We start from the raw sequence: 56509 nt of genomic DNA, 5'->3' as shown, positions 1-56509 counted from the left end.
GACCAGCCGGGCACTCAGGATTTTTCCGGCCCTCATTGTCGTAGTGATCTCGTCCGTGATCGTGCTTGGCCCGATCCTGACAACGCTGCCGTTGCAGCGGTATTTCTCTGACCCTGGCCTGCGCCTCTACGCCAAGAACGTTCTTACGCTCACATATGATTTCCTCCCCGGGGTGCAGTTACCGGACGGCCATCCTGCAATCGTCAACGGCGCGCTCTGGACGCTGCATTTCGAAGTGTTGTCCTATATTGCGTTGGCGGTGATGAGTGTGGTTGGCGTCCTCGCCCGACCTCGCCTGGTGTTGGTCGTGTTCCTCGTAGCCTATGTCCTTTATGAAGCGAACGGAATCTTTCCTGCCCTCGCCGAACGGCTGCCTGGCCGGTTCGTTACCTTCATCAGCCTCTTCGTCTATTTTGCTTCCGGCGTCGCTCTATCCACTTTCCGTCGCACGATACCGTACTCGGCGCCTTTGGCGGGTTTCGCGTTCCTGATCCTGTTGGCCTCGCTTGCGTATGGAGCAGGTATCGTCGCGGCGCCGCTCTGCCTGCCATATCTCGTTGTCTTCGCAGGGCTGTCCACCCTGCCAGGGCGCTCGTTCGTCAGGCGCGATCTTTCTTACGGGGTCTATCTCATCCACGCGCCGGTTCTTTGCTGCCTCAGCATCATGTATCCCGGGATACATTCGTGGCAATTTGTGGCGCTTGTGGCGATGATGGTGACGTTGCCCTTATCGTATCTCTCTTCCGTCCTTGTCGAACAGCCAGCTCTGACCAGGAAAAAGATCATTGCCGGGTGGATTGGCGGCCGGCTTCACTTAATCCAGTCGACCATGGTTCGACTGGTTCGCGTGTAGGAAATCGGCACGTGAGCAGTGTTGCTGGCCAACCGGGATATTGGAGCCCCAAAGTTAAAAGTCCCGACCGCCGCGCCGGCTTTGGCGAGCGCTTCGAATCCACCAACCAGTTCGCGCGAAGCGGTCCGGCCGCGCTGTCCGGGAAGAGAACCTCCTGGCCGGTATGGGTGTTTCTTATCTCGCTTGAAATACCTTGGGTTTTCTACATCGGGCCGCTTCGGCTCTCGATCTATCGCCTTGTGCTTTTAGCATTGATAGTGCCCTGCGCCGTCCGATTATTCTCAGGCAAGGCCGGCCGGATAAGGCTTGCGGATATCTCGATCCTGATGCTTGCCGTCTGGTCGCTGATCGGTCTCATTGCAAATCACGGGTTGGTCGCCGGGGCCCAATCTGCTGGGGTCCTCTTTATAGAAACTGTAGGGCCATACATGCTTGCGCGGTGTTGGATCCGTGACGCGGCCGACCTTCACAACGCCGTTCGCCTGCTTTTTTGGATCATCGTGATTTTGATGCCGTTTGCCGTAGTCGAGTGCCTTGGCGGTGGCAACATCCTGCTCAAGGTGTTCAGTGTCGTCTTGCCTGTCAATGATTATCCGGTCGTTCAGGCGGGACGGATGAACAATCATTGCGTCAAGCGACGCGATTTTTGATGGAATCGAAGACGTGAAAGAGATCGGGAACGAAGCCATGGCGGGAACCGGTCGCGACGAAGAAACGTCGCAGCCAGGAGGTGCGCGCGTGTCCGTGGTAACGGTGACGTACAACAGTCGCCGGCATCTGAAGGCATTCCTCGATTCGCTTCAGACAGGACTCGACGGAATCCAGGATTTTGAAGTCGTCATTGCGGACAATGCGTCCAGCGACGATAGCGTTGCCATAGCACTCTCTCATCCCGTCCGACCGAGAGTTATAAACGTTGGGTGGAATTCGGGTTACGCCGGCGGCATCAACGCGGCTGTCGCGACGGTTGGAAAAGACTCAACCCTGCTCGTGTTGAACCCTGATGTGCGGCTGCTGCCCGGTGCGGCCCGATTGCTTATGAATCGGCTGCTGGATCCCACCGTAGGCGTGGCCGTGCCAAAGATCCTTGATGAGGACGGCAGGCTCACGCTTTCTCTTCGACGCGAGCCGTCATTGAAGACGGCATGGACGGATGCGGTTGTGGGAGGGAAACTTGGGACTTGGATCGGAACAGGCGAGAAGATCAGCGATCCAACGCGATACACGGCCGATGGATTCGCTGATTGGGCTGAAGGCTCGGCAATGGCAATCTCGGCGCGCGTGCGCAAGCTCGTGGGAGACTGGGACGAGTCATTCTTTCTTTACAGCGAGGAAGTCGACTATATGCGAAGAGTCCGCGCCGTTGGGTTGTCAATCGCATATGTCTCGGGAGCAGAAGTGATCCACATCGGTGGAGAATCTGGAACCAACCCATCCCTGTCTGCGCTGTTGACGCGCAACCGAGTCCAGTACTACCGGCGCCATCACGGCTTTCTCTTGTCAGCGATGTTCCAAACGGCTGTGGTTTTGGGGGAGGGAGTCCGCGTGGGCACGGGGCCGACACATCGGGCAGCTCTTTGGGCGGCGCTAACCGCCCAGTAGTCTCGCAGCCAATCTACCGATTCATACTGCTATTGTGTTTCTCCGCCAGGCCGCGTGGTGGTTCTCTGCTGGGACGTAGCCGGGTCGACGATGTCCTGCATCGAGGTGGCCACATACACCTTGACCACGTCGCCGGGCACAAGCGACGTGGTTTCTGACGCGTTCATCTCTTTTGGCCCCTGCCGATCTTGCCGGACGATGACCAGTTTCAGGTCGGAACTGCCCTCGGACGTAGCCCCCGGTACGACGGTGCTGGCTGCCAACAGAAGTTGGCGGATCGTATATTCCCGCGATCTCACTTCCGCGAGCTCGCTCAGCGCGTCTCGCAATTGTGTCGCAACCTCCGTCTGGCGTTGGTCGCTAACGCTGAATTCCTGGCGCGTCGTCTCGCTCAGACCTTGCCGCGCGCGCATCGCGTCGATGTCTCCTTGTGCATGATCGGCCCGCATCTGTCCGAGCACACGCCTCAGTTCTGACCATCGAGATGACAGTACTATGCCCTGCTCGACAAGCTTGGTGATCTTGGCAACCTCTGTCTCGGTCTGGGTGATTTCCTCACCGGTGTCCTTGCTCTTGGTCGCCAACATATCCAGTTCGCGCGTATACATGTCACGTAGGTCGGAGAGTTTGTCCACCTGCCGCGTCTTCTCATTGGCACGTGCCGTGAAGAGGGTACCTTCCAGTGCCATGATCTGGTCGACAAGGTCGCGAGCACCGGCGCCCGTCAATTCGGCCGGAAAGTGGATTTCGGCGTCTCCGCCCAGTTCGGCCTGCAGCCTGGCGATACGGCCGAGCAGCCGCAACTGTTTGGTGTGGATCGTGGTCAGCTCGCCAAGCAGGCTGATATCGCTCTGTCCTGCCTTTTCCGGCGGAGGTCGATAGCGCCCGCCGGCCAAGGCCACTGCCTGCAATACGGTCAAATCCGGCCTGAATTGATACGCGCCAGGCGTGGTGACTGCTCCGACGACGTAGATCGACGGATACTGGGCTATTTCGATCGATACTTCTGGGGGGGAGATCAGGCCCATCTTGTCGTGGAGCGCCGCCGATATCTGGGCGGCGACCTCGGCGCTCGTTTTGCCGCTCACATCGAGCGAACCGACGACGGGTAACCCTATCGTGCCCTGACTGGACACAAGAAAATCGCCGCTGAGAGCTTCCCAGCGCTGGTACTCACCCTTCGAGGGATTCCACTGGATGATCGAGATGTGGATCTTCGTTTGCGCGGCGAGCCGATAGTCGTCGGCCTGAGCGCCAGCAGCAAAGAACATGTGCGCGGCGCCGGCGAGCAGGGCCGCCGCAAGCCTTGCATGGCGAAGGCGGGCAATTGGGTTTGAAGACACTCTTCCTCCTCGACGCGTGCGCTCTCGAGCGGATCGTTGCACTGGCATTCCTAGCAGCCAAGAATAGGTCCCGGGCGAAACCGAGTGAACGCAAGAATAGGACCGAGGCGACGGCCAAAAGGAGAAGGTCCCTCGTCGAAAGAAGGATACTTCATAGCTTAACTCGACCTTAGGAAGTGCTTCCACCGATGGGATCGCTACGCGAATCTGGCTGACACGCAACGAGTGTGCCGGCGCTGTTGTTTCGCCGTCGACATGTGCAAGGGATCTTTGACGGCGAGTCGATTTGATGAACAGCCAAGATTGCCGTTTTTACGCCTCGCTCTATGTCCAGCGGCTGCGCTACCTGATCATCCCGATCGTGATGGCGACGGTTGCCGGATTCGCGGTCGCGCTCTTGCTTCAACCGATATACCGGTCGGTGGCCAAAATACTGGTCGACTCGCCTCGTATATCAACGGAACTTGCCCGTTCATCGGTCACAGCGGATCCCATTCAGCAGCTGCAAGTTCTTGAGCAGCAACTCACGACAAGAGCCAGTTTGCTCGGTCTGGCCAAGGAGTTTGCGATCTTTCCCAAAGCTGATGTCTCCGACGACGATGTCGTTGCACAAATGCTTGCAAGAACCAAGATCGAGCCGGTTGTCCTGAATAATCTGGGTAGCGGCAGCGGCGGGGCTATTGCCTTTACGATCTCATTCGACGCAGCCGACCCCATTCTCGCCGCTGATGTCGCCAATGCTTACGCAAACGCCATGCTCGAAGCGAACGGGCGCGAGCGCAAGGCTGTGGCCGACGACACGCACGAATTCTTCAAGCGCGAGGTGGAACGCCTGGACGCCGCGCTGAAGGACGCCCAAGAAGCGATCCTGAGCTTCAAATTGGAGCATAGGGAGGCTCTGCCTGACAGCCTCGAGTTTCGCCGCATGCAGCAGAGAGCCTACGAAGAGAGGCTGGGTCAAATTCAACGCGAGATCATATCCCTTCAGCAAAAGCGTTCGATGATTCAACAGATATCGGCTTCGGGGGGGCAGGGAGCAGCGGCTGACGATCAGCAACTGACCGAGTTGCGGCGTTCGCTTGCCGAGCAGGAGACGATCTTCAAGGATGGCAGTGCGAACCTTGTGGCGTTGCGGACACGGGTCGCCGATCTCGAGAAACGCATCTCCGAAAAGGGCAAGACCGCAATGGATGCCCCACGCGCCGCCGGGATGTCCCCCGAGCTTCGTCTGCAGTTGGCCGACACTGAGGGTCAGCTCTCCTTGATTGCGCAGGAGAAGGAATCTATTGGACCGCTGCTTGACGAACTGACGCGATCGATCGCTGACACAGAAATGAACACTACCAAACTGCGCGCGCTCGAGCAGAATTACGAGGCCGTGCAGACGCACTACAACGAGGCAGTCGCCAGGTTGGCGGACGCATCGACCGGACAGCGTATCGAAAAGGAAGCAGTTGGCCAAAAGCTGTCGCTTATCGAGCCGGCGACCCCACCGGACAAACGTGTCTGGCCCAAACGGCAGGCGATCGTCCTTGGAAGTTTCGGGGCAGGCATCGGATTGAGCTTCGGCATCTTCGCGCTCACGGAAATCTTCTTCCCAACCATTCGCCGTCCTGCCGATCTTGCAGCCGTGTTCCGGGGGCAGCCTTTTGTCACCATCCCCTATATTGCGGCCGATAGCCTGAAACCTGCGCGTAGAATGCGTCTGGGCGTAGCCGCCCTTATACTGCTTGTGGGCAGTAGTCCGATCTTCCTGCTTGTAGATTTTCACCCGCCCGCAAGTTTCGGGGCAGACAGTGCGACCTCGAAGTAGCCAACGGCCCCACATCAAGGAACGGATACGTGCCGCAGGAGACCAGAACATGCCGGCAAAGGTGAAACTCCAGCCCACGGCGCATGCGGCCTTGGAAGTCGTCGCACGGCAATCCATGGTATCGGTTGACGAGCATTGGGCGGGACTGGAACGTGTGGAACTCGATGGCGATAGGGCCCGCGAGGCCCGGCTCGTTACATTCGCGCCCGGGGAACCTGCTCAAGCCAGCTTTGATGTATTGCGTACCAAGGTCCTCAGGTGTCTCAATGTCAACAACTGGACCACTGTAGCGATAACCTCACCGGAGCCCGAAACCGGAAAGTCAATCGTGGCTGCCAACTTGGCGTTCAGCCTCGCGAATCTGCAGAGTTGCAGGGTCGTTCTTCTAGATCTGAATCTTCGGCAGCCTCAGATCAGTTCGATATTGGGTCTCGGCATGGCCCGAGCTACTGAGAGTTTTTTGCAAGGGCGATCTTCGATCCAAAGCACCTTCGTGCGCTATGGTGAAAATCTTGCCGTGAGCGCCAGTTCGCACGGGGTGACCCGTTCGGCCGAGCTACTTCAAAGCCAATCCGCTCGCTCGGCAATGATACAACTCCATGATAAGCTTTGCCCCGCAGTGGTTATCGTCGACCTGCCTGCAGTTCTTGGCAGCGACGACGTTCTGGCGTTCCTGCCCAACATTGACTGTACGTTGCTTGTCGTAGGCGCCGAAATGACCACGATGGCAAAGATCCGCTGTTGTGAACAGGAACTGCTAGGCGAGACAAACCTCCTGGGGATTGTCCTGAACAAATGCCGATACGGGCACGATGGCGGCTATTACTGAGCGATTAGCGGGTTCGTATTTCTCGAGCACGTTCACGGCAGGGCCATTTTGCGCCCTCTCGCAGTCGCTGACGTCGATGAGCGTGCGAAATCAAATTTATTACGTCGCTCTACCTCTTTCGTTCGGGAGCCTCCGAGTTTTCTCGGATGACAATGATCCTTGTTAAAATATGCTTGCGATTACGGGAAAAGGGGGAAGCAATGACAAGGTTTATCGCACCTGCCGCAATAGCATTATTTTTTACGCTCTGGGACACGCTTCCAGGTCATGCGCTGGCATCATGGTACCCGTCAGGCGATCGGGGTGGAGATACGAGCCGATCCGCTCCCGGTCCTGTGATCGGCATTGGCTTTCCGGCGCTGGCTGCCTTTGGCGGCTATGTGTGGTATCGCCGTTGGCAGCGTGGCAAATGATCGGCACGGCCCCGACTGATGGCCGCTGAGCCACAGCCCACATGAATGTCTTACGCAGGCAAATCTACTGCGGGGTGGTTGCCACGGGATTTGCAAACGGAGCAAGCGATCGCGTCGCGGAGGCGCTTGCCCGTGACGGTCCGATTTCGGCGCTGCTGGAAATGTTCGGCGTCAGCCTCGTGGTTTGGCTGGCGCTGGTCGTAACCTTCTGGCTATTTTTGGATTCCGAGCCTGAGCGTGCTCACCGATCGGATTTCTACATTGCCGGCATGGCGGGCTTTGCATTCCTGGTTCCCTTGCCTCAACTGAGCTGGTTGGCACTGGCTGGCGTGGCCGCCTATCTGGCGCTGACGTCGCGCGAGGGGCCGATGCGCAGGGCCGCGGTCGTGTTGGGAGCCATAACGGTTCCGATGTTTTGGGCCCGGATGGCCTTTGCGGTATTCGGAGGCCCCATCCTTGCAATCGATGCAAGAATGGTGGGCTGGATCGTTGGCACGGGCGGAGCGGGCAATACAGTGCCGTTCGCGGACGGTTCCGGCGTAGTTTTCCTCCTGCCGGCCTGCTCGTCACTCACGAACCTCTCGCTGGCTCTTCTTTGTGGCGTGATGATCGTGAAGTTTTATGGTCTGAATTGGTCGAGGCCGGTCGTTCGCGCCGTAGTCGCCGCGTGTCTTACGACAGTGGCCATCAACCTGGCCCGGATTAGCCTCATAGGTCTTATGCCGGCTTACTATGACATCATCCACGGAAGGGTAGGCATCTTGCTGGCGGAATGGACGACGAACCTCGCGGTGATGGCGATCTATGCCGGAGCTTTGCGGCCCGATGAACAGATTCACGCTTAGCTTTGCCTTCGGCCTTTTGCTGGCCCTGAGCGTCAGCCTCAAGGTGCTTGGCGGTGGTATTGGTCAAAGCGTCACAGCGGACCATCCGGCGAACGAAGACATCGCTGCGCTGCTCCGCGCCAACGGATTTGCCTTCACTTTATCGGAGCCGAACACCGACCCTCAATGGTTTTACGCGACGAAGGAGACATGTCAGCTGAAGATTGCCGATGTCTCAGTTCAAGGTTGGCACCGATCGATGCTGGATCGGCAGGCGAAGGATCGAGTGCTGCTTTATTCAGTCGAAGGGAAACTCTACGAGCATCAGCCGATTCTGATGCCGATGGTTCACCACTACATCGGCAGAGCCCTGCGGTATGCTGGTATTAAAACACGCCTGGTGGTGGCAAGGGCTATTATCATCGGCCCCCGATGTTCACTCCCACCAATCGCCACAGCTGATCTCGAGCGGCTTTCATAGGCTAAAGTCAATCTCGGAGCTGAGTTTGACCCATCCAACCAACTTTTGAGGTAAGACAGTTCCCAACCCCACACAATGGACAGGTTCCTAACTGCGAACCAAATTGCGAGAATGACATTCGTCTCAGCTTCATGGCTCATGGCTCAGGACAGATGCAATGCAGGTCATGTTGTATATCTTGGCTGTATGGTTCGGACTTGGAGCGTTGGCGGGATTGACCCTGCTTGGAACATCCATCGTCTTTCGGCGGTCTGAATTGCCACTCGCGATGCAGATCGCCGATACGCAGCACCGCCAGCTTCCAGTTAGCGCCTTGCCGCAAACCGTCCGCCCGGCGATAACAGGGCAAACGCAGCTTTAGGCACGATAGCGATTTCCGAAACGTCACATAAATTTCGGCCGATCGCGCATTGCGCGGGGTCCGCATCGGGGCACGTGATGTGGCGATATCTTTGAGCGCTGAACTGACCAGCCGATATTGCTCGGCTGGGTCAGCTTCAGGCCTCTTGACGCAGATCTGCGGAAAACTGCTACATCAGATCTCTGAGTTTGTAAGCGACCTCGGTTCGGTTCGTCGCCTTGAGTTTCTTCATGATATTGCGGATATGAACCTTGACGGTGCTCTCGCAGAGATTGAGCTCGTACGCGATGATCTTGTTCGCCTTGCCTTTGCGCAAAGCTTCGACGACCGCAGCTTCCTTGCTCGTAAACACGCCAGTTAGTGGCTTAGGCGAACTCTCCGTTGCACGGATTGTTTCTCGAAGAGCAAGTACGGCATTGGCCGGCACGAAGATACCGCCCGCCCGAGCGAGGCTGATCGCCTCTGCCGCCACCTTCACCGAAACGTTAGTCGGAATGTAGCCGCGGGCGCCGCTTTCCAGCGCCGTCAAAATGTCGGCCGGAGCCTCTGAATCCGCCACGATAATGACTGGGACGCCGCCGACCAATGCTATGAACTCTTGCAGTTCGGATCGCACGATCGGGTCGGTTATTTTTTTACCGTTAAGGATGGTTAGGATCGCCGAGGCCTCGACCTGCAAGTCCTGCAATTCCAAGAAAGACCCAACCGCTCTCACCTGTACGACCGGATCAAGAGAGAGAAGGCTACTGGCCAGACACTCCCGTTCGAGGATTCGCTGATCAACGATGACGACCAGGCTGTCGCCGCGATGATCTTCTTCAGTTTCTGCCCGACTAGTCCCGCCAAGACACAGCGCGGGATCGTTCTGGTCCACCTCTATAGACTTACCCCAATGCCCGCCAGGTAGAGGTCGATTCATCGTACCTACTCCATTTTACTTGTTCGGCTGTTGTTGTCTCCATACGTTATCCGGGCCCTACGACCCACCGCACCAACTGCTCGGCTAGAAGTGCCAGGAAGACAGATCTTTAATCCATATCATCCCGCAGGATGATCCCCACCACGGCTTCCGTCCACAAACCCCAACCTGCAGCTGTATCTTACGAAGTTGTGGATAACTCCGCATTAAGAATCTGCACCATTAGAGTTAGTTAAAAAGCGGTAGAGTTAGCCGACCCCCGGGGCTACCAAATTGCCCCGCCTCTGGCTTTAGCGCGCCGATAATTCAATGACTTCATGAATGGCGGCACCGACGCTCAACTCGTGTCAGCGTGCCGGAAAGCCGACCGCTTGGTCAATTGGACCGGAAGCCCGGCGGTTGCAATTGGTCGATGCGACCGATGCAGGGCGGTCCGTCTCCGCCGCGACGTGCCTCCGTAGAACAGGCGCTCGGGGCGCGAAATTTCATTCCACTGTATTTGCTCACAACATTGCAGACCCCTAGCGATAATGGCTGAAGGTTCCTTCGGTGAGCAAATCGGTTTCAAGGCTGACTCTTTGTTGAAGGTCTGCTTTCGAAGGTGATAGCCGACGCGACGATCAGCCGGAGCGGGCAGGGGACGTTTGTGCCGGGTGGCGCAAGGCAAGCGGCGCTGGTAGTGGCGGGAGCTTGCTCGCCTAGCGCAGGGCTGGCGCGACCTGCTGGAGTGATCTGACCGGCATAAATGGGCAAAGCGACGTTATCATGGCTGGATCGCGCAGCCTAACACTTGGCAAAGACGTCGGGCAGTGCGATCGGGCGGCTCACGCTCGCGGCTTGCCTGCGCCGAGCATCCGCCTTCATCCGATTCGACTCGTCCAGTGGGAAGTGGAGGGCCTTGAGGAGTCCCCGGATTTCCTGCCGTGCCATCAGGTGCGACATCGTCGGCTCGGTTCGAAGCACCTGGCTCTCGAAATCGTCCAGCGCGGTAACCCCGATGGTAAAGAACTCGCGAAAGGCGACGCGCTCGGAAATGCCGGCAGTGACCCGAAAGCCTAGATCTACTGCAAGTTGGCGCAGGGAACTGTCAATTTTGCGCTCGTTGCGAGACGCAAGCATGGACATACGGTTGCGGACCACGACCCAATCAAGGCTTGCGTCCTCTGAATGCAGGCGGCTCCTCCGGGCATCTAGCACCACCAAGGCGTACTGCGAGTATCCCAGGATCTCATGGGAGAGCGGGTCAACCCTGGCGAGCACGTCGAAATCGACGAACGAATCGTTCATGGGTGAAATCAGCGTGTCTGCCATACGGTGGGCCAGTCGACTGAGGAACGTGTTCGCGCCAGGCGTGTCGATGACAACGAAATCGTGGCTGGCCGCAATTGAGGCGATACCTTCCTTGAGCTCTCTCACCAGAACGCTGTTGACATCTGCGGCTGCTGCCCGTGCGGCAGGCGACACATGAAAATGATGTGGCACAGGCAGGGTGATTCCCTTAAACCGCGCCCAGCGACGACGGTTGTCGACGTAGCGTGTTAGCGAAAGCTGGCGTTCGTCAAGATCAACCGTCGCAACGCTGTGACCGGAATCGATCAAGGCGATTGCAATGTGCATCGCGGTCGTGGTCTTGCCGGAGCCGCCCTTTTCATTCCCGCAGACGATAACACGCCCATTAGCGCGCCGCCGACCGTTCGATGTCCAGGCACCCGCGCTCATCTCACATCCCTCAGTGCCAACTTATCACACCAACGATGCCGCTTCTGACGGACGGCATCCAAATTTGCGCAGCCTCGACCGGCGCATCGCTATGACGATAACGTAAAGTCAGGCGTAAACCCGTGCGAGACCGGTGTTGTCGGTTTCCGGCTTCGTGAATGCCTCGACTAGCCCCTCCGTCTTGTCGAGATACTGGATCAACGCAGTTACGAGGTGGTAGAAGATACTTGCCGGGACCTCGGTCGCAGCCGCTCGCCCCCTTTCATCAATCCTGTCGATCCACAGGCCTACTGGCGCGGGATCGATATGCCACCTGAACAGGCGGGCGACGCGGGCTTCTATCTCGGGCTTTAAGTCTGGTCCGCCGACGCCGTCGAGCGCGCAGGCCGCTTTCACCGCCTCGCATTGTGGCCAACTGCGCGAAATGCGATCAAGAGGATTTCCACTTCGCGACACAGCCGCATAAGCCAGACCAGTAGCCCGGTTCAATCCACTTGATATTGACGAGGAGTAGAGTTTTCTCGCGAGCGGCACTAAGTCTTTCTGACCGCTTAACAGCGAAAATTCCACCAGCAGGGATGCCCATTCGAAATGATGTCCGGGCTCCGTCCACTGGCCGTCGTTGCCCGGTAAAGGTTGCCAGTCGAGGTCGAAACGCTCCCCGAGAGTCCAACTCTCCGCGTCGAAGAAATGACAGCGGCAGAGATCGATGATGCGTGCCGCTCTGCGCAAATGCGACCGCTCTCCCGTGACGTTGTACCAAGCGAGAAAAGCTTCCAGCATGTGCATATGAGGATTCGAGTACCGCACAGTTTTCGAGCCCGGGGTCTCGAGGAAGCCGTTTAAGCTGGCGTCTTCCAGGTGAGTGTCAACGAAATGAAGTGTCTCTTCGGCGAGCCGCAAGGCCTCCGGGTGGCTGCATCGATGCGCGTGGGCAAGCGCTAGCAACACGCACGAATGGTCGTAGGTGTCCTCTTCCGGGTCGCTCACACTTCCGTCGGGCTGAAGGGCGCGAACCCATCCACCGCGGTTGGTGCGACCGTGTCTGGCTATGAAGTTGATGCCGTGATCAATAAGTTTGTCGGCAGGTCCCATCCAACCGCGTTCCTTGGCCACTGCGAAAGCGTAGATTTGGCGCGCCATGGTCCGCATTCGCTTGGGCTTACCAAGCGGCCTGCCATCGAAACTCAGTGCCTCGTGGAAGCCGCCGTGCACATAGTCGACCCCCGTCGTGGACCACAGCGGGAGGGTTTCATCAAATAGCCAGTGCTTGACGCGCTTGCGCCATGATCCGCTGATGATGACGCGATCTTCCGAGGGTGTGAGCTTCGTCTCGAGGCGTCCGCTCTTCTCCAACTGCTCGACAACCTTCCTGACGTTCTGGCTATGACTGACGGGGGCAACAAACACTGCATCTGCAGTTGCCACCACCGCCGCATCTTTCATCCCGATGACAGTCAGCAGCCTGCCTTGGCTTCTCAGATAACAACTGTCGCAATCCATCGCGACGACATCGCCCACCATGACATTGCCATCGCGGTCGGTTGGGCTCGCATCGAGCAGTGATTGCCACGACCCAAGATCGCTCCAGCCGAAAGTAGCCGCGACCATGGTGATCTCGCGCGTCTTCTCCACCACCGCGTAGTCGATCGAGACAGAAGGAATGGCTTCATACAAGCTCCGGGGCATATAGGTTCCCGACACATCGGTGCGCGCGCCTCGAAAAGCTCTCTCGGCCGTCTCCCAGATATCCGGCCGAAATTCGAGGAGCGCCCGCCGCATGGTTTCGGCACGAAAAAGGAAAATACCGGCATTCCAATAAAATCGCCCCGACGACAGGTAATGTTGAGCCGTTTCGGCGTCAGGCTTTTCCACGAAACGCGACGCCGCAGCCACTGCGCCACCTTCTGCCGCCACCTCGATGTACCCGTATCCGGTTTCGGGGTGTGTCGGCTTGATCCCGAATACAACGATGTCGCCGCGCTCGGCAGCGAATCTGCCTGACTCGACCGTTTCCCAGAATTTGAGTTCGGTCGATATCTCGTGATCCGAGGGGACCACAAGCAGAAGCGTGTCGTGGTCGTAGTCGAAAATAGTTATCAGCGTGGCCAGGGCAACCACCGCAGCGGTGTTGCGGCCGACGGGCTCGAAAACCGGTCTGCCGCCATTCAAACCCAGTGGAACAATGTCGGAAAGAATTCGATCGGCGTGTCTCTCCGATGCGATCAGATGGATCGGAGTATCGCCACTCGGTCGCGCCTTCAGGCGTCGCACCGTTTTCACAAGCATCGACCCGTCGCCGGAAAGATCATGAAATTGCTTGGGGTTATCCTCCCGCGAAAGAGGCCACAGCCTGGAACCCACGCCTCCGCTCATGACGAAACTTACGATCCGGTCCGGCATGATGCAGCCCTCTCCATAATTCGGTCGCAAGCTCCACGGTGGGCACCGATCTCGAAAATAATGGATACCCGCGGCAAAGATGTCTCGCCGGCCCGCATGACGCGCATTCTAGTAGCCTGTCGGCACCGAGCCCTTAGTGAATTCGGATAATTGTGTTGCCTGCTTCAGAGGCGATCACCGGATAAGACAGCCAAAAGGATGTGTTAGCCTTCAGCCTAGGCTGTCATACCCTCCCATTCGTCGACCTTAGCTCAGGAGCAAATGGGCTTGGCCATTGGACGAACGGCGACGACCCCTCAGAGCTTGCAAGCCTTGCGCACCAAAGCCAGCCACTGTCATGTCACTAGGCGCCCTGGACGATCATTGGGATTGGGCAAGAGATTTCCAGGCCCCCCGCGATCCTTGTGCTGGATATCGCAAATCGGCCTCACGATTATTTGCGGCGCTGGGTGGAACGCTCACCGAAACCGTCGGCCGGCGAGGTGCGGGGTTTCGCAATCGAAACAATCGGCGAAACACCGTCAAGAAGATTGTGGTCGCGCAGTCAGACGCAATCAGATAGGGCTGGCAAACGGGTCCACGTTACCGGATCCTGTGACATTGCTGGCGCTGTCAATGTCAATGAAGCCATAAACGCCGCGCTGGATAACGTTGTTTGTGATTGTTATCCCAGATATTGTGCCGTTTGGCTTCGCCCCGTCGACATAAACCGTGAACACGGGCAGCGAGACGTTGGGGCCAGTTCCCGACGCTTTGCCTAATAGTTGATTGTGGTTGACCTTGATTCCATTTATCGAGCCGAAGTCGTTGGTGATCCACACGTCAGCATTGTCACGTCCGATGATCGTGTTGTTCTCAATCAGAACATTGGTTTGCACCTTTGGATGCCCGCCCAGTTGGATGCCGTCATAGTGCGGGTCAGCGCCGCCTGCTTGCAGGTCATGGATATGATTACCCTTTATGACCGCATTTGATCCCGGCGTGATACCGTTCTCGTAGCCAGCGATGTTGTTCCCGATCAGCGTCGAGCCAGATATGTCACTGGTGTCGATGCCGTAGGAGCCGCCGGTCTTACCGTGACCTGTAATCGTGCAGCGTTCGACCGTTAGGCCATCGGCACCCTCGTGGGCATAGATCGGATGCCACCCGTCGAAATCTATTCGGCTGTTACGGATCGTGACGCTCTTGGCCCTCACCTCAATGTAGGTATTGATGATCTTGTTCTCGATCACTGTCCCGGCGACGGTAATGACGTTCGGTCCTGTGTAGATAGTCGGGACAAGTCCTGCGGGCATACCCGTGTTTGTGGCGTCGGGCCAGTTATTCCCGTCTGACACGGGGAGAAGGGTCCGCGCCGATACGATCCCCGTTCCTCTCCAATGCGAAGCGACGCCAGCTTGGAAGACAATGACTGCCGATAAGGCGACGACCGGAACGAATCTCGAGAAGTGCATTCGGCTTCGATTGCTTTTTTAGACGTCCCATCGGCCGAACGTAAGGATACGACGGCAGCGGCGGCGGCCCGGCCGGCGGGGGGTACACCCAGGCCGGGCCTAACCGGCGGAGGCGTGGGTGGCATAAAAGACGCCGGCTACGGGCATCATACGCCCGTCCGAAATCCAATGCGCCCGCAGAAGGAGGTATGCCGGACATATCATGCGTGTATCAGTACACCCAAAAAAAGGTACGCTGGGATGAACTGAGCACCGTTCGCCCCGTCTTGCATGTCTCGTTTCGGATCAGCGGTGTTGGTACCGGTTTTGCAGGGAAGATTTGGCCGCTCGATACTTGGAGCGCGCAAGTTGAACAGGGCAGCCGGGATGATAAAAAAAGGGGCGGCGGACTCCACTCATGTCACCTTTTTGACAAATGTTGTGATCGATTTCTGCACGAAGCATCAGATCGTTCGCATCGATCATCGCGAACAAGTGGCTGGTAGAGTGAGGAGCCTTTTCGATCGGGGCGTCACCGACCCCGATCAGATTTCAATTGCCCTCGAAAAGGATAGGGCTATGTCTCGCCTTCGCCGGTTGGCGTATCGGTTACCGCACTCTGACGATCGGCAGGATTCGCAACTCAGTCGCCAGGAACATAGCACCGCGGCGCAAGTTCAGTCGGCAGGAGCGGCGCATCGCGATGAATGAACGTCATTCGTCAATCTCTCCTTTGATCGAATTCGAAAGACGTTGGGCAGCCGGGCGTCGTCTCGGCGCAGGAATGTCTCGCTCGCGTAGCGACCTTTGCGGCGGACCTGGACACGCCATGAACCGAACGAGAGCTTGGTGTAGGTGGCCATTTTTCGTGTGCGCTCCGTGTGCAATGAGAGATCGAAACGTGGCGAAAAGGGTAGTATTCTGGCGGAAATTCGTGTGCATTCGGCGGGATCTAAGAATTTGATGTTAAACGAAAACATGCTAAAAAATCAAGAGCATAGAGTTGCCATAGCACCAATGATGGATTGGACGGATCGGCATTGCCGGTTCTTCCACCGTCAGCTGACGCGCCGCGCGCTGCTTTACACCGAGATGGTGGTGGCGGATGCGGTCATCCATGGCGCGCGCGAGCGACTGCTCGGCTTCGACGCTGTCGAGCACCCGGTTGCGCTGCAACTTGGCGGATCGAATCCCGCAAAGCTCGCCGAGGCAGCACGGATCGGCGAAGCCTTCGGCTATGACGAGATCAACCTCAATGTCGGCTGTCCGTCCGATCGCGTCCAGTCGGGGACGTTCGGCGCCTGCCTGATGAAGACGCCGGTTTTGGTCGCCGAGTGCGTCGCGGCGATGAAGGCCGCGGTGAAAATCCCCGTCACGGTCAAATGCCGCATCGGCGTCGATGATCAAGACCCAGGGCCTGCGCTCGACACGCTCGCCGACGGCGTGCTCGCCGCCGGCGCCGATGCGCTCTGGGTGCACGCCCGCAAGGCTTGGCTGGAAGGGCTGAGCCCCAAGGAAAACCGCGAGATCCCGCCGCTCGATTACCCGCGCGTCTATCGGCTGAAGGCCAGAAAGCCGGACGAATTCATCGGCATCAACGGCGGCATCCAGTCGCTCGCCGAGGCGTCGGCGCATCTTTCCCATGTCGACGGCGTGATGCTCGGCCGCGCGGCCTATCATACGCCGGGGATCCTGACCGGCATCGATGCCGCCTTCTATGGCGAGACGCCTGCCGCCTTCGATTATTCGGCGCTGATCGATGCCATGGCCGGCTATGCCGCGCGCCATGTCGAGCGGGGCGGGCGGCTCGGCCACATTACCCGCCATATGGTCGGACTGTTCCACGGCTTGCCCGGCGCGCGCCGCTTCCGGCAGATCCTCTCCACCGACGCGAACAAACCCGGCGCCGGGCCGGAAGTGTTGAAGACGGCGTTTTTGGCGATCGATTTCGCGGCGGTGGAAGCCGAGGCGGCCTGACTGTCGGTTAATGCGTGTCGCGCCGCATACTGCTGCGCGACACGCATCAGTCCCGCAGGATCATACGGTCGCCGCGCACGTCGAAGCCCGACAATGAGCCGATGAAGTTCATGCCGAGCAGGCTTTGGTCCAGCATGCCGGGCGCGGCGACCATCACCGACATGTCCTTGCGCACGATTCCGCCGATCGCCACCTCGTCGGTCCTGACCGTCGCAGCGCGCGCCATGCCGTTGGCCGTGGCGACGTCTACGCTGTAGCTGAGCGCCGCCGGGTTGAAACCCGCGGCTTGAGCATCTTCGGATGTCAGCACCGTGCTGGTAGCGCCGGTGTCCACCACCGCCCGCACCGGCGTGCCGTTGATCAGGATCCGGGCTTCGAAATGGCCGTTGTCGGCTTTGTCGAGCGTGACGGTCGGGCGGCCATTCTCCACGCCGAGCGCCAGCGGGCTGCCTGGGACAAAGCCGGCGGTGACGCGGCTCGCCACATCCTGCAACTCGTAGCGATACTGGTAGCCGGCGATCAGCACGAGCACGAATGCCGCCCAGACGCCGAGATTGCGCGCCATGTCGCCCAGCGGCCTGCCGGAGCGGAGCAGGCTCGCACCGATCACCATGACCAGCACGCCGACCCAGATCAGCCGGCCGAAATCATTGTTGTTCATGCCGAAAGTGTGGCCGGCTGAATTGTTGAGCATCAGCAGCACGACCCCGGCGCCGATCACCGCCATGACGATCCAGAACAGCCGGTTCATCGGTTTCTTCTCACAAAACGCCGCCGCGCTCGCGCGCCATGCGGGTACGCCGGGTTTCGCGGCGCGGCCGCCGCTCGACCGTTTCGAGCCGCGCCGGCAGTTCGGCCATCACTGATCGTCGCGTTTCAGGGGTCATGGCGAGCCAGGCGGAAATCTCGTCGCGCGTGCGGCCGCAACCAAAGCAGAAGCCGGTTTTCATATCGATCGAACAGACCAGGATGCAGGGAGATTCGATGGCGGTCATGCTGTTCTCTTGCCTTTATTCCACATGGTGCAACCGCCGGAGCAATGCAAGCCCTCCGCATTGCGCCGCAAGGCGACGCGTTCGCGGCATCGTCCAGGCGGTTGTGCCGGGTGGAGAAGGCGGCTATGCCGCTTGCGACTTCCGCAACGAACCGTGACCGACATAATGCCTGCTAAGCCTTTCGACGATTTCCGAAACCTTCTGGCGGCATTACCGCCAGCCGACGATGCGGCGAGCGCCCGCGTCCGGGCGCTTTTCGCCAAAGCGGAAAAGCCGAAGGAATCGCTCGGCCGCGTTGAGGACGTCGCGGCCTGGATTGCTGCCTGGAGCGGGCGCGCGCCGCCCGCGATCAATCGGCCTCTGGTGGCGATCTTCGCCGGCAATCACGGCGCCGTCAGGCACGGCATCTCGCCGCGGCCGGTGGCGGCGACCGCAAATGAAGTCGAGCTCTGCGCCGCCGGCGGGGCCGCGATCAACCAGGTCTGCATCGCCAACGATCTCGGCCTGAAAGTCTTCGATCTCGCCTTGGATATCCCCACGGGCGACATCACCGAGGAGGCCGCGCTCGATGAACGCGGCTGCGCCGCGACCATGGCCTTCGGCATGGAAGCGGTCGCCGGTGGCGCCGATCTCCTGTGCCTGGGCGATCTCGGGGTCGGCAATTCGACGATCGCTGCCGCCCTTTGCGCCGCCCTGTTCGGCGGCGAGGGAGCCGACTGGGTCGGGTCGGGTTCGGGCGCCGATGCGGCAATGACGGCATGCAAAGCCGAGGTCGTGGATCGGGCTCTGGCATTCCATGGCCCGGGTCTGGGAGACCCGCTCGAGGTCTTGCGCAGAGTCGGCGGGCGCGAATTCGCGGCGATCTGCGGCGCCATTCTCGCGGCGCGCATGGAGAAGATTCCTGTCCTGCTCGACGGATTCGCGGCAACCGCGGCTGCCGCTGTCCTTTATGCGGCCAATCCCGGCGCGCTCGATCATTGCCTGCTTGCCGGCCTGTCGCCGGAACCCGGCCACGCCAAGGCGGCCGAAAGGCTCGGATTGCGGCCACTGTTCGATTTCGGGATCAGCCATGGCGAAGGGGTAGGGGCTGCTCTTGCCGCCGGTATCGTCAAGGCCGCGGCACTGACCAGCTCGGGCATGGCGCTGGCAGTGCGGCTTTAGCGCCCGGCGAGTCAGCGGCGTCCGCGCGCGGCGACCGTCTTGGTCGGCAAGGCCGGCAATTCCTCCATCACCCGGCTCAACGGGAAGATGGCTATCGCCTCGGTGCCTTCGCGCAGCTTGGAATGAAGCTCGAACTCGCCGCCATGCATGGCGAGCAGGCCCTGCACGATCGGCAGGCCGAGGCCGGTTCCCTGTTCGGCGCTTTTGATGGCGATCGAGCCCTGGCCGAAGGCGGAAAGCACCACCGGGATTTCCTCTTCCGGTATGCCCGGGCCGTTGTCCTTGACCGAAATGTATTGGCCGCCGCCGGCGGTCCAGCCGACACGCACGCGCACTTCGCCGCCGGACGGGGTGAACTTGATCGAATTGGACAGGAGGTTGAGCGTGATCTGCCTGACGGCACGCTCGTCGGCGAAGAGGCGCGGCAGGGTCTCCTCGAACTCCTGGATGATACGGATGTCCTTGTTGCGGGCGCGCAGCGCCATCATGTGGCAGCAGTCCTCGACGATGGTCACCAGCACGACCGGCTCCTCGTTGAGCTGGTAGCGGCCGGCCTCGATGCGCGACAGGTCGAGGATCTCGTTGATCAGGTCGAGCAGGTGCTGTCCGGACTCATGCACGTCATGGGCATAATCGCGGTAGGTCGGATTGCTCATCGGCCCCAGCACTTCATTGGCCATCACTTCGGAGAAGCCAAGGATGGCGTTGAGCGGCGTCCGGAGCTCGTGGCTCATGGAGGCGAGAAAACGCGATTTCGCCAGATTGGCGTCCTCGGCGCGCCGCCTTGCTTCATCCGACATCGATTTCGCCGTCTCCAGCTCGGCGATCAGCGCGTCCTTCTCCGAGCGGAAGGAGAGCAGCATCAGCGAAGCCTGATTGAGATGGCGCGCCACGTAACCGAAGAAGGGAAGCGCCGCGATGAGCAAGGCCGCCATCGTGGCCTCGATCGGCGTCCACAGGCGCATGACGGTGTAGACATAAACGGCAACGGGAATGGCAAAGGTCGCGAACAGCGCGCCGCCAAGCGAGGAGGCCATCACGGCCGTCGTCGCCATGGCGATCAGCAGCACCATGGCCTTGGCAACATGGAACTGGTCGATCTGGCATGTGGCGCAGCCGACCCAGGCGAACCACGCCCAGCCGAGGCCGCAGAGGAAATGGCCGATCAGGAAGTCGCGACGCGTCTGCGCCGGGTCGAGTTCGGCCGCCTCGGTCCGCTCCACGCGACGCGCCATGAACGCGACGATCGTGTAGCAAAGCAGCGTCGACATGGCCCAGATGGTGATCTGGCTGTCCAGACCCGCCAGCCGGCCGATGGCCGCCACGGCGAGCACGAGCAAGGGGATCGCAAGCGCGCTGACCACCATGGCGCGCGCATGCAGCTTCAGCAGTTCACGGTCGAAATCGAGGCTGCCCGCCTGCTGCGAGAGGCGGTCGCGCGTCTTGCGCACCGCGCGCGCCACATCGCTGTTGCGGTGCGGTTTACGGCGGTCCACAATAAATTTATCCGCTGTGTTCGAGCGTTGCAAAGGCATACAGACTTCAATTTCTGCGCGCAGCGACTGTCAGTTCGTTAAGCTACGTTCGAATGATTAAGAGACTGTTTGCCATATGAGCCGTTTCGGGCCGCGAGGACCGCGCCGACGCTACGCGGCGAGTTCGCCGCAAAGCCTTCGGCGCAAGCTGCTGGACTACGGACTTGCCATCCTTCTGCTTGGTTTGCTCATCCTGGTGGCGGCACGCCTCGACCGCTTCGAGAGGCGCCAGGAGCAAGGCACGGCGATCGTCAATGACGGCGATTCGATCACGCTCGGGGCCGAGCGCATCCGCATGCGCGGCATCGACGCTCCGGAGTATCAGCAGACCTGCCAAAAGGCCGGCGCCGACTATCCCTGCGGCAAGCTGGCGCGGCAGTCGCTGGTGCGCCTGATCGCCGGCAGGCCTGTTGTCTGCAGCGGCTGGCAGCGCGACCGCTACGGTCGCCTGCTCGGCGATTGCAAGGCAGGCGACACCGACCTAAACCAGGCCCAGGTGCAGGCCGGATGGGCGGTTGCCTTCGGCGGTTTCGAGACCGAGGAAGCGGTGGCGAGAGCGGCCAAGGTCGGCATCTGGGCAGGCACTTTCGCGGAGCCGCAGGACTGGCGCGACAGCCATCATGACGCGCCGATCGAGAGAAAGCATGGCACGCTGGCCTCATTCGGCGATGCGGTGCGCGAATTTGTTCGCTTCTGGTGATGGGCTGACCAGCGCCTTATGATCAGGTGGATAAGCTGGAGGATGGAATGAAGCTGTTCGATGGCGGCCGTGCCCCCAATCCCCGGCGCGTGCGGGTCTTCCTCGCCGAGAAGGGGCTGACGGTGCCGCTGGTGCCTGTCGACATGGGCGCGCTGGAGCATCGCGGCGAGCAGGTGGCTAAGCGCAATCCGCTGCGGCGCCTGCCGGTGCTCGAGCTCGACGACGGCACCATCATCACCGAATCGATCGCCATCTGCCGCTATTTCGAGGAATTGCATCCCGAGCCCCCTTTGTTCGGCACGGGCGCGCTCGGCAAGGCAAAAGTCGAGATGTGGCAACGACGCTTGGAATTGAACCTGATGAGCAGCGTCGCCGCCGCTTTCCGGCACATCCATCCGGCGATGAAGGAATGGGAAGTGCCGCAAATTCCGGAATGGGGCGAGGCCAACAAACCGAAGGCGATCGAATTCCTGCACCTGCTCGACGACGAACTGGCGGAGCGCGAATTCGCCGCCGGCGATGCCTATTCGGTCGCCGACATCACCGGCATGATCGCCATCGACTTCATGAAACCAGCGCGTATCAAGGTGCCGGAGGAATGCACGAACGTGCTGCGCTGGTACGCGGCACTTGCAAGCCGGCCGAGCGCGGCAGCCTGAGCGACAGAAGTTGGATAATCTGCCCGATACGAGACAAGCGCTGCAGCGCCTCGCCGAAAGGGTGCGGGCCTGCCGCATCTGCGTCAACCAGCCGCTTGGCCGGCCTTTGCCGCATGCGCCGCGGCCGGTGCTGCAGCCGTCCTCCACCGCGCGGATCCTGCTTGCCGGTCAGGCGCCGGGGACAAAAGTGCATGCGTCGGGCATGCCCTTCACCGATGCCTCGGGAGACCGGCTGCGAAACTGGCTCGGTGTCAGCAGCGATGAGTTCTACGACGCCGAAAAATTCGCCATCGTGCCGATGGGCTTTTGTTTTCCTGGACAGGACGCCAAGGGCAGCGACCTGCCGCCGCGTCGCGAATGCGCGCCGGCCTGGCGCCAGGACCTGATGGCGCAGATGCCGCAGATCGACCTAGTGCTGACCATCGGCGGTTATGCGCAGGCATGGCATATGGGCACGACACGCCTGCCGTCACTGACCGAGACGGTCAGGAACTGGCGCGCCATATGGGATCGACCGTCGCTGCCGAAAGTGCTGCCGCTGCCGCATCCATCGTGGCGGAACACCGGCTGGCTGAAGAAGAATCCCTGGTTTGAAATGGATTTGCTGCCCTTCCTGAGGGCGGAAATCCGCTATCGTATCGATTAGGCATTCTGCAAGAAATCACTCGCATTTACCGCCATCGGCAGAATTTCTTTCTTGTGAAAGGCTCTGATAAAAGGGATTATAGCCAAACTATTCCCCTGGAGCCTCCCATGGATCGCCTCGATAGAAAAATTCTCCGCCTTTTGCAGGAGGACGCGACGCTCGCGGTCGCCGATGTCGCCAAGAAAGTCGGCTTGTCGACGACGCCATGCTGGCGGCGCATCCAGAAACTCGAGGAAGAAGGCGTCATCAAGCGTCGCGTCGCCATCCTCGATCATGAGAAGGTCAATGTGCGCGTCACCGTTTTCGTGTCGATCCGCACCAATTCGCACAGCCATGAATGGCTGCGGCGCTTCTCCGAGGTCATCCAGGAATTCCCGGAAGTGGTCGAGTTCTACCGCATGAGCGGCGACGTCGATTACCTCTTACGCGTTGTGGTTCCGGACATCGCCGCCTACGACGCTTTCTACAAGCGGCTGATCGCCAAGATCGAGATCCGCGACGTCTCGTCGTCCTTCGCCATGGAGCAGATCAAGTACACGACCGAAATTCCGCTCGACTACATGGTGCTGGACAAGGAATCGGGCGCGAACGCGGCGTGACACCGGTCACGCCCGATCGGCCCTAATTCTTCTTTTTGTTGAGAAAATTCCACGGCGAGTTCACCGGGAGCGTAACCGTGTCCGGCACGCTGTCGACGCCCGCCACCTCGGCCTTGCGTACGGTATAGCCCGACTGGACCATCGAGACGCCATCGAGGATGAAAAGCTGGCTTTTCTCCATGCCGGGCTTCAGCACGCCTGTGACCGCCACCGGCTCATAAGTCTCTTTCATCTTGTAGGGATGCGCCGGCGTCACCAGCACGATCTGATTGGGCGGCGGCGTCGGCATATGGCTGCAGGCGCCGGTCCATGGCACCAGCAGGAACTGATAGACGAGGTCACCCTCGCGATCGACCGGCAATGCATAGCCGGCTAATTGTATCGTCTTGTCCTGCAAGTTGAGCGACAAAGTCTCGCCATGGTCGGGCAGTTTTGCCGCGATCATCGGCAGGCTCGCGTCTTCGGCTATCGCCTGCGTCGCGGGGCGCAGATCCTTCCAGAAGATATGCGCGACATCGGCCGCAGCATCGGCTCCCGAAGCAACGAACAGGAGTACGGTCGCCAGCGTCGCGCATGATTTGAAACGCTTGTTCATGGTCGCTCCATTCTTCGCCAGCCGATTTGCGGAATCGAGTAAAAGCGTCGTGACCGGCTCCATGCTCAACGGCTCAGCCGCATCACATGCCGGCGCGTGCCGGCGGTACCGGACTCATGGAAGCCCCTCGTGGCAAACATGTCGCGAAAACCCATGAAGCGATAGCTCGGGGCGGCCTCGTCGACGGGATAGGCCTCGATTATATGTGCGCCTTTGCTGAAGGCATGGTCGATCGCAGCGTCAAGCAAAGCGGAGGCCAGCCCACCGCCGCGCTGGGCCCTCGGCACATAGAAGCAGACGATCGACCAGATGCCGGTTTCGGTGTCGTCCTGCTGCTTTGAGAGTTTCCGGTAGGTCTCGCGTGGCGCGACCGAGCACCAGCCGACCGGCCTGCCGTCCATCTCGGCGATGATGCCGACCGGGGTGCCTTTGTCGATGAGCGCCATCATCATGCGCTTCTTCTCGTCGTTCTGAATGTGTTCGCGGGTGGAATGGCGCCAGGCCATGCACCAGCAATATTTCGGTGCGCCGGGTTGCTCGAACAGGTTTTCGAAGTCGGCGCGTGTCTCTGGCGTCACCCCGACGAACCGAATCCCGGCAAGGTCATGCTTTTGCGGCAGCGAGCCTTTCGAGCTGTCTGGCATCCGTCAGTTCCTTCACCGCATCCTTGCCGATCCAGCGCGCCGTCTTGTCGGACGATGCCGCCAATCTTTCCGCCAGCGCAAGGGCAGGGGCGTGCAGGCTCATCGAGCGCTTGCCGATCTGCCGCAGCGCCCAATTGACCGCCTTGCGGACGAAATTGCGCGGATCGCCGGCATGCTTCTCGATCAGCGGCAGATAGGCGAGGAAGGTCGCGTCCGGCTCTTTCTTGAGATGCACCGCGCTCCAGGCCAGCATGGCAAAGGCGGTGCGGCGAACGAATTCGCGTTTGTCTCCAGCGAACTCGTCGATCAATTCGCGCCAGAACGGCGTCTCGGCAAACAGGTCCGCTACGGTGTCGACGATCTCCCAGCTGTCGAAATCCGCGGCCCAGCGCCGGCATTGATCGATATCGACCTTCTTCGGCTCGCCGGTGAAGGCGGCCATCAGCCGCGCTTCGCGGATGCCGCTGTTCCAGAGCTGCAGCGACCGCTCGTGGTTCTTCTTCAGCTTGCGCGCCAGCGGCCGCAATTGCGAATTGCCGACGCCGAGCGCGCTGGCGGTGTTGATGCCGAAGCGCGCCATGCCCGCCCCGATTGTCCTCGGTGCCGACCGAACGCAAATGAGCGACGACGTCGTCGGCGCTCCAGCTCGGATCGGGCAGAGGCATCGTCACCTATCTTTCCAGGCGCGCCAGCAGCGAGGACGTGTCCCAGCGCTTGCCGCCCATGTCCTGCACATCCTTGTAGAACTGGTCGACCAATGCCGTCACCGGCAGCTTGGCGCCGTTGCGATTGGCCTCCGCCAGGCAGATGCCGAGATCCTTGCGCATCCAGTCGACGGCGAAGCCGAAATCGTATTTGCCTGCATTCATCGTCTTGTGGCGGTTTTCCATCTGCCAGGAGCCGGCAGCACCCTTCGAGATCACCTCGATGACCTTGTCGATGTCGAGGCCGGCCTTCTTGCCGAAATGGATGCCCTCGGCCAGGCCCTGGACGAGGCCGGCGATGGCGATCTGGTTGATCATCTTGGTCAGCTGACCTGCACCAGCCGATCCCATCAGGCCGATCATCCGGGCGTAGGCGTCGATGACGGGCCTGGCCTTGTCAAAGGCGGCCTCATCGCCGCCGACCATGACGGTCAGCACGCCGTTCTCGGCGCCGGCCTGGCCGCCTGACACCGGCGCGTCGAGGAAGGAGAAGCCCGCCTTTCGCGCGGCGTCGTCAAGCTCGCGCGCGACCTCGGCAGACGCGGTGGTGTTGTCGATGAAGACGGCGCCCTTCTTCATAGCGGCAAAGGCGCCGTTGGCACCTGTGGTGACCGAGCGTAGATCATCATCATTGCCGACGCAGGAGAAGACGAAGTCCTTGCCCGCGGCCGCATCGGCCGGCGTCAGCGCCAGTTTGCCGCCATGCTGGGCCACCCACTGCTCGGCCCTTGCCATGGTGCGGTTGTAGACGGTGACGTCATGGCCGCCCTTGTTCCTGAGGTGCCCGGCCATCGGATAGCCCATGACGCCAAGACCGAGAAATGCAACCGATGCCATAAGCCTGCCTTCCAACAAAACACAGTTTCCAGTGGCGGAAGGTCTAGGCCACGCGAAAAATTCGTCAAGGCACGCAGAGCCGCTTCGGCTGGTGCAGACGGCCGGGGCGGCGATCTAAGTCTTTGTTTTATGCATGTCGTTTCCCCTAAAACCGCTGCGCACTTTTAGGCGACATGCATTATCGATGCAGATGGACGGTGATGCGGCGCTCGATCCACTCGACGCCGTGGCGCAGGATCTCGACCATCACCAGATAGACGATCGCCACCCAGATATAGGCCTGGATGTCGAAGGATTTTGCGTAGGCGAGCTTGGCGTTGCCCATCAGGTCGTAGACGGTGATGATGGCGACGATCGCGGAAGCCTTGATCATCAGGATGAGCTCGTTGCCATAGGGTCTCAGCGCGACGATGATCGCCTGGGGCATGATCACCTTGCGCAGCGTCTGCAATTTGTGCAGTCCGAGCGAGGCCGCACCTTCCCATTGGCCGCGCGTCACGCTTTCGATGGCGCCGCGCAGGATTTCGGCCTGATAGGCGGCGGTGTTGAGCGAGAAGGCAAAGACGCCGCAATAGAAAGCCTCGCGGAAGAACCACCACAGCCCGACCGTCTCAAGCTCAGGCCGGAACGAGCCGATGCCGTAATAGACCAGGTAGGTCTGCACGAGCAGCGGCGTGCCGCGGAAGAAATAGACGTAGCAATAGGCAAGCGCGGACAGGATCGGGTTCTTCGACATGCGGCCATAGGCGACCGGCAGCGACAGGAGCGCGCCAACGACCATCGAAATGCTCACCAGCGATAGGGTGGTCCCCAGGCCTTGCAGATAGGCGGGAGCATATCTGGCGAAGAATTCGGCGTTCCAGGCATAGACCAGATAGGCGACGATGCCGGCGCCGAACAGCACCCAGATGCCGACCAGCGCGTAGCCGAGGATACGGGCTCGCGACCACCCGCGCGCTTGCGGAGGCGGCTTGTCGATGGCGATGGCGTGGCTGACGCTCACCGCGCCTCCCTCCGTCCGAGGTAGCGCAGGATGTAGCTCGTGGCGATCGACGACAGGACGGCCAGCGCCAGAAAGATCAGCGCCGCAACGCTGTAGAACAGGAAGGCATGCCTGGTGACGCGCGCGGCGACGCCGGATTGGCGCAGGGTCTCGGCGAGATTGACCACCGACACCAGGGATGTGTCCTTGAGCAGGCTTAGCCAGCAATTTTCGAGGCCCGGAAAAGCGATGCGTATCAGCTGCGGCAGGACGATGAGCCGCATCGTTTGCCATTTCGACAGGCCAATGGCGTAACCGCCCTCATACTGGCCTTTCGGAATGGCGCGGAACGCGGAGAGGAAGACCTCGCTGGCATAAGAGGAAAAGATCAGCGACAGCACGATCATGCCGGCGATGAAGCTGTTGACGTTGATCGTCGCGTCGGGATTGAACAGCCGCACGACATATTGCAGGAGAAGCGGCATGCCGAAGAAGAACAGGAACAGGGTCACCAGTTCGGGCAGACCGCGAAAGACCGTGGTGTAGATGTTGCCGGCCAGGCGCAGCGAGGGTTCTTCATGCTGCTTGGCGAAGGCGACGAAAAAGCCGGTCACCAGGCCAATCGGCAGTGTGGCGAGCGCCAGCGCGATGGTGACCAGAACGCCCGACGCAATATCATCACTCCAGCCCTCCGGTCCCCAGCTGAGAAGTGTCCAAATGCTTTGGGCCGGCATTGACGGGTCGTGTCTCCGTGGCGATCCCGGAAGGATTTAAGGGCGGCGAGGGATGCCTCACCGCCCTTGGCTTATCGATCAGGATTCGGCGCCGTAGACGTCGAACTTGAAGTACTTGTCGTTGATTTCCTTGTACTTTCCGTTCTTGCGGATGGCGTCGATCGCGTTGTTCAGCTTGTTGACCAGATCGGTCTCGCCCTTGCGTACGGCGATGCCGGCGCCCGGTCCGAAGATTTCCACCGGCTGCGGCGACGGCTGACCGAGGATCTTGCAGCAGGCGCCGTCCGGCGAATCCAGCCACTGCTGCAACACGACGATGTCGTCCTCGATCGCATCGAGACGGCCATTGGCGAGGTCTGCCTGTTCCTCGGGGCTGCTCGGATAGCCCTTGATGGTGCTGTCCGTGAAGGTCTTCGACGCGTAGTTGTAGTGCGTGGTCGTGGTGGCGACGCCGATGTTCTTGCCGGCGAGATCTTCCTTGGTCACGCCCTTGAGCGGCGAATCCTTCGGCACCGCAATGGCCGACGGGGTGTTGTAGTATTTGTGGGTGAAGTCGACCTTTTCCTGGCGCTCGGGCGTGATCGACATCGAGGCGACGATGGCGTCGAACTTGCCGGCCTGAAGCGCCGGGATGATGCCGTCCCAATCCTGCGCGACGAAGGTGCATTTCACCTTCATTTCATCGCAGAGAGCCTTGGCGATATCGATGTCGAAGCCGACCAGCTGGCCGTCCGATGTCAGGTTGTTGAAGGGCGGATACGCGCCTTCGGTGCCGATCCTCAGGGTCTTTTCCTGAGCCTGGGCGACGCCGAGTGTCAGCAGCGCGGCCGAAGCGGCAAGCGCGATACGCAGTGCAATACGCATGATAATCCTCTCATATGTCATGGCCGCTGTCCCGTGCGGCTCTTGTGGGCGGCCGTTTCTTGACCACCCGCTGAGGCGGATACTCCCACTCTTTGCGAGAAAAAAGCAACTGCAATTCAACGGCAAACGACAATCGGGATGTGCCGCTGCGTTACTTGGTTTGAGCCACGAGACCTGTGCTGCGCTCGACGAAGTCGGCTATCGATTTCGTGTCGTCGAGGTGGAAAACCGGCAGCTTTTCGCTTTCGACCGTGAAATCGGCGGCGACCGCGACAATGTTGGGATCGTTGGCCGAAAGCGGCGTCCGATCCTTGGCGTCAAGCCGCCTTGCCTCGATCTTCTTATGCGCTTCGCGCTTGTAGCCTTCGACCAGCACGATGTCCGCGGGCGACAGCCGCGCCAGGATGTCGGCCAGCGCCGGCTCGTTTTCCTCGCGCAATTCGTGCATCAGGGCCCAGCGCCGGCCGGAGACGATGGCGACCTCCGTCGCGCCCGCCTGGCGGTGGCGGAAGGAGTCGGCGCCCGGCTTGTCGATGTCGAAGTCATGATGGGCGTGCTTCACCGTTGAAACCGTCCAGCCGCGCGCCACCAGTTCGGCGACCAGCTTTTCCGTCAGGGTCGTCTTGCCGGAGTTCTTCCAGCCGGTGATGCCGAATATGCGTCTCATGGCCCGAGGCTTTGCAACAGACGCTCCGCCGCCGCAAGGTCGTCCGGCGTGTTGATGTTGAAGAACGGATCGATCTTTTGGCCGCGAGCCTCGATCATGGCGAACTCGACTTCGACATGGCCGTGCCGCTCCATGAAGGCGGAAACCCGTCGGTTGTCCTCGTCGACCAGGAAATGACGCAAGGCGTCGCGCAGGCCGAGCGGCCAGAGCGCGAAGGTCGGGTGCCATCTGCCGTCCGAGCTGGCGACGGCGATCGTGCCGGGCCGATCGAGCGCTGCCACCACCAGGCGCTCGACGAGGTTGTCGGGAAAGAACGGCGTGTCACCGGCGGCGCTCACCAGCCATCGGCAGCTTGTTTGCATTGCCGCCCAGTCGAGGCCGGTGAGAATGCCTGCGAGTGGGCCGGCATGGCCCGGCATCGTATCTTGGATCACCGGCAGGTCCATGCCGGCAAATCGCGCTGGATCGCCGTTCGCGTTGAGGCCCAGTGTGGCGACCTGCGGCCTCAGTCGCGTGGCGACATGGTCGATCAGCCTGGCTTTGCCCAATGAAAGGAGCGGCTTGTCGCCGCCGCCCATCCGGCGCGACTGGCCTCCCGCCAGAATGGTCCCTGCAACACTTCGGTCCATCGCGCCTATATGCCGTCCGGTGCCATGTCGGGTCCAGCGCTTTCGGCGGCAGGTTGCTGCCGTCCGACGACGCGCTCGCGGTAGAGCGCATAAAGACCCGAGCCGATGATGATGGCGGCGCCGACGGTCATTGGCGTATCGGGGATGTCGCCGAAAATGACGAGGCCGAGCAGGATCGACCACAATAACGCGGTGTAGCGGAATGGGGCGATGAAGGAGATATCGCCCGAGCGCATCGCCATGATGATGAACTGATAGCCGATGAGCACCAGCACAGCCGCCAGCGCCAGAAGCGTGGTCGCCCGGCCGCTCATCGGCGTCCAGCCGCCCATCGGCGACAAAAGCAGCGCGCCCAGCACCGTCATGGCAAGCGCGGTCGCCGTCGATACCAGCATGGTCGGGATGGCCTGCGGGATGCGCTTGGTGGCGAGGTCGCGCACCGCGCAGCAGGCGACGCTGGTCAATGCCAGCAGCGAATAGACGCTGAAGCCCTCGAAGCCCGGCCGCACGATGATCATCACGCCGGCGAAGCCGACGGCGATGGCAAGCCAGCGCCGCCAGCCGACGCCTTCGCCGAAGAACAGCGCCGCGCCCATGGTCACCGCCAGCGGCAGCGCCTGCAGCACGGCCGAGACGTTGGCGATCGGCAAATGCGCAAGCGCGATCAGAAACGATACCGTGGCGCCGGCTTCGCCCGCAACGCGCGTCGCCACCATCGGCTGCAGCATGGCCGCCGGATTGGCAAGCGCGCCGCGCCGCCAGGCGAGCAAGCCAACGAACAAGGACGCGAAAGCGCCGCGCACAAGCATGACCTGCGCCATGTTCATCGATTCCGACGAGAACTTGGTGATCGCGTCGTTCAAGGTGAAGCCGACCATGGCCACGATCATGAACAGCGCGCCGCGCAAATTTGGCGAGAGGGGCAAAGGGTTTTTCCGGATTCAATTTTAATTCAGCCGTCTAGCAGGCAGCCGGAAAACAGCAACGGCAAAGAAATGGGCCACGAATTTCTGCGTGGCCATGAGATCGATTTGCCGAGCTTTGGAAGCCTTACTTAGGCGTCAGCACCTCGGTGCCGTTGCCGTTCTGGCCGGCGATGGTCCACAGCCCGTGCAGGGAGCCGTCGTTCTCGATCTTGTAGACGACGAGACCGATTTCCTTGCCCATCGCGTAGCCGGCGGAAAATGCATTGTCGTTGCGCATACAGATGCCGTCCGAGGTCGAGCCGCCGGTTTCCCAGTGGATGGTGCAGGTCGTGTCGCTGGTCAGCGTGATGGTTGCCTCGCCGTCATATTTCGAGCCGTCGAAATTCGTGCCGGCGACGGTGTAGGTGCCGCCGATCGATTGAGCCGCGGCCGACACGGAAGCAACCCCAAGCATTGCAAGTGAAATCATGAATGTGCGCATGTGCACTCCCCCTAGAGCGATAATCCCGCGCGAAGGCTAGGCTGGAAAAGGTCGGCGGTAAATCGGCCGGAAGGCGACGCCAGCGCTTTATTTTCAGTGCGGCCAGGCTGACCTCAAGGGCCGCGCAGGGTCTTGGCGATGGAGCCGGCCAAAGGGTCGTATTTTGCCTTGAGCGCGGCAGGGTATTCGATCCAGACGGTGCGAATGACGTCGTCCTTTCCGAACAGGCGCCGTTCGTAAAAAATGTTGCCGTCCTTGGTGCCGGAGAGCACCGCCCAATTCTTGCCGGTCTTGCTGTAGGTGACCTTGTAACCCGGTTCGGTGCTGGCTTTCTCCTGGACGACGAAACCTTGCGGTGTATCGTTGTCGATGTTGTAGATGCCGGAACAGGTCAGGCTGGCGCCGTCGGCGCTAAGCCATTGCTGTCCGCCGCCATTTTCCGGCTCGGGCATCGGCTTGTTGAAGATGTCGTCGGGAAAAGTGCAGGACTGGCCGAACCGCGCATTCACGTAGGTGAAGGGCTTGGCCATCGCGGCCGTCGTCACGATTGTCGACAGGGACAAGATGGCCGCTACCGACGACCAACCGATGCGCTGCGGACGTTTCATGATCCCCCCTTTGGTCGATGACCGAAGGTGATCCTGCACCAAATCGTGGAAAAAATCAGCCGCCGGTGACGCTCATGTGCCGAGATACCGAAGGACGGTTGGTGCGGCGGTCGATGACGAAATCATGGCCCTTGGGCTTGCGGCCGATGGCCTCGTCGATCGCCTCGCCGAGCAGCTCGTTGCCTTCGGTGGCGCGCAACGGCGCCCTGAGGTCGGCGGCGTCCTCCTGGCCAAGGCACATATAGAGCGTGCCGGTGCAGGTCAGCCGCACGCGGTTGCAGCTTTCGCAGAAATTATGCGTCATCGGCGTGATGAAGCCGAGCCGGCCGCCGGTCTCCGTGACATGGACATAGCGGGCCGGGCCGCCGGTCTTGTAAGGAATATCGGAGAGCGTGAACTGGCGCTCCAGCGAGGCGCGCAGCAGCGACAGCGGCAGATACTGGTCGGTGCGGTCGGCCTCGATCTCGCCCATCGGCATCGTCTCGATGAGGGTGAGGTCCATGCCGCGGCCATGCGCCCAGCGCATCAGCTCAGGTATTTCGGCATCGTTGAAGTCGCGCAGCGCAACCGCATTGAGCTTGATCTTCAAACCGGCCTTCTGCGCGGCGTCGATGCCTTCCATCACCTTGCCGAGATTGCCCCAGCGCGTGATCTGGTGGAATTTCTCGGCATCGAGCGTGTCGAGCGAGACGTTGATGCGCTTGACACCGCAATCGGCGAGCTCGGCCGCGAAGCGCGACAGCTGCGAGCCGTTGGTGGTCAGCGTCAGCTCTTCCAGGGCGCCGCTTTCGAGATGCCGCGACAGCTGGCGCACCAGATGCATGATGTTCTTGCGTACCAGCGGCTCGCCGCCCGTCAGCCTGAGCTTCTTCACGCCTTTCTCGATGAAAACGGTGCACAGTCGGTCAAGCTCCTCGAGCGACAGCAGATCCTTCTTCGGCAGGAAGGTCATGTCCTCGGCCATGCAATAGGTGCAGCGAAAATCGCAGCGGTCGGTGACCGACACGCGCAGATAGCTGATGCTGCGACCGAAGGGGTCGATCATGTCCATTTGCAAACGTTTCCCATGGCCTGAGCGGCACCGTTATATACAGCTATGTGATACGATCCAATGCCGCATTCAAGATAGACGGTCTTGATCTTTGGTAACATTCCCCGGCCGACATCGCGTGTCGGCAAGGTCCAAGTGACCTTTTCCGGCTGAGCGAAGCAGCGTAGGGAAGGGCGGATTGATGCAGGATGGACGACAATGACGGCGCCGAAGGAACTCAGAGTCTCGAAGGACAGAAAACTGCTGTCCGTCACCTTCCCCGGTCATCACCCGTTCGAACTGCCGGCCGAACTTTTGCGCGTTGCTTCGCCCTCGGCCGAGGTGCAGGGCCATTCGCCGGAGCAGCGCGTGACCGTGCCCGGCAAGCGCAATGTCGCGATCCTCAAGATCGAGCCGGTCGGCAATTATGCCGTGCGCATCACCTTCGACGATTTCCACGACACCGGCATCTTCACCTGGAACTATCTTCACACGCTCGGCCACGAAAAGGACGAGCGCTGGAATGCCTATCTCGCGGAACTCCAGGAGAAGGGGCTGAGCCGCGACCGCTAGGCCATCTTGTCCGCGTCTTTCGGCTTGGCCAGGGCTGCCAGGATCTCGCTGGTGTCGTAGTAGAAGGGTGTGCCTTCAATCAGCCGACCATCCCTGAAGTGCAGGACTTCGGCAAATGGCTGCTTGATCGTCACGCCGGTGGCTCGCGCTGTCAGCGAAAGCGTGCAGCTCATAAAGACGACGTCATCTTTTTGCGCCGCCTGAAGGTTCTCCACCGCAACACCGCTCCAGCTTTCGTGCATCGTCTGGAAAAGAGAGGCGATGCCTTGAAGGCCGTTCCAGTCGCCGGCATAGGGCAGTGAGTGCGGTTCATGCACGACGACATCCCTGTGGAAGGCGCTGGTCAGCATCTCGATGTTGCCCGACCCCGATTGCAGGAATCGCATTTCAACGTCGAACATATTTTCGAGAAGTTCCATGGCGGTGCTTTGCCGCTCAACTGCTTTGTCCATGTCGATCTCCGTGTCCGTTTTGTACGGTGAACACGGTTTGCGCCGGAAATCATTGTGTCGACACCCGTTTCCTGATTGTCAGCTTTGGCACGTCGCGAGGACGTCATAGAGTTGGGGTAACGCCGGCAAAGGTTCGGAGGCGGAAAAATGTCTGAGATTACCACGGTCGAACAGCTCGAAGCGCTCTATGGCCTGCCGGGCGAAGCTTCGGTCGTCAAGGAACTCGACCATGTGATTCCCGAATATGCCGCCTTCATCGCGGCCTCGCCCTTCGTGGCGCTGGCGACAAGCGGGCCCGAGGGCCTCGACTGCTCGCCGCGCGGCGATCTCGCCGGCTTCGTGCGCATTGTCGATGACAAGACGCTGATGATGCCCGACAGGCGCGGCAACAACCGCGCCGATTCGCTGAAGAACATCATTCGCGATCCGCGCGTCGGGCTGCTCTTCCTGGTGCCGGGCTCAGGCACCACGCTGCGGATCAACGGCCGCGCTCACATCACAACCGACGCGGATCTATGCGCGTCCTTCACAGTCGACGGCAAGCCGGCCCGCTCGGTCACCGTCATCGATATCGACACGGTCTATTTCCAATGCGCCCGCGCCATCGTGCGCTCCGAGCTCTGGAACCCGGCCAGGCATGTCGATCCGAAGTCGCTGCCGACACCCGGCCGGATTCTCGAGGTCACCAGCCGCAAGAACATCGACGGCGAGGCCTATGATAGGGAATGGCCGGAAAGAGCAAAGAAAACGATGTGGTGATTGGAAGCCGGCTCAGGCTTCCTTCAGCACGTCGGCGATCTTGCGCATCTGCTCGCCGATCATGTCGCATTGTTCCGGCGTCGACTGGCTCATCGCCTTCTCGATCAGCGCCATGTGAACCTTCAGGGCCTTCATCAGCAGGGCCTCGCCCGCCTCGGTGAGGTTCAGCCGCAGCACCCGCTTGTCCTTCTCGTCGCCTTCGCGACGCAGCAATCCGCGGGCCTCGAGCTGCGGCAACAGCATGGTGATGTTGGAGCGGCCGACGAGCAGCTTGCGGGCAAGGTCGTGCTGCGACATGCCGGGGTGGCGGTAGAGGTTCATCAGCACGTCGAGCTGCGCCGGCTTGAGGTCGAGCGGGCCGAGCTTAACCGCCAGCGTGCGCTCCAGCACATGGCAGGCGCGCGCCACCGCAACCCAGTTGCGAAAGCGAGGGTTGTCCCAGGGTAGCTCTTGCTTAATGTTCATGTTTGAACTATTATGTTCACGCTTGAACGAATGGATGGACTGCCAATATGGCATCATTTGGAATGAAGGTCATCCGGGGCGTTTTTGGCGCGGCCGAGTATGTTGCGCCGCGTCTCGGCGGCCGTGCCGCCTTCGAATTGTTTTGCCGCACACCCAACGTCAAATCCCTGAGCGACGGCGAACGGCGCGCTGTGGAGCGTGCCTCAGCCTTCATGGCCGAGGCGCGCCATCACAGGCTGAAGACCAGGACGGATTGCGTCGCAGTGCATGAATTCCGGCCGGAGCCGGACAGGGAGTCGCGCGGCACGGTGCTCGTCATCCATGGCTGGCGCTCGCGCACCGAATATATGCGCGCTTTGATCGAAGGGTTTCGCGGCGCTGGCTACAAGGTTGTTTCGCTCGACCTGCCCGGGCATGGCCATTCGCTCGGCCGCCACCTCAACATGGTGACTGCCGTGGACGCGGCGCGGGTCGCCGGCGAATGGTTCGGCCCCTTTGCCGCCGTCGTCGGCCATTCCTTCGGCGGCGCGATTGCCGCCAATGCCGTCGCCGCATCGGTCAAGGGCATGCCGCCGCTTGCGGCGCAAAAGCTGGTGCTGATTGCGGCGCCGAGCTCGCTGCCTGCAATCTTCGACGACTTCAGCGATGTGATGAATGTCGGGCCGCGCTCGCGCGTCGCCATGGCGGACAGGGTGAAGCATCTGTCCGGGCGGCCGCTCAGTGAATTCACCGGCGACCGCCAACTGGCCGCAGCGTCGGTGCCGACACTGGTCATCCACGCGCCGGACGATCGCGAGGTCCATGCCGACCATGCCAGGGGTTATGCGGCTGCCGGCGAGCATGTCCACCTGCACTGGGCCGAGGGGCTTGGCCACCGGCGTATCCTCACCGACAGGGACGTCGTCGCGCGCGCGGTCGGCTTCGTGACCGGGCAGCGGGAAACGGCCCTGCACTAGGCTGCGTTGATATTCAGGTGATGCCGGCCTGCGAACGATGGTTTCCTCCGCTTCCGGTGCTCGCGTACTTCAAGTACGCTCCGCTCCGGTTCTCGGAAATCATCGTTCTCGGCTCGGCCTGACCTGAATCTCAATGCACCCTAATCAGCGTATCAGTCCGCCTTCTTTTTCTGCCCCGGCTCTACGGGCAGGCCCGCTGCTTTCCAGGCGGTATAGCCGCCGAGGACGTGCTTGACCGGCGTCAGGCCCATGTCTTGCGCCGTCTTGGTGGCTAAAGCCGAGCGCCAGCCTCCGGCGCAGAAGAAGACGAAGGTCTTGCCGCTGGCGAAGAACGGCTTGTGATACGGGCTTTCGGGATCGATCCAGAATTCCAGCATGCCGCGCGTCACATGCTTGGCGCCGGGGATCTTGCCGTCGCGTTCGACCTCGCGCGGGTCGCGCAGATCGACGAAGATCGTGTCCTCATCCTCCAGCAGCCCCGCTGCCTCCTCAGGCGACACGACCTCGATCTCGGCATTCGCCTCGTCGAGAAGCTGGCGATAACCTTTCTTCACGGCAAATCCTCCCGGCCACGCCTGCTGCGGCCGCCGAAATTTCGATCACAAAGCCTTGCGTTTGTCACTGGGGCAGGCGTTAGACCGTGATGGCGTTTCGTTGAATCGCAGTCACGATCTAACTGTTTGTTGGAGCATGATCTTCTCCAAAAACCGGTTCCCACTTTTCGGGATCATGCTCTAGCGCCGGCCATCGTCGTCCACGCCGCCATGGCGCCGGCAACGGTCGCCATAAGGGCGGCATGGGTTGCGCCGTCGCGCGCCTGGATCGACATGCCGTGCTGAACCGTAGCATAGAAGGTCGCCGCGGTGCCGCTGTCGAAGCTTGCCGGCAATTCGCCCTCCGCCACGGCGCGCTCGAGCCGTCGCAGCAAGGCGGTCCGGTTTTCCGCCCGGCGGCGGCGCAGATCATCGCAGATCGCGCCACTGCTTGAGTCCTGATGCAGCGCGCCGAGCGCGATAAGGCAGCCCTGCGGGCGATCGCCCTGCGAATAGGCCCTGGCTGTCTGTCGCAGGAAGTTCTCCACCGCCTGGCATGCCGTCGGCGCCTTGTCGAGCGCTGCCCAGATCTCGGTACCTTCGGCGTGCGTGTAATATTCGGTCGCTTCAAGGAAGAGCGCCTCCTTGCTGCCGAATGCGGCATAGAGGCTGGGAGACCCGATCCCCATTGCCGCGGTCAGGTCGGCGATCGAGGTACCCTCATAACCTTTGGCCCAGAACAGCTCCATCGCCCGCCGCAACGCGGCGGTTCGATCGAAACTTCGGGGACGGCCTCTTTCCGACATGACGCTCTTTTCTGTGTTGATCGTTACATAATTCACTTGACGATGACGGGCAAGGCTGACAGGTATTTATGTATCGATCGTTACACAAAGGAGAAATCAATGACTTCCAACCAGTTGCGCGGCAGGGCCGCTTTTGTGACCGGCGGCAGCCGCGGCATCGGCGCGGCAATCGCAAAAAGACTGGCGCGTGAGGGCGCCGGCGTCGCGCTGACCTATGTAAATGGGGAAGCGCAGGCGCAGGCTGTCGTTGGCGAGATCGAGGCGGCGGGCAGGCGTGCCGTCGCCATTAGGGCAGACGGTCGCGACGCCGAAGCGATCGAGCGTGCCGTCGATCGAGCGATGGACACGTTCGGCCGGCTCGACATCCTGGTCAACAGCGCCGGCATATGGCGCGCCGCGCCGATCGATTCCCTCTCGCTCGCCGATTTCGACGAGAGCATGGAGGTCAATCTCAGAGCGCCGTTCGTCGCCTCCAAGGCCGCGGCCCGACACATGGCTGACGGGGGCAGGATCATCTCGATCGGCAGCAATCTGGCCGAGCGGGTGACCGATCCTGGGCTCAGCGCCTATTCGACCAGCAAGGCGGCGCTGATCGGCTTGACGAAGGCCTTGGCGCGCGACCTCGGCCCACGCGGCATCACCGCCAACATTGTCCATCCGGGTTCCACAGACACCGACATGAATCCCGCCAACGGGCCACATGCGGAGCACCAGCGCCGCAAGATGGCAACGCCGCGCTTCGGCGAGGCCGAGGAGATCGCGGGAATGGTGGCCTGGCTGGCAAGTCCTGAGGGCCGCTTCGTCACGGGGGCATCGTTGACTATAGACGGCGGTGCCAACGCCTGATTGTTTTTTCGACACCGCCACATGCGTGTGAGGCCCGAGGACAGCCACTGCCTCGGGTCTCACAAGGATGTGAAACTGTTCTGCAACACGGCCGCGAAAATTTATGGAAGCTTAACGAAATCGGTATGAATCGGTATAGTCACGTCATACATCCGCCATGCGGAGGGCGGGACCGTCCAGCGGCGCGGAACGGGAACCGGCTACAACCGGTGCGGGTGAAGCATGAAAATCCTCGGGAACAAACGAACCGTCCTGCCGGTCGCTATCGCGGCGACGCTTGCCTTCGGGCATCAGCCGGCAAGTGCGCAAGGGCTGTTCGACATGCTGTTCGGAGGTGGGATCCGGCACAACCCGCAAGGCGAGTTCCCGCCGCCTCCGAAACCGCGCAAGGTGCGGCCGGCCGGAGAGGATGGTGGCAGCGTCAGGATCAGCGGTCCGACCTACAACACCTACAGGGCCGACAAGCTTGTGCGGGTCGATTTCAAATCGCTGCTGCCGGCACCGCAGGCCACGGCCGCTCAGGACGCCGCCTTTGTGCCGTCTGTGACGAGCAACAGCTTCCGCGATGCCGTCGCTGGCTTGAGCGAGTATGAGCTGTTTGCCGAGCCGGATATCGCCAAGGCGCTGATCGCCTATTATTCGGCCAATCCGGATTTCATCTGGGTGAGCGACAATACCCCCAACAGCCGGGCGCAGGATGCGGTGCGCGTCCTGGGCGAGGCGGCGAGTTATGGCCTGACGCCGGCCGACTACTCCGTCGATGTCCCGGCAGCCGCCAATTCCGCCGCCACACCGGAAGAGCGGACCAAGGAACTGGTCCGCTTCGAGATGGCGCTGTCGGCGCGCGTGCTGCGCTATGCCCATGATGCGCAGAGCGGTCGCGTCGATCCCAACCGGATGACCGGCTATTACGATTTCCCGGCCAAGCCGCTCGATCTCGAAGGCGTGCTGAAGACGCTGGCGCATACCCAGGAGGTCCGCACCTATCTCGAATCGCGGCATCCGCAGAATGCCGAATACCAGGCGCTGCGCGTCGAACTGGAAGCGCTTGAGGCGAGCGAGGAAAACGAGATCGTCGTCGTTCCCAAGCTCCTGCTCAAACCCGGCGAGAGCAGCCCGGAATTGCCGAAATTGCTGACGCTTATTTCCCGTAATCTCGATGACGAGATGGGTGGCAGCTATGGCGAAGTGCTCGCGAGGCTCGGCAAGAGCGAGCTCTACGATCCCGAGCTGGTGCCGGTGATCAAGGCGGTGCAGCAGCGCGCCGGCATGAAAGGTGACGGCGTCATCGGCCCGCGCACGGTGGCTTCATTGGCCGGCGCCTCAAAGGCGGACAAGCTCGAGAAGGTCAAGGTCGCGCTCGAGGAACTGCGCTGGATGCCGTCTGATCTCGGCAGCCCGCGCGTCTTCATCAACCAGCCCGCCTTCACCGCCAGCTATATCGACAATGGCGAGGAGAAGCTGAAGACCCGTGCGGTCATCGGCAGGGTCACCAACCAGACCGCCTTCTTCTACAACCAGATCAAGCAGGTCGACTTCCATCCTTATTGGGGCGTGCCGCAGTCGATCATCGTCAACGAGATGCTGCCGAGGCTGCGCGGCGATCCAGGCTATCTCGACCGCGCCGGCTATGAGGTGACGGATTCGCGCGGCAAGCGCATCCCATCGGCGGCGGTCGATTGGGGTGCCTATGGCGCCAACATTCCGTTCAGCGTGCGGCAGCAGCCGAGCGAGGCCAATGCGCTGGGCGAGTTGAAGATCCTCTTCCCCAACAAGCATGCCATTTACATGCACGACACGCCGCAGAAGTCGTTCTTCGAGCGCGACATGCGCGCGCTCAGCCATGGCTGCGTCCGGTTGCAGGATCCGCGCGGCATGGCCGCCGCCGTGCTTGGCACCACGGTCGACGATATCGCCGAGAAGCTGAAGCACGGCCATTCGACCGAGAATGTCACGCGCGTCATTCCGGTCTATGTCGCTTATTTCACCGCATGGCCGGACATGTCCGGCAAGGTCGAATATTTCGACGACGTCTATGGCCGCGATTCCAAGCTGATGCAGGCGCTCGACGCGACCGAAGCGGTGCGCACGCCGTCAAGCTGAGCGCTTTTTACTCCAAGCAATTCCGGACGGGAGGTTACCGCGAAGCCGCGGAGCCCTGACCGCTTCACACTTTTCCTGGAATTGCTTTGATCAACGGCCGGCGCAATCCGGCGTCACGCCCGGCGATCAGCCAATAGATCAGGCCGGCCACGAGGCCGCCGCCGGCGATGATGCCCATGTCGGCCCAGCGTTCCGGATCATCGGCGGCGCCCGGCCAGATCAGCATGAAACCGGCTGCCGCAGCTGCGGCGCCGAACAGCATATGCAGCCAGAAGCTTCGCAGCGAAAAGAACTCGGCGACCATTGCAAAGACCAGCGTCTGCATACCCGTCAGGACGATCGTCAGAAAGTAGATGAACATGCCGAGCGGCGGCACCACCAGCGCGGCGATCGGCGTGAACGCCATAAGCTCGAAGTAACCCGGAGCATTGGGCAGCGAACTCAATATCGCGTAGATCACCACCACGGCGATCAACCCGACAAGCACCGCGACCAGATAGCCGACAAGCACCATCAGGATGCGCTTCAGGACGTAGCCGATCATTGCCATGCACCCCCGTGCCCGCAATCATGGCGGGCAGTCAGCCACCAAACTTGTGACGATGCAAGGGTGGTCCGTCGCGCTGGCTCAGCGCGGCGCCAAGGCCTTCAGGCGCCACCACATAGATGCTGGGAGTCGGGCAGGGCCCATGTGCCTTTAGACTCGAGGTCGACGGCGTAGTAGACCATGCCGCGCAGATCGTCTTTCGGACAGTCGCGCGGGATCGCGATCAGGCACATGACGATCGGATCGCCGACCTTGGAACTCGCCAGTCCCGGTTCGCGGTTATAGGAGACCGCCGTGCCGCCATTGGTAAATCGCGCTGCGCTGCCGGCTTCCGGGCCGGCGGTTTCCAGCGGGTCGTCGCCCAGCCTTGTCGTCAGCGCCGCGATATGGGTGAAGCCGCATTTTCCGATCGACACGGGCAGGGGCTGATCGGTTGGCTTCGGCGTCCTTGCCGCAAAGTCGAGCGCCTTCTTGCCGATGAGCGCGATATTGTAGTCCTGCACCCATTGCGGCGCATTGCCGTAAGTCTGCAACGCATTGTTCTGGGCGCTGACGATGCAGGCTGCGTCCGTCTTGCAGGCATTCCGGTCGGCGGCCAGTCCCCTGGCGATTCCGCGCTTGTCGCCGCCGAAGGCGGGTTCGAAGCCGGCATAGGCCCTGGTGACCAAAGCATCGATGGCCGACATTTGCGGGTCGGCGCAGATCGCCTTTTCGGCGGGCAACTGCGCCTTTCGGCAATCGAAGGACGGGCCGTCCGCGCGCGCTGGAAGCAATGTCCCAAGCGCCGATGCGGCCACAAGCAAGGCGATTGCGCTGATGTGAAGCCGCATGTCTGTCCTCCGTCCGCCCTGTTTCGATAATCAAGTCTATGCCGAACGCAGGTCCTTCGGAATGGCGGAGGCAGGGCAACAGGGCCTATTTGGGTTCGCCGGTCACGGGATCGTAGGTGATTTGGACCTTAGCCTTGTCCGTCGTGTAGTAGGTGATGGTGTAGCCGTCGCTATCCCATTCGACCTCCTTCACATAGCGGAAGTCGGTGCGGTGCTCGACCTTGGCGACGATCTCCGAGAGCTTCTTGGCATTTTGCGGCGGCAGTGGCTGGTCGTCCGCCGCAAAGGCTTGTCCACTGATAAGCAGGAAAGCGATACCGGTTGCTGAAACAACAGTGCGCATGAGAGCCCTCAAATCTCGTCGGCGTCAGTGCCGTCAGAAACTCGCACGCAGGCGGGTTGGTTCCGCAGCGCTGCAATAACGGACTTTTGCAGCGCATGCCTCGATGAAGCCGATTCTTGCCGGCAGGAACCGGCCAATATTGCCTAGCGGAGAAAGTATAATAATTTCAACTGGTAAAGTCGCGCTTCGGATGTGTCTCCTGACGTAACGAACGACTAACCATGCGCCGGAGGGTGAATTCGCCATATTAGCTGTTCGTGGTAGAGCTTTCGCCAAGACCCTGATAGAATTCTGGTCATAACAGGGTGGCAACAGTGCGCCGGGCCTGCCGAGGATTTCCGTCGGCAGCCGGCGACGCGTTTCTTTGAGCGCAGGTCGCCTGTTCTGGACTGCAGTGGGACTGGGGGCTCAATCATGGCTGAACGGAACTATACCCGTCAGCTTGCGACAATCATTTCAATCGACGCCGTAGGATTCTCGAGGCTTATGGGCATCGACGACGAGTTGGCTGTTGCCGCCTTCGAGGAACGGCGCGACATCATCGCCGACAGTTGCGGCGCATTTGGCGGACGCACGTTCGGCGATGCCGGCGACAGCATCATGGCCGAATTCGGCAATCCAATCGAAGCCTTGCGGGCAGCCTTCGATTTCCAGGCCCGGGTCGTGGCGCTGAATGCCGCTGTCGCCGAGGACATGCGCATGCCTTTTCGCGCCGGGATCAACACCGGCGACGTCATCGTCCGTGAGGGCCGTCTCTACGGTGACGACGTGAATATCGCGGCCAGGCTTCAGGAATTCGCGCCGCATGACGGCGTCGCCATCTCGGCGACGACGTGGCATCACGTGAGGGACAAGACGGCCGCCGTCTTCACCGATCTCGGCGAGTTCAGCCTGAAGAACATCGCCCTGCCGGTGCGGGTCCTGATCGCCGGCCGCGGCGGCAACGGCCCTGCCGCGACGGCTTCCTTCGCTTCCATTCCCGCCACGCCGGGTCATTCCAGGCCGATCGCCAAGGGCCCCCCGGCAATCGCCGTGCTGCCGTTCCAGGGCAACGGCAGCGAACCCGATGTCGGCTACATGGCCGACGGTATCGCCGAGGACATCATCTACGGTCTTTCCAACACGCGCTGGCTTTCGGTCATCGCCAAGGGCTCGAGCTTCCAGTTCCGCGACGACAGCCTCGGCACAAGGCTCATCGGCAACGCGCTGGGCGCCCGCTACATCGTCAGCGGCACGTTGGCGCGCTCCAACAGGCAGATCCGCCTCAACACGTCGCTCACCGATACCTCGAACGGGCGTCTGGTCTGGTCGCAACGCTTCGACCGCGACCTCGTCGACATCTTCAGCCTGCGCGACCAGATCGGCAGCGAGATCGTTTCCATCCTCGACAAGGAGGTCGACCGCGCCGAGCAGGCGCGCACGTTCCAGGTGCCGTGGGAAAGCCTCGAGACCTGGCAACTGGTCAGGCGCGGCCGCTGGCACATGAACAGGCGGACACGGCGCGATACCGAAATCGCGCTCGACTTCTTCGACAAGGCCTACCAGGAAGATCCGAATTCGAGCGCCGTGCTCAACGAGCTCGCATGGTGGTATTTCTGGAGGGCATGGTTGCGCTTCGGCGACAATGACGATCTGGAGAAAGTCGAGACGCTTGCGCGCAAGGCGCTGCTGATGGACAGCCTCGATGCGCGTCCGCATGCCTATCTCGGCGCCGCCGACATCATGCGCGGCCTGCCGGCATTGGCAGCCGAGCATCTCGCCGAAGCGATCCACATCAATCCGAGCTTCGCCTTCGCCCGCTCGGCCATGGGCAGCGCGTATCTTTTGCTTGGCGATGCGACCGGCGCGATACCGTTCTTCCTCGACACCGAACGGTTGAGCCCGTTCGACCTCTATCGCTTCCACAATCTGGGGGAACTGGCCGCGGCCTATTGCTTCGTCGAGGACTGGCAGGCCGCGATCGCCACCGCCGAGCGCTCGCTCAACCTGTCGCCGGGCTACTTTTACGCAAGATTCCTGAAGATAGGCGCCCTGATGAGAAGCGGGCGGCGCGACGAGGCGGCGCATGAACTCGCGATTTTCATGACCAGGCACCCCGATTTTTCCGAGCAGAGGATACGCTGGATACCGTTCGTGGACCCGGCCAAGAACAATTTCCTGATCGGCAATTTCGATCGGGCCAAGTCTGCCGCATGATCGCCGGGGCCGACAACAAATGACTGTGAACGAATTCACATACGCCGGACCGATGCAAACCTAGGCCAGACAATGCCGGCATCGCATTGACGTGGATAGCCGGGGGGCTTGAACGCGATGATCACTTTGAAGTACTTCGCCGCTGTCCGCGCCGCTCAGAAGAGCCAGCGTCCGCTCGCCGAAATGCCACCGTTCGACATCAACCGGCTGCGTTCCAAGAGCGGCATTGCTTCCCGCATCGCCGGCTTTCTTCTGGGCGATCCGCGCTGGCTGCTGGCGCTGCTGCGCCGTTTCTGGCCGAATCTCGGCTTCGGCAATTTCCTGCTGGTCACCAAAGGCGCGGACGTTCGCGACATATTGGAGCGGGGCGACGAGTTCGAAACGCCTTACGGGCCGGAAATGGCCGAACTCGCCCGGGGTTCGAATTTCATTCTCGGCATGCAGGACGGCGCCGCGTACCGGCAGATGAAATCGGCGGTGCTGAGCGCGTTCCCGCCGGCGGAGGTCGAAGTCGCCGTCAGGCCGATCGCCGAGCGCCATTCGCACGACATCATGACCCGCGCCAGCCCCGGCTTCGATGCCATCGCCGGATTGATGAAGATCGTGCCGGTGCGCATCTGCCGCGATTACTTCGGCCTCGAGATCGACGACGAAACCGAGTTCGCCGACTGGTCGATCGCGCTCAGCGCGCTGTTCTTTTCCGATCCGACGGCAAGTCCCACCACGCGCCAGCTTGCCGTGGTCGGCGGCGATCGGCTGATCAAGGTCATAAACCGTTCGATCGCCGCGGTCAGGGAGAGAACGGGCAAGGACGACCGGCCGCTTGCCCGCCTCGTCGCGCTGATGGACCAAGGGCGCCTGTCCTTGCCCGACATTCATTCCATCATGCTCGGCATGGTCGCGGGCTTTGTGCCGACCAACGTGCTTGCCGGCAGCAATTGCCTGGATGTGATCCTGTCGCGATCCGATGCGCGGCAGGCCGTGGATGAGGCCATCGCGGCCGGCGACACCGACAAGCTCGACCGGGCGATCATGGAAGCCATGCGGTTCAAGCCGATCTGGATCGGGCCCTGGCGCTATACCAGGCGTGACGCGGTCATCGGCAAGGGCACGCGCCGCGAGCGCCTGGTCAAGGCCGGAACGGTGGTCATGCCGGCGACGCTTTCAGCGATGTTCGATCCGGAGATCGTGCAGCGGCCGAACGAGTTCGATACGTCGCGCCCGCATCGCGACTACATGGTTTTCGGTTACGGCATCCATCTGTGCATCGGCGCCGAGATCGCCCGCATCCAGATCGGCGAATGCATCCGCGCGCTGTTCGGCAAACCGAAGCTCGCCCGCGCGCAGGGCAGGGCCGGCAAGATGGTCAATGTCGGCGCCTATCCGGCAAGCCTCAAGGTCGATTTCGAGCGCCCGCCGCTTTGCCGCACCACCGACCAGTCGATGGTGACGGTTGTCTGCCCGATCACCCGCGCCATGCCGCTCGATGCGGTGCGCGGCAAGGTCGCCGACCTCGGCAATCCCGCGATTGGCGAAATCAGCGCCGCACTCGACAAGGTCGCCACCATACATTTCACCAGCCTGGCCGTCGCGCCTACCGGCAGGGACGAAAAAACCGGGACCGAGAACGGCGCGCTGGTGTTCGAAGTCTCCGGCGACGGCAGCACCGACGACGTCATTGCCGCCATTGCGCAATCGATCGGGCATCGGCTGCGGCCGATCTTCAGGGATGTCTGCGGCCTGCCGGACGGCGGCTCGCTGGAGGACTTCCTGAAGAAAAACCATATAGAAATTTCGCCGTCCTTCGGCAGCGCCGCGGGGCTGGTTTTTTCCGGCACGCCCGGTCATTCCGTGCGGCGGATCCTGGCCGAGGCCAAGCTCGCCGACAGCGTGCGCGAGATCGTCGAAAAGCCGCGCGCGGGCGCCGGCAACGCGATGGACGTGCTGGCCGAAGCGCGCCGGCATGTCCGCTGCCTCGGGCAATTCGACTGGGCGTTCGAGTCCGCCGAAAGCCTGCTGGAAAGGCCGCCCGGCCACTGGTCGCGCGCGCTGACGACGACGCTTTTGACGCCGGCGATGTTCGCCACTGTCGCGATCGTCGTTCTCGCCTTTTGGCGCATGACTTATGTGCTCGTGTTCGGGAATCCGCATGGCATCACCATTGCCAACATCGCGATCGCCGGCGCCGCGCTTCTGCTTACGGTACTCGGTCTGCTGGCTATTCTGGCTCTGTTCGTGGGCCTTTGCTTCCTGGCGTTGCGGCGGCTCGAAGACAGGGACCGGCCGGCGAACACGCCGGTCGATATCGGCGCGCTGGAAAAGATCCTCGCCAATGAGGACCACTGCGCGCAGAACAACCTGACGGCGATCTCGACGATGAAGCCGGGGATCTTGCGGCGTCTGGCGCTAAGGCTCGCCTTCTACCTGATCTCGATATCGGCGCAGAAAGTGTTCAGGCCGGGCTTCCTCGCCACCATCAACACCATTCATTTCGCCCGCTGGGTGCTGCTGCCCGGCACCGACAGGCTGGTGTTCTTCTCCAATTACGGTGGCAGCTGGGAAAGTTATCTGGAGGATTTCATCGCCAAGGCCTCGGCCGGCCTGACCGGCGTGTGGAGCAACACCGAAGGCTATCCGCGCACGCGCTGGCTGTTCCTGGACGGCGCGCGCGACGGCGATCGTTTCAAGCGCTGGGCGCGGCGCCAGCAGGTGCCGACGCTGTTCTGGTACAGCGCCTATCCGCATCTCAACACACCGCGCATCCGTATCAACTCCAGGATCAGGCGCGGCATCGCATCGGCAACCGGCAACGAGGCGCGCGACTGGCTGAGCTTGTTCGGTTCGCTGCCGCGCCCGCAAGCACAGCCGGCGGACGCGACCAGCCTGCCTGAACTGCCGTCCGCGCCGCTCGAAGAGCTGGAATCGGGTGAAATCCAATCCATCTTCTTCGGCCCGTTCGGCGCGCTCGGCCATGCGCACATGCTTGCGATCCAGGTGCCGGAAGGATTGCCGGCAACGAAGCGCAAGGCGTGGCTCGACTTCGTGACCGAAAGAACCAGCTTCGGCGACGGCGTGCCTGCCGGCCGCGCCATGACCGTGGCGTTCGGCCCCAACGGACTGCGCCGGCTGGGGCTCGAGGGCGGCGTCGACGACGAGCCGTTGGACACGTTTCCTGTCGCCTTCCGGCAAGGCATGGGAACGCCCGAGCGCAGCCGCATCCTCAACGACACCGGTCCGGACGCCCCCGACAAATGGCAGTGGGGGTCGCCCGCCAATCCCGCCGACGTCGTCATCGTCTGCTATGCCGAGACGCCGGCCGCTTTGAAGGCGGAGATCGCGGCCATGAAGCGACAGACGACAGGCGCGGGGATGGCCGTGGCTGCCGAACTGCCGCTGATGGTGCGGCGCGACGGCAAGCGGGCCGTCGAGCATTTCGGCTTCGTCGACGGCATCTCGCAACCGATCGTTCGGGGCACGTCGCGCGCCGCCAAGGGAGCCGCGCCGATGCATTTGCTGGCACCAGGCGAGTTCCTGTTCGGCTACCGCGACGAGCACGGCTTCTACCCGGCTTCGCCGTCGGTGGACGCGGCGCTGGACCGAACCGGCATCCTGTCGCAAGTGCGGCGCAACCGTCAGATACCGGGGCAGCCGCCTCCGCCGCGCGATTTCGGCCGCAACGGCACCTTCCTCGTCCTGCGCCAGTTCGAGCAGCATGTCGAACTGTTCGACGATTATTGCAGGAAGGCCGCGACGCAGGCAGCAAATGAGACAGGCGACGCCGCCATCACCCCGCATTGGGTGGCGGCAAAGATGCTCGGTCGCTGGCAGGACGGAAGCTCTCTGGTGCGCAATCCGAACGGACGCCCGGGCCGCGGCATCGACAATGATTTCGCGCTCGGCGCCGAGGATCCGCAGGGGCATGCCTGTCCGCTCGGCTCCCACATACGCCGTTCCAATCCGCGCGATTCACTCGGCGAGGACCGCGAGACGCAGATCAGAATCGGCAAGCGCCATCGCATCCTGCGCGTCGGCCGCACCTACGAGAAGAAGGACAAGGGCGGGAAGACGGAGAAGGGCCTGCTGTTCATGTGCCTCAACGCCGATATCGAACGCCAATACGAGTTCATCCAGCAGACCTGGGTCTCGTCCAATTCGTTCCAGGGCCTGGTCGGCGAGACGGATCCGACGATCGGCGCGCGGGGCGGCGGCGGCCGGTTCTCGATCCCATCCTGGGAAAAGGTCACCGTGCTCAAGGATGTGCCGCAGTTCGTCACCACGAAAGGCGGCGGCTATTTCTTCATGCCGAGCCGGTCGGCGCTGCGCTATCTGATCTCGCGGCTCTGACCGGGTGCGCTGAAAGCAGTTCGTCGTTTCTCGAAAGCGACGAACCGCCGGATACATGGCGAAGTCGACGGGCAGGCCACGGCGAAGACGCCGAGCCTGCTCAGTCGTCGTCCTGCGATTGGGCGATCTGGTTCAGCGCGGCGGCGTTGGTGATGCGCAGGCCGCCGCGCTTGATGGCGATCATGTGCCGGCTGCGCCAGTCGTTCAGCGTCTTGTTGACGGATTCGCGCGTCGCGCCGAGGAATTCGCCGAGCTCCGACTGCGAAATCGGAATCCAGCCGGCAGCGTCGGCCATCACCCCACTCAGGAACACGAGCCGCTTTGCCAGCCTGGCCTCGATACCGAAAAAGGCCTGGTCGCCCAGCTCGCCGCTGACCCAGCGCAGCCGCGTGCACAGCAATTCGATCATCGCGCGGGCCAGGGGCGGGTTTTTCTCAATGCGGTCGAAGAGTTGTGTCCGGCTCAGCGAAACCAGCTCGCATGCCGTAAGGCAGATGGCGGTCGCCGTGCGCGGGCGCCCATCCAGGGCTCCGATCTCGCCTACGAGGCTGCGCGACAGCTCGATATTGGCCACCAGCTTCTGCCCACCGGGCGAATAGATCGAAATCTCGACGGTGCCGCTCATCACGCCGTAGATGCGGTCGGAAGCGTCCTCCTGGACGAACAAATGCTGGCCGGCGGCATAGCGCTCGAGCTTGCAGCCGCCGAACAACAGGTCGAAGTGGCGCGGGTCGATGCGCGCCAGGCGCGGCAGGTTCCTGTCGTCCGCGCCGTTTGTAGCCATGATGCGATTCCGCCTCTCGTTAGACGGAAATTGTAGGATAAGTGCGTGCTCGATCAAAGCGTCGTCTCCTTCTGTGGTGGCTGACCGAAATCGGCAGGTGGCGGACAGACGTTCCATGTCACGCGTCACACGCCGAAATTGGATAAGCCGGCAAACTGTAAGGAGACCGGGCGCACTGGCGGTTGCGGGCCGATCTTGGAAACGCCATCCGCGCGCTTGGGTGGGAGGTGCCCATGCGCGCAGACGGCAAACCTGAAAATGGCTAGGTGATCGAAATTTCTCCTCGAGAACCGCATCCATATCGCAGTCCGGCAGCAGCTTCGGACGCTGTAGTCAGCTCGGGCCGTCGATGCCGCCGCTACAACATCTGAGCGCAAGCCCTGTTCGGCGTATGTGAAGGCGTTCACAGATATACGCATCGGGCGGACCGATGGTTATTTTAGAAGTGTATGGTCTTTGCTTTGCAACCGGCATGATTGCCTAGTCGGCAAAGAGATCAACCGAAGTATGGCTGGAACCTTGTCTTGACTACAGGTGACGGTCGGCCTCATGGTTCACTTTGGGGAGGGGCAGGCCATGGCAGCCGCGAAGGGACTCCTTGTAAAGGTTCGCGGCGACGGCGCGCAGCTCTCGGTCCGAGGCGGGCCGCCCCGGATTGGCGGCATCGAAGCCGAGCCGATCCTCTCTCTGCCTGCCGACGCGAGCGCCGGCACGGCCGCGGCCGGGGATCGCGGCGCCACCTGGTTTCGGTTGGCCACGGACGCCGCCGATACAGACAACCCCTGGGACCATGCCCACGATCTTGTCGCCCGGAACCCGGCGCTGGCGGCCGCGGGCGCCGAGGTGCTCGCAATCGAGCCCGATATCGTGCAGCAGTGGGATTATAAGGACAGCGGCGGCGATCGCGGCATGGCGGCAAGCGCAGCTCCGGTCTGTGCATTCGACGATCAGGACCCGCAGGGCGGACAGGCGGTGGTCGCGGGGCGAGTCGCCTGGAATGCCGCGCCGGACTTCAGCCAGTTCGCGGCGGCGCGCGAGAAGGTAGGCGCCAAGCAGGCCAACATCACCATCGCCCATCTCGATACCGGTTTCGATCCGGGCCATCAGACCATTCCGGCCGCGCTTCTTACAGCGCAGCAGCGCAATTTCGTCGACGACGGGACGGGTCCGAACAACGCGACCGACCACGCTCCGGCCGGCACGCTGATCAGCAATCGCGGCCATGGAACCGGCACGCTCAGCCTGCTTGCCGGCAACAAGCTCGACGGCTCCTCGCCGCACTGGCCGGGCTTCAACGATTTCGTCGGCGGCGCGCCACTGGCGAAAATCCTGCCGGTGCGCATCGCCGACTGGGTGGTGCGGCTGACCACCGGAACCATGGTGCAAGGCATCGACTATGCGCGCAAGCAGGGAGCGCAGGTGTTGTCGATGAGCATGGGCGGCCTCGCCTCGCTGGCTTTGGTCGACGCCGTCAACCTTGCCTACGACCACGGTGTGGTCATGGTCACGGCGGCCGGCAACAATTTCACCATCACGCCGCGCAGCATCGTCTATCCGGCGCGCTACAACCGGGTGCTTGCGGCCTGCGGCGTGATGGGCGACGGGCGCGCCTATGCCGGGCTCTCCTTCGGCACCATGCAGGGCAATTACGGGCCGCCTTCGAAGATGGATACGGCGCTCGGCGCCTACACGCCGAATGTGCCCTGGGCAGAGATCGATTGTCGCAAGGTGGTCGACATGGACGGCAGCGGCACCTCCGCCGCCACCCCGCAGGTCGCTGCGGCGGCCGCTCTCTGGCTCGCCGAGCATTGGGACGTGGTGAAGGATTATCCTCAGCCCTGGATGCGTGTCGAGGCCGTACGCAAGGCCTTGTTCGCGAAGGCCTTGAAATCGACGGCCAAGATGAATGCGGCGGAGACGAAGGAGAAGATCGGGCAGGGCGTCTTGCGGGCCTTCGATGCGCTGGGCTTCCAGCCGCCGGCGGCGAGCAGCATGTCGAAGCTCGAACCCGCCACCTACACGTGGAGCTGGCTGGACCTTTTGACCGGAGGGAATTCGTTGGCGGCGCAACCGCCGGCGACGCTTCGGCAGCGGATGATGTTTGCGCTGGAACTGACGCAGATGGCGCAAACCACGGCGGCAGTCGACCAGGCGATCGCCGACCCGGATGGCGATCCTGGCAAGGTTTCGTCGGCGGCGCGCAACCGCTATCTGGAGGCGGCGCTCGACCAAGGCAATCCGTCGAAGCCGTTGCAGCCTTTTCTGGAAGGATGGCTGGACCGGCCAAGCGCCAGCGTAGCGGTTCCGGCGCCAGTCATGGGCCCGGCACCAGCCATCAGGCGCAAGCCGCGGCCGCTGCCGCCGCCGCAACGGCGCCTGCGCATCTACGCCCTCGATCCGTCGGTGGCGAAACGGCTCGATTCGGTTTCGGTCTACCAGGCGACGCTTTCGGTGCCGTGGGACGACGAGCCTGCGACGGAAAAGCCGCTGCTGCCCGGTCCGATCGGCGAATATCTCGAGGTGGTCGATGTCGACCCCGCGTCCGACCGCGTCTACGATCCGGTCGACCTCAACGACAAGGTGCTGCTGGCGCAGGACGGCCTGCCGCCTTCGGAGGGCAATCCGAAATTCCACCAGCAGATGGTCTACGCGGTGGCCATGACCACGATCGGCCATTTCGAGCGCGCTCTTGGCCGGCGGGCGTTGTGGGCGCCGCACTACGCCGAGGCTCCCGGCCGGACCGGCGACATGACTGCGAAGGCACATTACGTGCCGCGCCTGCGCATCTATCCGCATGCGTTGCGTGCCGAGAATGCCTATTACAGCCCGGAAAAGAAGGCGCTGCTGTTCGGCTATTTCCCGGCGACCAGCAATCAGGGCGACGTCACCACGCCCGGAACGACGGTGTTTTCGTGCCTGTCCAGCGACATCGTCGCGCATGAGATGTCGCACGCTTTGCTCGACGGGCTGCACCGCCGCTTCCAGGAAGCATCCAACCCCGATGTGCCGGCCTTCCACGAGGCTTTCGCCGATATCGTCGCGCTGTTCCAGCATTTCACCCTGAAGGAACTGGTCGGCTTCGAGATCGGCAAGGCGAGGGGCGAATTGTCGGCCGCCTCGCTGCTTTCCGGTATCGCCAAGCAGTTCGGAGAAGGCAGCGGCCGGGCCGGGCCGTTGCGCGAATATGGCGGCGCCGGCATGGCCGACCTCGACTACGACAAGACTTTCGAGGCGCATGATCGTGGCTCGATCCTGGTTTTCGCTGTCTACCAGGCCTTCCTGGCCATCGCCGACCGGCGGACCGACGACCTGATCCAGCTTGCCACCGGCGGCTCCGGCTGCCGGCGGGCACCTTGCATCCGAGCTTGGTCGAGCGCCTCACCGACGAGGTTGCCAAGACCGCCACGCAGATGCTGACCATGTGCATCCGCGCGCTCGACTATTGCCCTTCCGTCGACATCAGCTTCGGCGAATATCTGCGCGCGCTGATCACCGCCGACCGCGACGCCTACCCGGACGATCCGCTGCACTATCGCTTGGCCTTCCTGGAATCCTTCCGCAAATGGAAGCTGTTGCCGCGCGACGTTCGCACCATCTCGGAGGAGACGCTCGCCTGGAGCGCGCCGGAAGATCCGTCGCCCGTCTGGCTGAAGGGCCTGCTCGGCAAGATCGACCTCGGCTGGAACCAGAAATTGAAGCGGGCCGAGATCTTCGCGCTCAACGACAAGAACCGTTATGCGCTGTGGAAGGCGATGCACAAGGCCTTCGCCTCCGATCCGGACCTCTACAAGCAGTTCGGCCTGCTGCCCGACCTGCCGCGCTACAATGAGGACGGCACGGTCATGCATGCGCCCAAGAAAGGCGAGACGACGTTCGACATCTACAGCGTGCGCCCCACGCGTCGCGTCGAGCCGGACGGCTCGTTCCGCGTCGAGGTGGTGGCGGTCATCCAGCAGCGCATTCCGGTTGCGCTGGACGGCACGGCGATGCCGCAGGGAATGGCCAAAGGGGAAGGTTTCTTCTGGTTCCGCGGCGGCGCCACGATCATCATCGATCCGCGCGAGGGGTTCGAGGAGATCCGCTACTCCATCATCAAGAACACCGGCAGCACGGACCGGCAGAAGCGGCAGGCCGGAACGATGGCGGCCAATTATCTGTCGCCGCTGCGAGCGCTCTATTTCGGCGGCGAAGTATCGGAGCCTTTTGCGTTGTTGCATGCCAGCGACGGAGACGACGACCATGTCTAGAAAGCCGGCGACAAGAACTAGGCCGGCAAAAGCGGCTCCCGCGGCGACGCCGGCATTAGGCATCACCGTCAGGCATTACTGCCAGGGCATCGGCGACTGCCACTTGCTGACGTTCAAGAAGCCGGACGGTAAGCCGTTCCGCATTCTCATCGATTGCGGGATTCATGTTTCGATCAAGAGTGGCTCGGCGCTGGTCGCCGACATCGTCGCCGACTTCAAGAAGGAGACCGGCGGCAGGATCGACATTCTCGTCGTCACGCACGAACACTGGGACCATGTCTCCGGCTTCCTGACCGCGAAGGACCTTTTCAGGGATTTTGTCGTCGGCGATGTCTGGATGGCCTGGACCGAAAATCCTGCGGACGCCGAAGCCGCGGAACTCGACAAGTTCAAGGGCCAGGCGCTGGCGGCCTTGCAAGGCGTAGGCCAGAAGCTCGACGGGATGCAGGGGCTCAGTTCTTACATGGCCGGGGTGCGCGACGGCCTGCAGTCGGTGCTCGGCTTCCAGTTCGGCGCCGCCGGCGAGCGGGTGCGCTCGGCCCGCGACTCCGCGGCAAAGCTGTCGCAAAAACCGTCGCCGACCTATTTCGAGCCCGGCGGGCCGCCGGTGACGATCGACGCATTGCCCAACCTGCGCGTTTATGTGCTCGGCCCGCCGCGCGACAAGGCGGCGCTTCGACTGGAGGAAAAGGCGAGCGAGATGTTCCCGCTGGCCAGCGGCGGCCCGTACGCGCGGGCGCTGGCGAGTGGCCTCAAGATCAACGAGGCGGCCGATGCCGGTTACGTCGACGAGCTCAGTCCGTTCGAGCGCAATGTCGGCACGCCGCTCTCCGCGGCGCTCGCCGGCGACAAGGGCAGCGACCCGGCCATCGACATCGCCGCCTTTGTCCGCAAGCATTATTCCGGGCCAGTCTCGGCCGCGGCATTCATGGAAAACCGCGACCAGTCCTGGCGGCGCATCGACGCCGACTGGATGGGGATCGCCGCCGATCTGGCCTTGCAGCTCGACCGCGGCGTCAACAACACCAGTCTGGTGCTCGCCTTCGAATTCATCGACAGCGGCCGGGTGTTGCTGTTCCCCGGCGACGCCCAGATAGGCAACTGGCTAAGCTGGAAGGACCTGAAATGGCCGGTGGGGCAGAGCACCGTCACATCGGCCGATCTTTTGGCGCGCACCGTCTATCTCAAGGTCGCGCATCACGGCAGCCAGAACGCCACGCCGCAGAAACAGGGTTTCGATCTGCTAACGAGCAGCGACCTGTCGGCCTTCATCCCGACCAACAAGGTGGACGCGGTGAAAGTGCACTGGGGCGAGATGCCCTATGACGGCATCCTGACCGCGCTCGAGACGAAGACCAAGGGCCGCGTCATCCGTGCCGATGATCCGTGGCTGGCGCACAAGAATGGAAAGCCGGCCTTTGCCGCGCCGTCCGGCTCGATCCAGGCGGTGCGCAGCGCGCCGCGCGACGCGGCGCGCGGGCCAGGCGGACTGTGGGTCGAGGTGGATCTGGTCTGACAATTCATGCCGAGCCGATTGCGAAAAAACGAAAACCGCTCTATGGAGCACTCGGCTGAGTGAGGGCGGCCATCCAACACATTGCACAAGGTCGCCCCATGCCCGATGCATTCTCCCGCGTCATCGCCTTCCTTGCGGTGGTCACAGCCCTGCTGTTTGCCGGGCTGCATTTCCATCAAGGCCACATCATCGCCACGCTTTACTTCATGACCGGCGCCATTCTGGTGACCGCCGTGACGCGCATGAACGTGAGGAGAGGGCTGATTTAGGCGCCAGCGGCGTCTAAGCCGGCTGCGCACGTAGCGATGATTGTGAATTGGTGGGCTGGATCATCAAACCCAATCAGTGAGTTGGATGGTGGGCGATGCAGGGATTGAACCTGCGACCCCACCCGTGTGAAGGGTGTGCTCTCCCGCTGAGCTAATCGCCCGCCTTAGGCCCGAAGGCCGAAGCGAGCCGCGATATAAGGGAGGCGGGTGCGCGAAGTCAAGGCGATGTGCCAAGCTTATCGCGCGGACCGGTTTCCGGTTTCTCAATCATCCCGATCCGAGTTCCGCTCAGCGTGCTGCCGCGATCAACCGCTCGGCCAGTTGCGGCGTCAGCGTGTCGAAATGCGAGATCACCAGAGTTGGCTCGAATTCGCGCACATGGCGGTCGGTGTAGCCAAAATCGACCGCGACCACGGGAATGCCGGCTGCCTTGGCGGTGTCGATGTCGGTCTGCGAATCGCCGATCATCAAGGCGTTCTCCGCATCGCCGCCGGCTAGCCGGATCGTCTCGGTGAGATGGCGCGGATCCGGTTTGCGGAAAGCAAAAGTGTCCTGGCCGCAGATCGCGGCAAAATAGTTCGACATGCCCAGCGCGCCGATCAGCGTCGCGGAATTGGCTTCGTATTTGTTGGTGCAGACTGCCATCAGATAGCCGGCGGCCTTGAAACGGTCGAGCGCGGCGACGACGCCTGGGTAGGGGCGCGACTTGCCGGGAATGTTCAGCGTGTAATGGTCGAGGAACAGCTTCAGCAGCCGGTCGTGCTCTTCGGCCACCAGCGCCTTGTTCTGCGCGGCATGCGCGCGTTCGATCATGACGCGGCCGCCATGGCCGACGAAGCGTCTGAAGCCGGCTTCGTCGACAGCGGCGAGGTCGCTCGCCGCCAGGCTGTGGTTGAGGCTGTCGAGCAGGTCGGGCGCGGTGTCGATCAGCGTTCCATCCAGGTCGAAGACGATGATCGGGCGGGTCATGGGTG

General features: G+C 61.8%; 55 protein-coding genes, 1 tRNA gene and 1 pseudogene (1 of these 57 cut by a window edge). 26 read left to right on the top strand and 31 right to left on the bottom strand.

Annotated features, from left to right (window positions below; translation table 11 throughout):
• The 3 genes in view from FJ419_RS17555 to FJ419_RS17545 are tightly spaced (at most 13 nt apart) and all read left to right on the top strand, a layout consistent with a single transcriptional unit that may run on beyond the window.
• Positions 1-853, top strand: the 3' portion of a protein-coding gene (locus FJ419_RS17555) for an acyltransferase (RefSeq protein WP_181170737.1). It extends 263 nt beyond the left edge of the window; the window shows 853 of its 1116 coding nt (coding positions 264-1116); its start codon lies beyond the left edge, outside the window; its stop codon occupies positions 851-853.
• Positions 854-864: 11 nt separating this feature from the next.
• Entirely contained in the window at positions 865-1503 is a 639-nt protein-coding gene (locus FJ419_RS17550; RefSeq protein WP_140695913.1) for a hypothetical protein, read from the top strand.
• 13 nt (positions 1504-1516) lie between these two features.
• Complete coding sequence (locus FJ419_RS17545) at positions 1517-2455, top strand: glycosyltransferase family 2 protein (protein WP_246679236.1); 939 nt, start codon at positions 1517-1519, stop codon at positions 2453-2455.
• A 29-nt stretch (positions 2456-2484) separates the two neighbouring features.
• Here FJ419_RS17545 and FJ419_RS17540 read toward each other — a convergent pair whose 3' ends face one another.
• Positions 2485-3798, bottom strand: coding sequence for a polysaccharide biosynthesis/export family protein (locus FJ419_RS17540; RefSeq protein ID WP_181170736.1), 1314 nt, complete (start codon positions 3796-3798; stop codon positions 2485-2487).
• A gap of 289 nt (positions 3799-4087) precedes the next feature.
• Here FJ419_RS17540 and FJ419_RS17535 point away from each other — a divergent pair, with 289 nt between their 5' ends.
• The 5 genes from FJ419_RS17535 (at position 4088) to FJ419_RS30810 (ending at position 8519) form a co-directional block, all read left to right on the top strand.
• A complete protein-coding gene (locus tag FJ419_RS17535) occupies positions 4088-5611 on the top strand; it encodes a lipopolysaccharide biosynthesis protein (RefSeq protein WP_140695907.1) in 1524 nt (507 codons plus the stop codon).
• A gap of 49 nt (positions 5612-5660) precedes the next feature.
• Positions 5661-6440, top strand: coding sequence for a CpsD/CapB family tyrosine-protein kinase (locus FJ419_RS17530; protein WP_140695904.1), 780 nt, complete (start codon positions 5661-5663; stop codon positions 6438-6440).
• A gap of 454 nt (positions 6441-6894) precedes the next feature.
• Positions 6895-7698 carry a hypothetical protein gene (locus FJ419_RS17525; RefSeq protein WP_140695901.1) on the top strand — a complete coding sequence of 268 codons (804 nt, stop codon included), beginning with the start codon at positions 6895-6897 and terminating at the stop codon, positions 7696-7698.
• Positions 7679-8158 carry a hypothetical protein gene (locus FJ419_RS17520; protein ID WP_140695898.1) on the top strand — a complete coding sequence of 160 codons (480 nt, stop codon included), beginning with the start codon at positions 7679-7681 and terminating at the stop codon, positions 8156-8158. The genes FJ419_RS17525 and FJ419_RS17520 overlap by 20 nt, the downstream gene beginning before the upstream one ends.
• Positions 8159-8315: 157 nt before the next feature.
• Positions 8316-8519 (top strand): hypothetical protein, encoded by a 204-nt coding sequence (locus FJ419_RS30810; protein WP_181170735.1) that lies wholly within the window; start codon positions 8316-8318, stop codon positions 8517-8519.
• Positions 8520-8688: 169 nt separating this feature from the next.
• Here the strand turns inward: FJ419_RS30810 and FJ419_RS17515 are convergent, their stop codons facing one another.
• From FJ419_RS17515 to FJ419_RS17500, 4 genes are all read right to left on the bottom strand, one after another.
• Positions 8689-9438 (bottom strand): response regulator transcription factor, encoded by a 750-nt coding sequence (locus FJ419_RS17515; RefSeq protein WP_140695895.1) that lies wholly within the window; start codon positions 9436-9438, stop codon positions 8689-8691.
• A 783-nt stretch (positions 9439-10221) separates the two neighbouring features.
• On the bottom strand, positions 10222-11157 hold the full coding sequence (locus tag FJ419_RS17510; protein WP_140695892.1) for a division plane positioning ATPase MipZ: 936 nt from the start codon (positions 11155-11157) through the stop codon (positions 10222-10224).
• Between the two features lie 108 nt (positions 11158-11265).
• The gene (locus FJ419_RS17505) at positions 11266-13560 is read right to left on the bottom strand and encodes an AGE family epimerase/isomerase (protein ID WP_140695889.1); all 2295 of its coding nucleotides are present in this window, start codon (positions 13558-13560) and stop codon (positions 11266-11268) included.
• Between the two features lie 554 nt (positions 13561-14114).
• Complete coding sequence (locus tag FJ419_RS17500) at positions 14115-14855, bottom strand: right-handed parallel beta-helix repeat-containing protein (RefSeq protein WP_181170734.1); 741 nt, start codon at positions 14853-14855, stop codon at positions 14115-14117.
• A 507-nt stretch (positions 14856-15362) separates the two neighbouring features.
• On the opposite strand from FJ419_RS17500, the gene FJ419_RS30805 reads away from it, so the two are divergent.
• Both FJ419_RS30805 and dusA read left to right on the top strand, forming a co-directional pair.
• Entirely contained in the window at positions 15363-15704 is a 342-nt protein-coding gene (locus FJ419_RS30805) for a hypothetical protein (protein ID WP_181170733.1), read from the top strand.
• Positions 15705-15971: 267 nt separating this feature from the next.
• The gene (gene dusA / locus FJ419_RS17490; protein WP_140695880.1) at positions 15972-16970 is read left to right on the top strand and encodes a tRNA dihydrouridine(20/20a) synthase DusA; all 999 of its coding nucleotides are present in this window, start codon (positions 15972-15974) and stop codon (positions 16968-16970) included.
• Between the two features lie 46 nt (positions 16971-17016).
• Here dusA and FJ419_RS17485 read toward each other — a convergent pair whose 3' ends face one another.
• Positions 17017-17721, bottom strand: coding sequence for a TIGR02281 family clan AA aspartic protease (locus tag FJ419_RS17485; RefSeq protein ID WP_140695877.1), 705 nt, complete (start codon positions 17719-17721; stop codon positions 17017-17019).
• Between the two features lie 10 nt (positions 17722-17731).
• Positions 17732-17965, bottom strand: a complete 234-nt coding sequence (locus FJ419_RS17480) for a DUF1289 domain-containing protein (RefSeq protein WP_140628016.1) — start codon at positions 17963-17965, stop codon at positions 17732-17734.
• 162 nt (positions 17966-18127) lie between these two features.
• On the opposite strand from FJ419_RS17480, the gene FJ419_RS17475 reads away from it, so the two are divergent.
• Entirely contained in the window at positions 18128-19126 is a 999-nt protein-coding gene (locus tag FJ419_RS17475; RefSeq protein WP_140696349.1) for a nicotinate-nucleotide--dimethylbenzimidazole phosphoribosyltransferase, read from the top strand.
• A gap of 11 nt (positions 19127-19137) precedes the next feature.
• Here FJ419_RS17475 and FJ419_RS17470 read toward each other — a convergent pair whose 3' ends face one another.
• Positions 19138-20661 carry a HAMP domain-containing sensor histidine kinase gene (locus FJ419_RS17470; protein WP_140695874.1) on the bottom strand — a complete coding sequence of 508 codons (1524 nt, stop codon included), beginning with the start codon at positions 20659-20661 and terminating at the stop codon, positions 19138-19140.
• 76 nt (positions 20662-20737) lie between these two features.
• Between FJ419_RS17470 and FJ419_RS17465 the strand changes: the two genes are divergently transcribed.
• The 4 genes from FJ419_RS17465 (at position 20738) to FJ419_RS17450 (ending at position 23265) form a co-directional block, all read left to right on the top strand.
• Complete coding sequence (locus FJ419_RS17465; protein ID WP_140695871.1) at positions 20738-21361, top strand: thermonuclease family protein; 624 nt, start codon at positions 20738-20740, stop codon at positions 21359-21361.
• Positions 21362-21408: 47 nt separating this feature from the next.
• Positions 21409-22020 (top strand): glutathione S-transferase, encoded by a 612-nt coding sequence (locus FJ419_RS17460; RefSeq protein WP_140695868.1) that lies wholly within the window; start codon positions 21409-21411, stop codon positions 22018-22020.
• Between the two features lie 10 nt (positions 22021-22030).
• Positions 22031-22666, top strand: coding sequence for a uracil-DNA glycosylase family protein (locus tag FJ419_RS17455; RefSeq protein WP_246679235.1), 636 nt, complete (start codon positions 22031-22033; stop codon positions 22664-22666).
• A gap of 107 nt (positions 22667-22773) precedes the next feature.
• Entirely contained in the window at positions 22774-23265 is a 492-nt protein-coding gene (locus FJ419_RS17450; RefSeq protein ID WP_006205209.1) for an Lrp/AsnC family transcriptional regulator, read from the top strand.
• Positions 23266-23287: 22 nt separating this feature from the next.
• On the opposite strand, the gene FJ419_RS17445 is transcribed toward FJ419_RS17450, so the two are convergent.
• The 13 genes and pseudogenes from FJ419_RS17445 to moaA form a co-directional block, all read right to left on the bottom strand.
• Positions 23288-23860, bottom strand: a complete 573-nt coding sequence (locus tag FJ419_RS17445; protein WP_140695860.1) for a DUF3299 domain-containing protein — start codon at positions 23858-23860, stop codon at positions 23288-23290.
• 65 nt (positions 23861-23925) lie between these two features.
• Positions 23926-24504, bottom strand: coding sequence for a GNAT family N-acetyltransferase (locus FJ419_RS17440; RefSeq protein ID WP_140695857.1), 579 nt, complete (start codon positions 24502-24504; stop codon positions 23926-23928).
• A pseudogene (locus tag FJ419_RS17435) lies at positions 24464-25169 on the bottom strand (DNA alkylation repair protein). The gene FJ419_RS17440 and the pseudogene FJ419_RS17435 overlap by 41 nt, the downstream one beginning before the upstream one ends.
• A gap of 6 nt (positions 25170-25175) precedes the next feature.
• A complete protein-coding gene (locus tag FJ419_RS17430) occupies positions 25176-26045 on the bottom strand; it encodes an NAD(P)-dependent oxidoreductase (RefSeq protein WP_140695854.1) in 870 nt (289 codons plus the stop codon).
• Positions 26046-26223: 178 nt separating this feature from the next.
• Positions 26224-27048, bottom strand: a complete 825-nt coding sequence (locus FJ419_RS17425) for an ABC transporter permease (protein WP_140695851.1) — start codon at positions 27046-27048, stop codon at positions 26224-26226.
• On the bottom strand, positions 27045-27761 hold the full coding sequence (locus FJ419_RS17420; RefSeq protein WP_140695848.1) for an ABC transporter permease: 717 nt from the start codon (positions 27759-27761) through the stop codon (positions 27045-27047). Before FJ419_RS17420 ends, FJ419_RS17425 begins: the two co-directional genes overlap by 4 nt.
• Positions 27762-27839: 78 nt before the next feature.
• Positions 27840-28625: an ABC transporter substrate-binding protein gene (locus tag FJ419_RS17415; RefSeq protein WP_140542438.1), complete on the bottom strand. Its 786-nt coding sequence runs from the start codon at positions 28623-28625 to the stop codon at positions 27840-27842.
• A 151-nt stretch (positions 28626-28776) separates the two neighbouring features.
• A complete protein-coding gene (gene mobB / locus FJ419_RS17410) occupies positions 28777-29292 on the bottom strand; it encodes a molybdopterin-guanine dinucleotide biosynthesis protein B (RefSeq protein ID WP_140695845.1) in 516 nt (171 codons plus the stop codon).
• Entirely contained in the window at positions 29289-29921 is a 633-nt protein-coding gene (mobA, locus tag FJ419_RS17405) for a molybdenum cofactor guanylyltransferase MobA (protein ID WP_140695842.1), read from the bottom strand. The genes mobB and mobA overlap by 4 nt, the downstream gene beginning before the upstream one ends.
• Positions 29922-29926: 5 nt before the next feature.
• Complete coding sequence (locus FJ419_RS17400) at positions 29927-30847, bottom strand: DMT family transporter (RefSeq protein ID WP_140695839.1); 921 nt, start codon at positions 30845-30847, stop codon at positions 29927-29929.
• 124 nt (positions 30848-30971) lie between these two features.
• On the bottom strand, positions 30972-31328 hold the full coding sequence (locus FJ419_RS17395) for a hypothetical protein (protein ID WP_140695836.1): 357 nt from the start codon (positions 31326-31328) through the stop codon (positions 30972-30974).
• Positions 31329-31441: 113 nt separating this feature from the next.
• Entirely contained in the window at positions 31442-31936 is a 495-nt protein-coding gene (locus tag FJ419_RS17390) for a hypothetical protein (protein WP_140695833.1), read from the bottom strand.
• Positions 31937-31991: 55 nt separating this feature from the next.
• Positions 31992-32987 carry a GTP 3',8-cyclase MoaA gene (gene moaA, locus FJ419_RS17385; RefSeq protein WP_140695830.1) on the bottom strand — a complete coding sequence of 332 codons (996 nt, stop codon included), beginning with the start codon at positions 32985-32987 and terminating at the stop codon, positions 31992-31994.
• A gap of 198 nt (positions 32988-33185) precedes the next feature.
• Here moaA and FJ419_RS17380 point away from each other — a divergent pair, with 198 nt between their 5' ends.
• Complete coding sequence (locus FJ419_RS17380; protein WP_112561700.1) at positions 33186-33539, top strand: DUF971 domain-containing protein; 354 nt, start codon at positions 33186-33188, stop codon at positions 33537-33539.
• On the opposite strand, the gene FJ419_RS17375 is transcribed toward FJ419_RS17380, so the two are convergent.
• The gene (locus tag FJ419_RS17375; protein ID WP_246679234.1) at positions 33536-33958 is read right to left on the bottom strand and encodes a nuclear transport factor 2 family protein; all 423 of its coding nucleotides are present in this window, start codon (positions 33956-33958) and stop codon (positions 33536-33538) included. The genes FJ419_RS17380 and FJ419_RS17375 overlap by 4 nt on opposite strands.
• A 180-nt stretch (positions 33959-34138) precedes the next feature.
• Between FJ419_RS17375 and FJ419_RS17370 the strand changes: the two genes are divergently transcribed.
• Complete coding sequence (locus tag FJ419_RS17370) at positions 34139-34750, top strand: pyridoxamine 5'-phosphate oxidase family protein (RefSeq protein WP_140695824.1); 612 nt, start codon at positions 34139-34141, stop codon at positions 34748-34750.
• A 12-nt stretch (positions 34751-34762) separates the two neighbouring features.
• On the opposite strand, the gene FJ419_RS17365 is transcribed toward FJ419_RS17370, so the two are convergent.
• Entirely contained in the window at positions 34763-35215 is a 453-nt protein-coding gene (locus tag FJ419_RS17365; protein WP_095765406.1) for a MarR family transcriptional regulator, read from the bottom strand.
• 47 nt (positions 35216-35262) lie between these two features.
• Here FJ419_RS17365 and FJ419_RS17360 point away from each other — a divergent pair, with 47 nt between their 5' ends.
• Positions 35263-36171, top strand: a complete 909-nt coding sequence (locus tag FJ419_RS17360) for an alpha/beta hydrolase (RefSeq protein WP_140695821.1) — start codon at positions 35263-35265, stop codon at positions 36169-36171.
• Positions 36172-36323: 152 nt separating this feature from the next.
• Here FJ419_RS17360 and FJ419_RS17355 read toward each other — a convergent pair whose 3' ends face one another.
• The gene (locus FJ419_RS17355; RefSeq protein WP_140695818.1) at positions 36324-36725 is read right to left on the bottom strand and encodes a rhodanese-like domain-containing protein; all 402 of its coding nucleotides are present in this window, start codon (positions 36723-36725) and stop codon (positions 36324-36326) included.
• A gap of 173 nt (positions 36726-36898) precedes the next feature.
• Positions 36899-37510, bottom strand: a complete 612-nt coding sequence (locus FJ419_RS17350) for a TetR/AcrR family transcriptional regulator (protein ID WP_140695815.1) — start codon at positions 37508-37510, stop codon at positions 36899-36901.
• A gap of 99 nt (positions 37511-37609) precedes the next feature.
• Here FJ419_RS17350 and FJ419_RS17345 point away from each other — a divergent pair, with 99 nt between their 5' ends.
• Complete coding sequence (locus tag FJ419_RS17345; RefSeq protein WP_140695812.1) at positions 37610-38356, top strand: 3-oxoacyl-ACP reductase family protein; 747 nt, start codon at positions 37610-37612, stop codon at positions 38354-38356.
• Positions 38357-38578: 222 nt separating this feature from the next.
• Positions 38579-40459, top strand: a complete 1881-nt coding sequence (locus tag FJ419_RS17340; RefSeq protein ID WP_140695808.1) for a murein L,D-transpeptidase — start codon at positions 38579-38581, stop codon at positions 40457-40459.
• A 64-nt stretch (positions 40460-40523) separates the two neighbouring features.
• Here the strand turns inward: FJ419_RS17340 and FJ419_RS17335 are convergent, their stop codons facing one another.
• The 3 genes from FJ419_RS17335 to FJ419_RS17325 form a co-directional block, all read right to left on the bottom strand.
• Positions 40524-41009, bottom strand: coding sequence for a hypothetical protein (locus tag FJ419_RS17335; protein WP_140695805.1), 486 nt, complete (start codon positions 41007-41009; stop codon positions 40524-40526).
• A 98-nt stretch (positions 41010-41107) separates the two neighbouring features.
• Positions 41108-41836 carry a lysozyme inhibitor LprI family protein gene (locus tag FJ419_RS17330; RefSeq protein ID WP_246679233.1) on the bottom strand — a complete coding sequence of 243 codons (729 nt, stop codon included), beginning with the start codon at positions 41834-41836 and terminating at the stop codon, positions 41108-41110.
• An 85-nt stretch (positions 41837-41921) separates the two neighbouring features.
• Positions 41922-42179: a PepSY domain-containing protein gene (locus FJ419_RS17325; protein WP_140542453.1), complete on the bottom strand. Its 258-nt coding sequence runs from the start codon at positions 42177-42179 to the stop codon at positions 41922-41924.
• Positions 42180-42593: 414 nt separating this feature from the next.
• Here FJ419_RS17325 and FJ419_RS17320 point away from each other — a divergent pair, with 414 nt between their 5' ends.
• Positions 42594-44375 carry an adenylate/guanylate cyclase domain-containing protein gene (locus tag FJ419_RS17320; protein ID WP_140695801.1) on the top strand — a complete coding sequence of 594 codons (1782 nt, stop codon included), beginning with the start codon at positions 42594-42596 and terminating at the stop codon, positions 44373-44375.
• 117 nt (positions 44376-44492) lie between these two features.
• Entirely contained in the window at positions 44493-48719 is a 4227-nt protein-coding gene (locus FJ419_RS17315) for a cytochrome P450 (protein ID WP_140695798.1), read from the top strand.
• Between the two features lie 100 nt (positions 48720-48819).
• Here the strand turns inward: FJ419_RS17315 and FJ419_RS17310 are convergent, their stop codons facing one another.
• Positions 48820-49503, bottom strand: coding sequence for a Crp/Fnr family transcriptional regulator (locus FJ419_RS17310; RefSeq protein WP_140696343.1), 684 nt, complete (start codon positions 49501-49503; stop codon positions 48820-48822).
• Positions 49504-50079: 576 nt separating this feature from the next.
• Here FJ419_RS17310 and FJ419_RS17305 point away from each other — a divergent pair.
• The 4 genes from FJ419_RS17305 (at position 50080) to FJ419_RS30800 (ending at position 55535) form a co-directional block, all read left to right on the top strand.
• Complete coding sequence (locus FJ419_RS17305; RefSeq protein WP_246679232.1) at positions 50080-52920, top strand: S8 family serine peptidase; 2841 nt, start codon at positions 50080-50082, stop codon at positions 52918-52920.
• Positions 52857-53750 (top strand): hypothetical protein, encoded by an 894-nt coding sequence (locus FJ419_RS31185; protein WP_246679231.1) that lies wholly within the window; start codon positions 52857-52859, stop codon positions 53748-53750. The genes FJ419_RS17305 and FJ419_RS31185 overlap by 64 nt, the downstream gene beginning before the upstream one ends.
• Positions 53743-55266, top strand: a complete 1524-nt coding sequence (locus FJ419_RS17300; protein WP_181170732.1) for an MBL fold metallo-hydrolase — start codon at positions 53743-53745, stop codon at positions 55264-55266. Before FJ419_RS31185 ends, FJ419_RS17300 begins: the two co-directional genes overlap by 8 nt.
• A 98-nt stretch (positions 55267-55364) precedes the next feature.
• On the top strand, positions 55365-55535 hold the full coding sequence (locus FJ419_RS30800) for a hypothetical protein (RefSeq protein ID WP_181164840.1): 171 nt from the start codon (positions 55365-55367) through the stop codon (positions 55533-55535).
• An 86-nt stretch (positions 55536-55621) separates the two neighbouring features.
• Here the strand turns inward: FJ419_RS30800 and FJ419_RS17295 are convergent.
• Both FJ419_RS17295 and FJ419_RS17290 read right to left on the bottom strand, forming a co-directional pair.
• Positions 55622-55696: transfer RNA gene (locus FJ419_RS17295), tRNA-Val, on the bottom strand.
• Positions 55697-55823: 127 nt separating this feature from the next.
• Entirely contained in the window at positions 55824-56504 is a 681-nt protein-coding gene (locus FJ419_RS17290; protein ID WP_140696340.1) for a phosphoglycolate phosphatase, read from the bottom strand.
• Positions 56505-56509 lie beyond the last annotated feature (5 nt).

Origin of the sequence: Mesorhizobium sp. B2-6-2 (assembly GCF_006440615.1) — a bacterium.
GTDB lineage: Bacteria > Pseudomonadota > Alphaproteobacteria > Rhizobiales > Rhizobiaceae > Mesorhizobium.
This window is presented reverse-complemented; position numbering and strand designations above follow the sequence as displayed.

Bases quoted from the DNA above. Each gene is read 5' to 3' on its own strand.
- FJ419_RS17535 (WP_140695907.1), top strand. From the start codon at position 4,088: ATGAACAGCCAAGATTGCCGTTTTTACGCCTCGCTCTATGTCCAGCGG.
- FJ419_RS17530 (WP_140695904.1), top strand. From the start codon at position 5,661: ATGCCGGCAAAGGTGAAACTCCAGCCCACGGCGCATGCGGCCTTGGAA.
- FJ419_RS17525 (WP_140695901.1), top strand. From the start codon at position 6,895: ATGAATGTCTTACGCAGGCAAATCTACTGCGGGGTGGTTGCCACGGGA.
- FJ419_RS17520 (WP_140695898.1), top strand. From the start codon at position 7,679: ATGAACAGATTCACGCTTAGCTTTGCCTTCGGCCTTTTGCTGGCCCTG.
- FJ419_RS30810 (WP_181170735.1), top strand. From the start codon at position 8,316: ATGCAGGTCATGTTGTATATCTTGGCTGTATGGTTCGGACTTGGAGCG.
- FJ419_RS17515 (WP_140695895.1), bottom strand. From the start codon at position 9,438: ATGAATCGACCTCTACCTGGCGGGCATTGGGGTAAGTCTATAGAGGTG.
- FJ419_RS17510 (WP_140695892.1), bottom strand. From the start codon at position 11,157: ATGAGCGCGGGTGCCTGGACATCGAACGGTCGGCGGCGCGCTAATGGG.
- FJ419_RS17505 (WP_140695889.1), bottom strand. From the start codon at position 13,560: ATGCCGGACCGGATCGTAAGTTTCGTCATGAGCGGAGGCGTGGGTTCC.
- FJ419_RS17500 (WP_181170734.1), bottom strand. From the start codon at position 14,855: ATGCCCGCAGGACTTGTCCCGACTATCTACACAGGACCGAACGTCATT.
- dusA (WP_140695880.1), top strand. From the start codon at position 15,972: ATGCTAAAAAATCAAGAGCATAGAGTTGCCATAGCACCAATGATGGAT.
- FJ419_RS17485 (WP_140695877.1), bottom strand. From the start codon at position 17,721: ATGAACCGGCTGTTCTGGATCGTCATGGCGGTGATCGGCGCCGGGGTC.
- FJ419_RS17480 (WP_140628016.1), bottom strand. From the start codon at position 17,965: ATGACCGCCATCGAATCTCCCTGCATCCTGGTCTGTTCGATCGATATG.
- FJ419_RS17470 (WP_140695874.1), bottom strand. From the start codon at position 20,661: ATGCCTTTGCAACGCTCGAACACAGCGGATAAATTTATTGTGGACCGC.
- FJ419_RS17465 (WP_140695871.1), top strand. From the start codon at position 20,738: ATGAGCCGTTTCGGGCCGCGAGGACCGCGCCGACGCTACGCGGCGAGT.
- FJ419_RS17460 (WP_140695868.1), top strand. From the start codon at position 21,409: ATGAAGCTGTTCGATGGCGGCCGTGCCCCCAATCCCCGGCGCGTGCGG.
- FJ419_RS17450 (WP_006205209.1), top strand. From the start codon at position 22,774: ATGGATCGCCTCGATAGAAAAATTCTCCGCCTTTTGCAGGAGGACGCG.
- FJ419_RS17445 (WP_140695860.1), bottom strand. From the start codon at position 23,860: ATGAACAAGCGTTTCAAATCATGCGCGACGCTGGCGACCGTACTCCTG.
- FJ419_RS17440 (WP_140695857.1), bottom strand. From the start codon at position 24,504: ATGCCAGACAGCTCGAAAGGCTCGCTGCCGCAAAAGCATGACCTTGCC.
- FJ419_RS17430 (WP_140695854.1), bottom strand. From the start codon at position 26,045: ATGGCATCGGTTGCATTTCTCGGTCTTGGCGTCATGGGCTATCCGATG.
- FJ419_RS17420 (WP_140695848.1), bottom strand. From the start codon at position 27,761: ATGCCGGCCCAAAGCATTTGGACACTTCTCAGCTGGGGACCGGAGGGC.
- FJ419_RS17415 (WP_140542438.1), bottom strand. From the start codon at position 28,625: ATGCGTATTGCACTGCGTATCGCGCTTGCCGCTTCGGCCGCGCTGCTG.
- mobB (WP_140695845.1), bottom strand. From the start codon at position 29,292: ATGAGACGCATATTCGGCATCACCGGCTGGAAGAACTCCGGCAAGACG.
- mobA (WP_140695842.1), bottom strand. From the start codon at position 29,921: ATGGACCGAAGTGTTGCAGGGACCATTCTGGCGGGAGGCCAGTCGCGC.
- FJ419_RS17395 (WP_140695836.1), bottom strand. From the start codon at position 31,328: ATGCGCACATTCATGATTTCACTTGCAATGCTTGGGGTTGCTTCCGTG.
- FJ419_RS17390 (WP_140695833.1), bottom strand. From the start codon at position 31,936: ATGAAACGTCCGCAGCGCATCGGTTGGTCGTCGGTAGCGGCCATCTTG.
- moaA (WP_140695830.1), bottom strand. From the start codon at position 32,987: ATGGACATGATCGACCCCTTCGGTCGCAGCATCAGCTATCTGCGCGTG.
- FJ419_RS17380 (WP_112561700.1), top strand. From the start codon at position 33,186: ATGACGGCGCCGAAGGAACTCAGAGTCTCGAAGGACAGAAAACTGCTG.
- FJ419_RS17375 (WP_246679234.1), bottom strand. From the start codon at position 33,958: ATGGAACTTCTCGAAAATATGTTCGACGTTGAAATGCGATTCCTGCAA.
- FJ419_RS17370 (WP_140695824.1), top strand. From the start codon at position 34,139: ATGTCTGAGATTACCACGGTCGAACAGCTCGAAGCGCTCTATGGCCTG.
- FJ419_RS17365 (WP_095765406.1), bottom strand. From the start codon at position 35,215: ATGAACATTAAGCAAGAGCTACCCTGGGACAACCCTCGCTTTCGCAAC.
- FJ419_RS17360 (WP_140695821.1), top strand. From the start codon at position 35,263: ATGGCATCATTTGGAATGAAGGTCATCCGGGGCGTTTTTGGCGCGGCC.
- FJ419_RS17350 (WP_140695815.1), bottom strand. From the start codon at position 37,510: ATGTCGGAAAGAGGCCGTCCCCGAAGTTTCGATCGAACCGCCGCGTTG.
- FJ419_RS17345 (WP_140695812.1), top strand. From the start codon at position 37,610: ATGACTTCCAACCAGTTGCGCGGCAGGGCCGCTTTTGTGACCGGCGGC.
- FJ419_RS17340 (WP_140695808.1), top strand. From the start codon at position 38,579: ATGAAAATCCTCGGGAACAAACGAACCGTCCTGCCGGTCGCTATCGCG.
- FJ419_RS17335 (WP_140695805.1), bottom strand. From the start codon at position 41,009: ATGGCAATGATCGGCTACGTCCTGAAGCGCATCCTGATGGTGCTTGTC.
- FJ419_RS17330 (WP_246679233.1), bottom strand. From the start codon at position 41,836: ATGCGGCTTCACATCAGCGCAATCGCCTTGCTTGTGGCCGCATCGGCG.
- FJ419_RS17325 (WP_140542453.1), bottom strand. From the start codon at position 42,179: ATGCGCACTGTTGTTTCAGCAACCGGTATCGCTTTCCTGCTTATCAGT.
- FJ419_RS17320 (WP_140695801.1), top strand. From the start codon at position 42,594: ATGGCTGAACGGAACTATACCCGTCAGCTTGCGACAATCATTTCAATC.
- FJ419_RS17315 (WP_140695798.1), top strand. From the start codon at position 44,493: ATGATCACTTTGAAGTACTTCGCCGCTGTCCGCGCCGCTCAGAAGAGC.
- FJ419_RS17310 (WP_140696343.1), bottom strand. From the start codon at position 49,503: ATGGCTACAAACGGCGCGGACGACAGGAACCTGCCGCGCCTGGCGCGC.
- FJ419_RS17305 (WP_246679232.1), top strand. From the start codon at position 50,080: ATGGCAGCCGCGAAGGGACTCCTTGTAAAGGTTCGCGGCGACGGCGCG.
- FJ419_RS17300 (WP_181170732.1), top strand. From the start codon at position 53,743: ATGTCTAGAAAGCCGGCGACAAGAACTAGGCCGGCAAAAGCGGCTCCC.
- FJ419_RS30800 (WP_181164840.1), top strand. From the start codon at position 55,365: ATGCCCGATGCATTCTCCCGCGTCATCGCCTTCCTTGCGGTGGTCACA.
- FJ419_RS17290 (WP_140696340.1), bottom strand. From the start codon at position 56,504: ATGACCCGCCCGATCATCGTCTTCGACCTGGATGGAACGCTGATCGAC.